At 43.8% G+C, this 57,671-nt stretch carries 47 protein-coding genes and 1 pseudogene (1 of these 48 running past the window's edge); 23 read left to right on the forward strand and 25 right to left on the reverse strand.

Annotated features, from left to right (window positions below; translation table 11 throughout):
• Nucleotides 1-349: 349 nt before the first annotated feature.
• Together V7L29_RS12875 and V7L29_RS12880 are read right to left on the reverse strand one after the other, a co-directional pair.
• Complete coding sequence (locus V7L29_RS12875) at nucleotides 350-2,113, reverse strand: WD40 repeat domain-containing protein (protein ID WP_334735713.1); 1,764 nt, start codon at nucleotides 2,111-2,113, stop codon at nucleotides 350-352.
• A 412-nt stretch (nucleotides 2,114-2,525) separates the two neighbouring features.
• The gene (locus V7L29_RS12880) at nucleotides 2,526-2,921 is read right to left on the reverse strand and encodes a hypothetical protein (protein ID WP_334735714.1); all 396 of its coding nucleotides are present in this window, start codon (nucleotides 2,919-2,921) and stop codon (nucleotides 2,526-2,528) included.
• A gap of 312 nt (nucleotides 2,922-3,233) precedes the next feature.
• On the opposite strand from V7L29_RS12880, the gene V7L29_RS12885 reads away from it, so the two are divergent.
• The gene (locus V7L29_RS12885) at nucleotides 3,234-4,214 is read left to right on the forward strand and encodes an alpha/beta hydrolase family protein (protein ID WP_334735715.1); all 981 of its coding nucleotides are present in this window, start codon (nucleotides 3,234-3,236) and stop codon (nucleotides 4,212-4,214) included.
• 11 nt (nucleotides 4,215-4,225) lie between these two features.
• Nucleotides 4,226-4,903 carry an SDR family oxidoreductase gene (locus tag V7L29_RS12890; protein WP_334735716.1) on the forward strand — a complete coding sequence of 226 codons (678 nt, stop codon included), beginning with the start codon at nucleotides 4,226-4,228 and terminating at the stop codon, nucleotides 4,901-4,903.
• 35 nt (nucleotides 4,904-4,938) lie between these two features.
• Here the strand turns inward: V7L29_RS12890 and V7L29_RS12895 are convergent, their stop codons facing one another.
• From V7L29_RS12895 to V7L29_RS12905, 3 genes are read right to left on the reverse strand one after another with little or no spacing between them, the layout of a single operon-like run.
• The gene (locus V7L29_RS12895) at nucleotides 4,939-7,053 is read right to left on the reverse strand and encodes a xanthine dehydrogenase family protein molybdopterin-binding subunit (protein ID WP_334735717.1); all 2,115 of its coding nucleotides are present in this window, start codon (nucleotides 7,051-7,053) and stop codon (nucleotides 4,939-4,941) included.
• Nucleotides 7,050-8,045 carry an FAD binding domain-containing protein gene (locus V7L29_RS12900; protein ID WP_334735718.1) on the reverse strand — a complete coding sequence of 332 codons (996 nt, stop codon included), beginning with the start codon at nucleotides 8,043-8,045 and terminating at the stop codon, nucleotides 7,050-7,052. The genes V7L29_RS12895 and V7L29_RS12900 overlap by 4 nt, the downstream gene beginning before the upstream one ends.
• Nucleotides 8,042-8,752, reverse strand: a complete 711-nt coding sequence (locus V7L29_RS12905; RefSeq protein WP_334735719.1) for a 2Fe-2S iron-sulfur cluster-binding protein — start codon at nucleotides 8,750-8,752, stop codon at nucleotides 8,042-8,044. Before V7L29_RS12905 ends, V7L29_RS12900 begins: the two co-directional genes overlap by 4 nt.
• A 408-nt stretch (nucleotides 8,753-9,160) precedes the next feature.
• Between V7L29_RS12905 and V7L29_RS12910 the strand changes: the two are divergent.
• Both V7L29_RS12910 and V7L29_RS12915 read left to right on the forward strand, forming a co-directional pair.
• A pseudogene (locus V7L29_RS12910) lies at nucleotides 9,161-9,271 on the forward strand (NAD-dependent epimerase/dehydratase family protein); the annotation flags it as partial.
• Nucleotides 9,272-9,310: 39 nt separating this feature from the next.
• Entirely contained in the window at nucleotides 9,311-9,709 is a 399-nt protein-coding gene (locus V7L29_RS12915) for a RidA family protein (protein ID WP_334690576.1), read from the forward strand.
• A gap of 45 nt (nucleotides 9,710-9,754) precedes the next feature.
• Here the strand turns inward: V7L29_RS12915 and V7L29_RS12920 are convergent, their stop codons facing one another.
• The 6 genes from V7L29_RS12920 to V7L29_RS12945 form a co-directional block, all read right to left on the reverse strand.
• On the reverse strand, nucleotides 9,755-10,807 hold the full coding sequence (locus V7L29_RS12920) for an aromatic ring-hydroxylating dioxygenase subunit alpha (RefSeq protein ID WP_334735720.1): 1,053 nt from the start codon (nucleotides 10,805-10,807) through the stop codon (nucleotides 9,755-9,757).
• Nucleotides 10,808-10,990: 183 nt separating this feature from the next.
• Nucleotides 10,991-11,428 carry a secondary thiamine-phosphate synthase enzyme YjbQ gene (locus tag V7L29_RS12925; RefSeq protein WP_292859895.1) on the reverse strand — a complete coding sequence of 146 codons (438 nt, stop codon included), beginning with the start codon at nucleotides 11,426-11,428 and terminating at the stop codon, nucleotides 10,991-10,993.
• A gap of 71 nt (nucleotides 11,429-11,499) precedes the next feature.
• Nucleotides 11,500-12,669 carry a pyridoxal phosphate-dependent aminotransferase gene (locus tag V7L29_RS12930; protein ID WP_334735721.1) on the reverse strand — a complete coding sequence of 390 codons (1,170 nt, stop codon included), beginning with the start codon at nucleotides 12,667-12,669 and terminating at the stop codon, nucleotides 11,500-11,502.
• Nucleotides 12,670-13,111: 442 nt separating this feature from the next.
• A complete protein-coding gene (locus tag V7L29_RS12935) occupies nucleotides 13,112-13,330 on the reverse strand; it encodes a hypothetical protein (protein ID WP_334690573.1) in 219 nt (72 codons plus the stop codon).
• Between the two features lie 365 nt (nucleotides 13,331-13,695).
• Nucleotides 13,696-14,718 carry a tetratricopeptide repeat protein gene (locus tag V7L29_RS12940; protein ID WP_334735722.1) on the reverse strand — a complete coding sequence of 341 codons (1,023 nt, stop codon included), beginning with the start codon at nucleotides 14,716-14,718 and terminating at the stop codon, nucleotides 13,696-13,698.
• Nucleotides 14,719-15,005: 287 nt separating this feature from the next.
• Complete coding sequence (locus V7L29_RS12945; protein ID WP_334735723.1) at nucleotides 15,006-15,197, reverse strand: GNAT family N-acetyltransferase; 192 nt, start codon at nucleotides 15,195-15,197, stop codon at nucleotides 15,006-15,008.
• A gap of 428 nt (nucleotides 15,198-15,625) precedes the next feature.
• Between V7L29_RS12945 and V7L29_RS12950 the strand changes: the two genes are divergently transcribed.
• Nucleotides 15,626-17,506, forward strand: a complete 1,881-nt coding sequence (locus V7L29_RS12950; protein ID WP_334735724.1) for an ABC transporter ATP-binding protein — start codon at nucleotides 15,626-15,628, stop codon at nucleotides 17,504-17,506.
• 128 nt (nucleotides 17,507-17,634) lie between these two features.
• Nucleotides 17,635-18,288: a Uma2 family endonuclease gene (locus tag V7L29_RS12955; protein WP_334735725.1), complete on the forward strand. Its 654-nt coding sequence runs from the start codon at nucleotides 17,635-17,637 to the stop codon at nucleotides 18,286-18,288.
• Nucleotides 18,289-18,589: 301 nt separating this feature from the next.
• On the opposite strand, the gene V7L29_RS12960 is transcribed toward V7L29_RS12955, so the two are convergent.
• The 10 genes from V7L29_RS12960 to V7L29_RS13005 all read right to left on the reverse strand — a co-directional run bounded on the left by V7L29_RS12960 (nucleotide 18,590) and on the right by V7L29_RS13005 (nucleotide 34,368).
• Nucleotides 18,590-19,225: an acetoacetate decarboxylase family protein gene (locus V7L29_RS12960; RefSeq protein WP_334735726.1), complete on the reverse strand. Its 636-nt coding sequence runs from the start codon at nucleotides 19,223-19,225 to the stop codon at nucleotides 18,590-18,592.
• A 102-nt stretch (nucleotides 19,226-19,327) separates the two neighbouring features.
• Entirely contained in the window at nucleotides 19,328-21,232 is a 1,905-nt protein-coding gene (gene dnaK, locus V7L29_RS12965) for a molecular chaperone DnaK (RefSeq protein WP_334690567.1), read from the reverse strand.
• Nucleotides 21,233-22,551: 1,319 nt separating this feature from the next.
• Nucleotides 22,552-22,701, reverse strand: coding sequence for a hypothetical protein (locus V7L29_RS12970; RefSeq protein WP_334690566.1), 150 nt, complete (start codon nucleotides 22,699-22,701; stop codon nucleotides 22,552-22,554).
• An 83-nt stretch (nucleotides 22,702-22,784) separates the two neighbouring features.
• Nucleotides 22,785-23,330: a photosystem I reaction center subunit XI gene (locus V7L29_RS12975; RefSeq protein WP_334735727.1), complete on the reverse strand. Its 546-nt coding sequence runs from the start codon at nucleotides 23,328-23,330 to the stop codon at nucleotides 22,785-22,787.
• 234 nt (nucleotides 23,331-23,564) lie between these two features.
• Complete coding sequence (gene psaB / locus V7L29_RS12980) at nucleotides 23,565-25,787, reverse strand: photosystem I core protein PsaB (protein ID WP_334735728.1); 2,223 nt, start codon at nucleotides 25,785-25,787, stop codon at nucleotides 23,565-23,567.
• Between the two features lie 528 nt (nucleotides 25,788-26,315).
• Nucleotides 26,316-28,685, reverse strand: a complete 2,370-nt coding sequence (gene psaA, locus V7L29_RS12985; protein ID WP_334735729.1) for a photosystem I core protein PsaA — start codon at nucleotides 28,683-28,685, stop codon at nucleotides 26,316-26,318.
• Between the two features lie 443 nt (nucleotides 28,686-29,128).
• Nucleotides 29,129-29,524: a response regulator gene (locus V7L29_RS12990; protein WP_334735730.1), complete on the reverse strand. Its 396-nt coding sequence runs from the start codon at nucleotides 29,522-29,524 to the stop codon at nucleotides 29,129-29,131.
• A 293-nt stretch (nucleotides 29,525-29,817) separates the two neighbouring features.
• Nucleotides 29,818-30,192, reverse strand: coding sequence for a response regulator (locus tag V7L29_RS12995; RefSeq protein ID WP_334690561.1), 375 nt, complete (start codon nucleotides 30,190-30,192; stop codon nucleotides 29,818-29,820).
• Nucleotides 30,193-30,451: 259 nt separating this feature from the next.
• On the reverse strand, nucleotides 30,452-33,172 hold the full coding sequence (locus tag V7L29_RS13000; protein WP_334735731.1) for an ATP-binding protein: 2,721 nt from the start codon (nucleotides 33,170-33,172) through the stop codon (nucleotides 30,452-30,454).
• A 92-nt stretch (nucleotides 33,173-33,264) separates the two neighbouring features.
• A complete protein-coding gene (locus V7L29_RS13005; protein WP_334690559.1) occupies nucleotides 33,265-34,368 on the reverse strand; it encodes a response regulator in 1,104 nt (367 codons plus the stop codon).
• Between the two features lie 683 nt (nucleotides 34,369-35,051).
• Here V7L29_RS13005 and V7L29_RS13010 point away from each other — a divergent pair.
• The 15 genes from V7L29_RS13010 to psbV all read left to right on the forward strand — a co-directional run bounded on the left by V7L29_RS13010 (nucleotide 35,052) and on the right by psbV (nucleotide 49,729).
• Nucleotides 35,052-36,347 carry a photosystem II q(b) protein gene (locus V7L29_RS13010; RefSeq protein ID WP_334735732.1) on the forward strand — a complete coding sequence of 432 codons (1,296 nt, stop codon included), beginning with the start codon at nucleotides 35,052-35,054 and terminating at the stop codon, nucleotides 36,345-36,347.
• 632 nt (nucleotides 36,348-36,979) lie between these two features.
• The gene (gene psbA, locus V7L29_RS13015) at nucleotides 36,980-38,071 is read left to right on the forward strand and encodes a photosystem II q(b) protein (protein ID WP_334735733.1); all 1,092 of its coding nucleotides are present in this window, start codon (nucleotides 36,980-36,982) and stop codon (nucleotides 38,069-38,071) included.
• 54 nt (nucleotides 38,072-38,125) lie between these two features.
• Nucleotides 38,126-38,602, forward strand: coding sequence for an allophycocyanin subunit alpha-B (gene apcD / locus V7L29_RS13020; RefSeq protein WP_334735734.1), 477 nt, complete (start codon nucleotides 38,126-38,128; stop codon nucleotides 38,600-38,602).
• Between the two features lie 102 nt (nucleotides 38,603-38,704).
• Complete coding sequence (locus V7L29_RS13025) at nucleotides 38,705-39,190, forward strand: allophycocyanin subunit beta (protein ID WP_334735735.1); 486 nt, start codon at nucleotides 38,705-38,707, stop codon at nucleotides 39,188-39,190.
• A gap of 103 nt (nucleotides 39,191-39,293) precedes the next feature.
• Entirely contained in the window at nucleotides 39,294-39,773 is a 480-nt protein-coding gene (gene apcD / locus V7L29_RS13030) for an allophycocyanin subunit alpha-B (RefSeq protein WP_334690554.1), read from the forward strand.
• Nucleotides 39,774-39,853: 80 nt separating this feature from the next.
• Nucleotides 39,854-42,136, forward strand: coding sequence for a phycobilisome rod-core linker polypeptide (locus tag V7L29_RS13035; RefSeq protein WP_334735736.1), 2,283 nt, complete (start codon nucleotides 39,854-39,856; stop codon nucleotides 42,134-42,136).
• A 151-nt stretch (nucleotides 42,137-42,287) separates the two neighbouring features.
• Nucleotides 42,288-42,809 (forward strand): allophycocyanin subunit alpha-B, encoded by a 522-nt coding sequence (gene apcD, locus V7L29_RS13040; RefSeq protein ID WP_334690552.1) that lies wholly within the window; start codon nucleotides 42,288-42,290, stop codon nucleotides 42,807-42,809.
• Nucleotides 42,810-42,938: 129 nt separating this feature from the next.
• Entirely contained in the window at nucleotides 42,939-43,997 is a 1,059-nt protein-coding gene (gene psbD / locus V7L29_RS13045; RefSeq protein ID WP_334690551.1) for a photosystem II D2 protein (photosystem q(a) protein), read from the forward strand.
• 238 nt (nucleotides 43,998-44,235) lie between these two features.
• Nucleotides 44,236-45,639, forward strand: coding sequence for a photosystem II reaction center protein CP43 (gene psbC, locus V7L29_RS13050; protein ID WP_334735737.1), 1,404 nt, complete (start codon nucleotides 44,236-44,238; stop codon nucleotides 45,637-45,639).
• A gap of 175 nt (nucleotides 45,640-45,814) precedes the next feature.
• Nucleotides 45,815-45,955, forward strand: coding sequence for a hypothetical protein (locus V7L29_RS13055; RefSeq protein WP_334735738.1), 141 nt, complete (start codon nucleotides 45,815-45,817; stop codon nucleotides 45,953-45,955).
• A 104-nt stretch (nucleotides 45,956-46,059) separates the two neighbouring features.
• The gene (psbB, locus tag V7L29_RS13060; protein ID WP_334690548.1) at nucleotides 46,060-47,616 is read left to right on the forward strand and encodes a photosystem II chlorophyll-binding protein CP47; all 1,557 of its coding nucleotides are present in this window, start codon (nucleotides 46,060-46,062) and stop codon (nucleotides 47,614-47,616) included.
• 79 nt (nucleotides 47,617-47,695) lie between these two features.
• Nucleotides 47,696-47,911 (forward strand): photosystem II reaction center phosphoprotein PsbH, encoded by a 216-nt coding sequence (gene psbH, locus V7L29_RS13065; RefSeq protein WP_334690547.1) that lies wholly within the window; start codon nucleotides 47,696-47,698, stop codon nucleotides 47,909-47,911.
• Between the two features lie 361 nt (nucleotides 47,912-48,272).
• Complete coding sequence (locus V7L29_RS13070) at nucleotides 48,273-48,752, forward strand: Photosystem I reaction center subunit III (protein WP_334690546.1); 480 nt, start codon at nucleotides 48,273-48,275, stop codon at nucleotides 48,750-48,752.
• A 105-nt stretch (nucleotides 48,753-48,857) separates the two neighbouring features.
• Entirely contained in the window at nucleotides 48,858-49,004 is a 147-nt protein-coding gene (locus V7L29_RS13075; protein ID WP_334690545.1) for a photosystem I reaction center subunit IX, read from the forward strand.
• Between the two features lie 233 nt (nucleotides 49,005-49,237).
• The gene (psbV, locus tag V7L29_RS13080; protein ID WP_334690544.1) at nucleotides 49,238-49,729 is read left to right on the forward strand and encodes a photosystem II cytochrome c-550; all 492 of its coding nucleotides are present in this window, start codon (nucleotides 49,238-49,240) and stop codon (nucleotides 49,727-49,729) included.
• Here the strand turns inward: psbV and V7L29_RS13085 are convergent.
• On the reverse strand, nucleotides 49,726-50,541 hold the full coding sequence (locus tag V7L29_RS13085; RefSeq protein WP_334735739.1) for an SDR family oxidoreductase: 816 nt from the start codon (nucleotides 50,539-50,541) through the stop codon (nucleotides 49,726-49,728). The two genes, psbV and V7L29_RS13085, sit on opposite strands and share 4 nt — an antisense overlap.
• Before the next feature lie 391 nt (nucleotides 50,542-50,932).
• Between V7L29_RS13085 and V7L29_RS13090 the strand changes: the two genes are divergently transcribed.
• The gene (locus V7L29_RS13090) at nucleotides 50,933-52,447 is read left to right on the forward strand and encodes a sensor histidine kinase (RefSeq protein WP_334735740.1); all 1,515 of its coding nucleotides are present in this window, start codon (nucleotides 50,933-50,935) and stop codon (nucleotides 52,445-52,447) included.
• Between the two features lie 338 nt (nucleotides 52,448-52,785).
• Nucleotides 52,786-53,151 (forward strand): hypothetical protein, encoded by a 366-nt coding sequence (locus V7L29_RS13095; protein WP_334690541.1) that lies wholly within the window; start codon nucleotides 52,786-52,788, stop codon nucleotides 53,149-53,151.
• 1,313 nt (nucleotides 53,152-54,464) lie between these two features.
• Here V7L29_RS13095 and V7L29_RS13100 read toward each other — a convergent pair.
• From V7L29_RS13100 to V7L29_RS13110, 3 genes are all read right to left on the reverse strand, one after another.
• On the reverse strand, nucleotides 54,465-55,880 hold the full coding sequence (locus V7L29_RS13100; RefSeq protein ID WP_334735741.1) for a DICT sensory domain-containing protein: 1,416 nt from the start codon (nucleotides 55,878-55,880) through the stop codon (nucleotides 54,465-54,467).
• Nucleotides 55,881-56,055: 175 nt separating this feature from the next.
• Entirely contained in the window at nucleotides 56,056-57,558 is a 1,503-nt protein-coding gene (locus tag V7L29_RS13105) for a UDP-N-acetylmuramoyl-L-alanyl-D-glutamate--2,6-diaminopimelate ligase (RefSeq protein WP_334735742.1), read from the reverse strand.
• A gap of 52 nt (nucleotides 57,559-57,610) precedes the next feature.
• On the reverse strand, nucleotides 57,611-57,671 hold the end of the coding sequence (locus tag V7L29_RS13110; protein WP_334735743.1) for a glutaredoxin family protein. The gene runs 275 nt beyond the window's last position; 61 of the gene's 336 nt are visible here — the last part of the coding sequence; its start codon lies beyond the right edge, outside the window — the gene reads right to left on this strand; it ends in the stop codon at nucleotides 57,611-57,613.

Here is a 57,671-nt window from a genome sequence, read left to right on the forward strand (position 1 = left end):
AATGGAGTTCAAAGACTCATTAATGGAGTTCAAAGACTCATTAATGGAGTTCAAAGACTCATTAATGGAGTTCAAAGACTCATTAATGGAGTTCAGAGACTCTTTAATGGATAGGACTTACGCAACGCCCATATTGTCATTGCGACCGAAACGGAGTGTAGGGAAGCAATAAGAGCGTCAGGGGGGATTACTTCTCTAGGAGACGCTTCACGTAGCTTGCTTCGACCTAGGAGTACGCTATCGCTCGTAATGACGGAATTACGTTATTTTTGCGTAAGTCCTGATGGAGTTCAAAGACTCATTAATAAAGTTCAAAATGGATGAACAGACGCAATTAATCGTGTTTCTACTAACTGCGTTGCCAAATTTTAATTGTCTTATCCAAACTCCCGCTAACTAACATCTCACCGGAAGCTGTGAAAGCTAATGCTGTGACTATATTGCCATGACCTGTAAACGTACCCAGCAATTCCCCGGTTTGTAGATGCCACAATTTGATAGTTTTATCAGCACTACCGCTGGCGATAATTTGTCCATCGGGACTTAAAGCGATCGCATATACTCTATCTCTATGTCCTTTCAGAGTATGAAGTAATTCCCCAGTCTCCAATTGCCAAACTTTAATCGTTTGATCCCAGCTACCACTCACCAGCAGTTTACCATCTCCACTGATTGCTAAGGAACAAACGATGTGAGAATGACCCATGAGGGTATGCAGCGGTTGTGCGTCTTTTAAACTTTTAATCCCCGTCTTCGGTAAGGTACGCCAGACTTTGATTTTGCGGTAACTACCTGTAACCAGAGTTTCGCCGTCTCGACTTAAAACTAGGGAATGAGCAGCTGTATCATCTAAAGAAAGGGCGATCGCTACCTGACGTTGCATCAAATCCCAAAACAGAATTTTTCTGTCATCTCCGCCAGTAGCTAACATTCTGCCGTCTGGGGTGAAGGCAGCACACCGCACTACCCCATTATGTTTGTGTAAAATATCTATCAAGTCTAAAGCGCCAACGTGCCAAAGCTTAATTGTGGAATCTGCACCGCAACTCACTAAAGTCTGCCCATCTGAACTAAAAGCCAGGGAATTCACTTCATCCACTACCCCAGATATCACCCAAGGATACTCTGATAATGTATCTATTAATTCACCCTTGCTTAAATCCCAGAGCTTCGTCTCTCCCCGACTACCACTTGCTAATATGGGTAAAGCTTTGCCATTATTACACCCAGAACTGAAAGCTAGGCAATTAATCCCTCTGTTGTGCCCTTGCAAAGTCTGCCAGCATTCCCAGTCACCGACTATACCCTTGAGGCAATGCTCTGATGGTAGAGTCTGTATTGTATCTGCGATCGCTTTCTCATTAATTACTGGCGACGTGTCTTTTTTACCAACAAGTGATTCTAAATACCAACTCAATCCCCCCGCATACAACAAATTACTCGGAGTAATGTAGAGTTTTGGTTCAGTAAGTTCAATCTGATTTGTAGGTAAAAAGCCTGTAATTATGCTCTGTTTTTCGTATCCTAACTTCCCTGTATATGGATAAAACAAACACAGAAAAATTAATACTTGGTGATTTTTTAAATCTTCTTGAGTAACCGACCAGCTAATTTTGTCTTTCTTAATACCATTAAAACTTTCTCCATCAGCAACATAGACTTGAACACTTAGCTGAGGATTATCTTTTAGTAGATAAGAGAATTTGCTTTTGCCACACAAATTTCCCTCATCATCTAAAATCATGTTTTGTAAGGGATCTTGTGGCACCTTTTTTACCAACTTGCCCAAGCGTTCAGTAATCACCCGGTCAACGATTTGCTCCCGCAAAAGATAATCTTGGGCTTGCTGTTGGAAGTATCTGGGAAAAGGTATCGTCCAGTCGGGAGGCTCAGGATATTCAGGTGGCGTCGGCGGCGGATTTTTGGCGAGAACTTCTGCCTGTTGGCGAGAAAGCTCTTGGAGTTTTGCCAAAGGTTCGCCCCAAAATCCCATAATTTCAGTGTGACAACCTTTGACTTGACTTTCTAGCAAAGATAAGTCATAAGTTTTAGGTTTTTTCACACGTTGAAGGAAGTCAGTTTGTTGAGCTTTAAGTAAGCTAATCCAATCCATCTGCATTCCTGCGGAAAACTATTGCATACCTAAGGTAAGCTATACCAATACAATTACTCAAGTTTATAACCTTAGTTAATTAAAAATTCAGTAATATTAGCAGTCTAATAAAACACAGCCATTGGCAGATGTTTGCGGAAAAGAGATAGATGGATAGCACTTAGACATTTCATTAACTGATGCAACTGAAGTATATAGAATTAGTTGATGTCTGTTAATTCTAACGGACATGGAGAACGAGATACTGTTTCCCTAGAAACAGTTCTAGCTGCAAAGGAAAGTTTAATCAAAGAGGGATTTCAAAGATTGCGGTAACGTGAAGTCAACAAATGCCTACACAAAAATGACTTAGTAACTAAGATTATCGGAGAAACCATCTGAAATCGGTATAAATGGTGAAGATTAGCTAATTTTAACCTTTGCGTTTTGGTTGTCTGGGTGTAGTATTTAGATCAGAGGAGTCCCCAAAAGTATCCCTTGGTTCGATTTGTTTAATTTTCATTTGCAAGTTCAAGTCATCACTGCTAACAATTGTTTCTAAATTCGCTAATCTTTGCTCTAACAGTTCTATTTGCTGTTGTTGCAAATAGTTAATTTTTGATTTTTGCTCATCAGAACGCCAAACAGCAACTGTACCAACCGCTGCGCCACCAATAGCAACTAAAGGAAGAATAGCACCGCTTCTGGTAACGGCTGACAGTGGGACGCAAACTCCGAGAATGGCGACTGTAATTACCCAAATTCTTGTGGTGGCAGATAATCTGACATCTTGGTATTGTTCTAGATTTGGTTGAGATTTTTTAGCCATAAGTAAACCCATTGAAAAGTTATTTGCTAGATTGGCACAATTGTTTACTAAAATACTTCCTACAATTGGGTTAAGTATAATTCTTGTATTAATATTTTTTCATTACCATTAGGTAAACATAATTCAACGTAAATTCCAATCAGCGAAATGATTTTCTTAACTCCTATACAGACGCGATTAATCGCGTCTTTACTGCTGCCTTCTGCTTTCTACTTAGTTACTTCGTTATTTTAGATCATTAGATTTTGGTTGCGAGGAACAGTTGTACACTGAGAGGAAGATTTTCTTGAAGTCATAGTCAGGAAGGTACAGATGACAGTTCGTGCTTTTTTTGAAGCTGCTAAAGTTGAGGGTGTCCAGTCACCTTACGATACCATTCACCTAAAAATTCTCTATCCAGCACAGATACCGGATCAGCTAGAAAAAAGTACCCGAATTGAGCCAGCTAATCCAGAAAACGCACCTTTTCCAGTAGTGATTTTATTCAACGGCTTTAACTGTGATGCTCAACAATACCAATGGCTAGCGGTTAAACTCGTTGAACGTGGATTGGTAGTGGTTCTGTTTAATTGGATTACCGAAAGTCTACCAGGCGTAATTAGCCTCACACCTGGGATTGATTTGGAAAAGATGAAACCCACAATTTATCGTACTGCTCCCACAGCTTTGGCTTTGCCAGCACTCCTAGCTAAACTCGAACAGTTACAAAATCAGGGAATTTTAGCAGGAATGCTGGATTTACAACGGATCATTCTCGGTGGACACTCTGCGGGTGGTAGGGTATCTATAGAAAATGCTGACCCTCAGTTTTTCCCTGAAGTTGCTGCATCTTTTGCTTATGGCTCAAGTAGCAGAGGACTTTTAATGATGGGGTATGAACCAGGAACTATCTTGGCTTTACCAGATTCCCTACCACTTCTACTAATGGGAGGAACTCGTGATGGATTCATGGTTAACAGTAGTGAACTCTATGGTGTAAGTCCTGGGGATGCTACCACCCCAGTCATCCGTACATTCCAAGAAGCAATTACTGGGGGACGAAATGACACCTATCTGGTAATTTTAGAAGGAGCAAATCACTATTCGATAGTTGATGAGCCAGACTCCACTACAGTTAGACCCTCTCTCGACTTAGAAGCTACTCAATCCCAAGAAAACTTGCGTTTGGTGATGAGTGAAATTATTGGTCTGTTTATTGATACTCATGTTCGCCATAAACCAGAAGCATCTCAGTTGCTTGAGCAATTATTGAATACTGCCAATCCTCTGATAAAATCCTTTGAGCGTAAGTAGTTAGGCTGATTATGACAAGTGCATCTTATATTTTTCTGGCTGGAGCAAGTCGCGGTGTTGGTCGAGAAATTGCCCAATCCCTCACAGGACAACAGCTAAAGGTCAAAGCACTCCTGAGAAAGGCAGCAGTTGCTGCTGAACTGGAAAGAATCGGTATTGAGGTAGTTCTGGGAGATGCCTTGAATGTTGGCGATGTCGAACGGGCAATGCTGACAGATGAACCTATTGACACTGTTATCAGTACAATTGGCGGTTTACCAACAGATGTAGAAAGGCCAGATTACCCTGGTAATAAAAATCTGATCGATGCAGCAGTTAAAGCTGGCGTGCAAAAGTTTATTCTTGTGTCTTCCATAGGTGCTGGCAATAGTGTTGTTGCTGCGTCACCCCAAGTTTTAGAGGTACTAGGAAAAGTTTTAGCTGAGAAAGACAAAGCTGAACAACACTTAATTGCCAGTGGACTCACCTATACAATTATCCGTCCTGGTGGACTAAAGTCAGAACCAGCAACGGGCAATGGCGTTTTAACCGAAGATCCGCAGATTATTGGTAGCATCAATCGTGCAGATGTCGCGCAGTTAGTTGGTCGCTGTTTAAATAGCCAACGCGCCAATAATAAAATTTTGTCAGCGGTAGACCGAAACATGCTGTTTGGGCAAAGAGAATTTGCAGAATTTAGTTTGGATTAATGCCCCTAAAGCTTCTTCTCAATGCCCAATGTCTTTTAGATCAACTTGTCAGGTGTAATGGGTAAATCACGGATGCGCTTACCTGTGGCATGGTAAACTGCATTGGCGATCGCAGCTGAAACACCTGTGATCCCAATTTCGCCTACACCTCGTACACCTGCTGGGTTGAAGTTGAAATCAGGTTCGCCGACGAAGGCCACCTGAATGCGAGGAATATCTGCATGGGCTGGGAAGTGATAGGTAGCAAGGTCATAAACCACGGGGTAGCCAATGTTTGGATCAACTTGGCAATCCTCCATTAAGGCTTGCCCAATACCCATGATCACGCCACCACGTACTTGACTCGCTACTGTTTTAGAGTTGATCACTCGCCCGATATCCATCACTGACACCCAGCGTGTCACCCGCAAACGTCCGATTTCTTCATCGACGCTGACTTCGCAAAAATGTGCGCCCCAAGATTGGAACGCCCATTTCTTGGTTTCATCACCAGGAGCAGAGGATGCTGTGGCCTCAATTGCTGCCTGGCCGGACTGACTCAGAGTTGCAAACGCCTCCTGTGCAGTCTTAACATTAGCAGTTTTCAGAACTTGCTCACAAGCTGACATGACCGCCGGGAGGAGAGATGCTGTCATCATGGAACCACCCGCCATGCCTCCATCTGGTAGTAAGGAGTCACCCAACTCTACGTGTATCTGTTCGATGGGTAGCCCCAATGCGTCTGCTGCTGTGGCTGCAACAACGGTATATGCGCCAGTGCCCATGTCATTGCCGGCGGTGAGAAGATGGGCAGTACCATCTGGTAGCAGCCGTACCTTGACTGATGCTTTCCCCCGCCTGCCAGGGTAGGTTGCTGCCGCCATCCCCCAACCAACGAGTTTACCATCGCGTGTCATAGAACGCGGCTGTTTTGGTCTGTCTTTCCAGCCAAATTGCTCCGCACCCAAGAGCAAACAGTCAGCAAAATGTTTGGCTGAGAATGGCTGACCTTGGCGCTGGTGTTCTTTAGTTTGGTTTTTTAGGCGCAGTTCTACCGGGTCAATCTTTAGCATCCAGGCCAGCTCGTCCATCGCCGACTCCATCGCCCACATTCCAGGATTCTCTCCTGGCGCGCGCATGAATGTTGGTGTACCCATGTTCAGCACCGCTAGTTCCTGCTTCAGTTGCAAATTCGGCGCTGTGTACATAACTGGCGTGACTGAGGTACAGGGTTCTGTAAAGATATCCACTGGTGAGGTACAGGATTTAACTTCATGGGCGATCACAGTTAAACTACCATCAGCTGTTGCTCCCAAGCGCATAGTTTGCTCGGTTTCGGAGCGGTGTCCGGCGTTGGCTGTCATTTGCCGTCGGCTGAGGACGACTCTCAGAGGACGCTGAAGTTCACGGGCAGCCGCAGCACAGAGAATACCGTGGGGCCAGGGAAAGGCTTTAGAGCCGAAAGCCCCACCCAAAAAAGGTGTGACGACATGAACCTGTTCAGTTGGGAGTCCAAAGAGTTGTGCATAGGTGCGCTGAGTTGCCAACACCCACTGGGACGGTTCGTAAACAGTGAGTGAGTTTGCATCTTGCCAGTGGGCAATGATCGCATGGGGTTCCATCGGCGCGTGCAGTTCGATGGCTGTCTTGTAGGTAGCTGTAAGTTTCGTTGTTGCACTCACCACCCCTGCCGCAAAATTCCCCTTTTCAAACTTTAGCTCTTGACCCATCAGCGGTGGTGCCTCCTTGAAGGTGGCGAGTGCAGCTTCCACGACTGGCTTTTGGCTTGTGTATTCCACCTTGACCAAATGCGCCGCATCACGCGCCCGCTCGAAGGTGTCTGCTACTACCAAACCGATAATTTGTCCTGCATAGTGAATTTTGTCATCCGACAACGGCAGACGAGCCTCGTAAATTTTCGAGGTCATAAAGTCGTTGGCTGGCATAAACACTTTCGGCGAGTTTTTATGCGTGAAAACATCTATGACACCGATTGCCTTTTCTGCCGCCCTGGTGTCGATGCTTTTAATTTGCCCATTGGCAATGCTGGCGGTGACAAGATAACCGTGAACCAGACCTGGAATTTCATGTTCTGCGGCATAGGTTGCCGTGCCCATAACCTTTGCCCGTCCATCCTTGCGGTTGACAGCAGTCCCAATTACTTTGTTCATACTACGCCTCCTCCTTTGGCTGATACCGCGAGTGCGCGACGAATTGCCCGCTTTGCCAAGTCAACTTTGAAACTGTTATAAGTTAATGGTTTAGCTTCTTGAAGTGCAATTTCTGCCGCTTGTTGAAACGTTGCAGTATTGGCACTCTTGCCGATCAAAAACTTTTCTGCTTCTTTTGAGCGCCAAGGTTTATGGGCTACGCCACCCATTGCCAAGCGTACATTCTGAATCTGCTCGCCCGCTAAATCAACCGCAGCTGCCACAGAGACTAATGCAAAGGCATAGGAAGTGCGATCGCGTAACTTTAGGTAAACCCCTGATTTGGCAAACGGCACTGGGGGCAGAATCACAGAGCTAATCAACTCACCTGGCTCTAAGTTTGTATCTCGCTGGGGAGTGTCCCCTGGTAGTCGGTGAAAGTCTGTCAATGGTATTTGCCGCTTACCTTTGGGGCCTTCCACAACAACAACAGCATCCAGAGCCGCAAGAGAAACACACATATCAGAGGGTTGAACTGCCACGCATTGGTCACTGGCCCCCAGGATGGCGTGCATCCGATTGATCCCCGTTGCTGCCGGACAGCCGCTTCCTGGTTGCCGTTTGTTGCAAGGGAAGGCGGTATCGTAGTAGTAGGGACAGCGAGTGCGTTGTAGTAGGTTGCCCCCTACGGTTGCCATATTGCGGATTTGCTGAGACGCACCAGAAAGAATCGCTCGGGACATTATTGGATAATCGCGGCGAACATCAGGATGGTCTGCCACTGCTGTGTTAGTTACCAGCGCTCCAAGGCTCAGACCACCCTCACTTGTCCGTTCAATGCGCTTCATCTCTAATCGAGAAATGTCGATAAGTTGCGATGGCTCATCTAGAAAAACTTTGAGACGGTCAACCAAATTCGTACCGCCCGCAATTAATATCGCATTTTGGTCATTTGTTGCCCGTTGAACCGCATCTTTCACAGAGGTAGCACGGGTGTAAGTGAAGTTGTTCATCTGAGCATCTCCTGGGGTTCATTGACCATCATATCTGCGGACGAAGAAGGTGGTTTTTGTCCCGTTACCTGCTGGACTGCTGCCACAATGCCGTTGTAAGCGCTACATCGACAGAGATTACCACTCAGTCGCTCCTTGATTTCAGCTTCAGAGAGTTCAGCTAGCTGTGGGGGAAGAGTTAAATCTGGCGTGACAACGCTAGCACAGCCGCGTTTGACTTCATCAAGTAAGGCAACAGAAGCACAAATCTGTCCTGGGGTACAATAGCCGCACTGGAAGCCATCGTTGTCAATGAATGCTGCTTGCACTGGATGGAGAGTATCGCCCTTGGCCAGCCCTTCAATGGTGATGATCGCTTTGTCTTCCTGCATCACTGCCAGAGCCAGGCAGGAATAAACTCGTTCACCATCGATTAGAACAGTACAAGCCCCACACTGTCCGTGATCGCATCCCTTTTTGCTGCCCACTAGCCCCAGGCGATCGCGCAGGGCATCTAAGAGTGTGACACGCGGCTCAAGGTCAAGGGTTTGCTGCTCACCGTTAATAGTAAGTTTCACGTTGATCTCACCTGGGCTACTTTGGCTAGCCTCCTTTGCTATAGTTGCCTGACTGAGTGATGAGGGAGCGGCTATAGCCGTTCCAGCAGTCAGTACTTGTCCCAAAAAACCGGGTTGGGATGTTATTTCTGCCCTTGTTTTGTCTTCCATAATTCATACTTCTAAATTGAATAATCCGGTAATTCTGAGAACTTAGGGATATGCATAGCTATTTAGTATTGTGTACATAATTTAAGGTTGAGTGCAGGTAAGAGTCTGGGTAAATAACGAAAAAATCAGATAAAGTACGCTTCCCAAAATAGCTGAATCATCTTCTCAGCCGTGGATTTCGCATAATATTGCTGTTTGTCCCACCTCTATTGACTAGAGCGATAGTTCACTCAGTATTTCTTAACAAAACGAAATATTTTGTACTGAGTTAAAATGTCTATCTGAGGCTAAATTCTCAGTTTTAGTTTTTAGGCGATGTCTACGACGGGCTACGCCTACGCACTAGAAGTTCAATTCTTGACGTGGCAAGAGAAGTATACTTGAGTTTTGTCAGTCAACCAGGTATTCTTGACTGGAGCAACTGGCTACATTGGTGCAGTTATTGCGACCAAATTGCAAGCAGGCGGACATATAGTTGTCGGATTAGCCAGAAGTGAAGCGAGTGCAGCTAGTCTACGAGACCGCAATGCTTCACGATCAATAAATAGAGGCGAACAAATGGCCAAGAAATTAGTAAACCCTGAACGACTGTATGACGGCACCCCCTTTGGAATGTCGCAGGCAGTGCTTGATACCGAGAGCTCGTTGGTGTTTGTTTCCGGTCAGGTCGATTGGGATCGCCAATACCAAGTATCCCAGAACTCCGTCTCGGGCCAGTTTGAAGCTGCACTAGAAAATTTACGGACGGCACTTGTGGCTGCCGGCGCAAGCGTCGACAGCCTGCTGCATCTGCGGCTCTATGTCCGTGGAGAACTTGAAGACCATATGGAATCTTTGGCACCAATCCTAGCCAAATTCCTTGGCAGTTCACGTCCAGCAGTAACTGGCATTGGTGTCGCTTCTCTCGCATCGAAAGCCACGCTTGTAGAAGTAGAAGCGGTTGCCAAAGCTGATTAGTTTGTGTCTTCATCCCGCAAATATGCAACGCCGTAAATCTCAATTTTAAGCACGCCACCGGAGTATTTGACCCTTAACAGGATTCACAAATTCTCGTCTTTCAGCCACAGAACGAGCATACTCCCGCTTTAACTGGTAATACCACAGCGCCTGCATATCTGAGTCCTTAATCAGCCGCAGCACAGGATTATATTTCAAACCAATCTGCTGCTTTTCCACTACCGTTCGGTCTTGGCCAAGGAAAGTCCGCGTCAGCACATGCATCAGTGGCTTAAAAAATCCCAGCCAAGGGAGTGTCCAGTAAAGAGCAAAAGTTACCTCTGTTTCTGTGTCTGAAATCGGTGTAACTGCCGTTAAATTAACGACTCGATTATTATTAATAGTGGTTTCTTCAATTCTGACTCCAGGTAAACGAAAAGAAATTTCCGTTTCCGGTACACCACCGCCAATCAGCCAGTATAATCGACCCCCATTCGCTGGTACTCGGTGTCGTGGCATCGTAAAGCCGTAGGGCGAAGCATCGAATTGCTTTACTTCCTCATGCAATTGCTCATTTCGCCACCACCAAGCGCGATGAACATAAGGTGAATGGGCAGGGTCCATCAGACCGACTACTGCATGATCTATAAAACAGGGGAATTTCATGACTTCTACAAACTGCGGCGATCGCTCATCAAACCCTGGAATTACCGGGATTTCCATCTCAGAAGCCGATTGAGGGTTATCGCGATCGGGCATATATATCCAGATATTCCCTTGGGCTTCGCGAACACTATATGACTGCACATCAAAGCGACTCAAATCCATTTGCTGCTCCTCTACAAGAGACGGGATCGCAGTACAGCGCCCACCGGAGTTAAAGCGCCAACCGTGGTAGCAGCATTCCACTTCCTGCCCATCGAATCTACCACAACTCAAAGGCACGGCACGATGAGGACAAATGTCTCGCATAGCAGAGACTTTGCCATCCTGGCTGCGGACTAGCAGCACCGGTTCTCCCAAGAAAATCCGGCTGATCATCATACCTGGCTTGATCTGATTACTAGGCAGAGCATAGTACCAAGTATTACGTAATACAAAATTATCGTTATTTTTCATAGCTAATTGCGTCTGCCTTTGACACAACGACAGTCCTGGTTTGTCGAAAGGAAGGTTATACTTGAAAACATTCTTTTAGGTTTTTAATTGCTGTAGGTAAATTCAACTGATGCACTTTTTAGTTATGCTCGTAATTCTCTCAGATTTGGGTTGTTATGGGAGTATTGCAGGTGTAAAGTTAGATTATTCACCAGAAATTTGGACAAATACTGTTCTTTTGCGCGGGCCATCCAACTCAAAAAACAACACAGATTGCCAGGTTCCCAAAGCTAATTTACCATCCACAATGGGAATTATCTCACTCGTGGTCAGCATCATTGCCATCAAATGAGAATGAGCATTAATTGGTTCATCTTCTGGAACATCTCTTAAATGCAAATCATTATGCAAATAGCTATCTGACTCAGGTGCTAATTTTTGCAAGAACACTTTTATATCTTCTAATAATCTGACTTCATTTTCGTTGATAGCTAATGCTGTTGTCGTATGTCGAGAAAATACTAAAGCTTGTCCATTTTTAATTGATGTTGAGGCAATAAAATCTTGAATTTGTGGAGTAATATTATGAATATTAATTTTTGGCTCAGTTTCAATTTCAATTAACTTATTAATAATTGACATCTGTTGAATTTTATATTTTAGATTACAGACGAGGTATGTGAAGGAGGCAGGAGGCAGAAATTGGATGACTCTTAACTCCTAAGTATAGTTTCCAAACCTTGCACTAATCTCTCTATACCTTTTTTTACTGTCTCTTTTTGCAGCGCCCCATAGGCAACGCGTAGATAGCATCCGTCATCCATGCCAAAGGTTGTACCTGGAATAACTGCTACTTTATGTTCTTGAATTAGTCTTTTGACTAACTCAAAAGCATCCATCTGGGTATGAACTTTGAGGAAAAAATAGAAAGCGCCATTAGCAGGAATAATGCTACATAAGCTTTGTAGACGGTTAAGAGAGTCTAATACTAGTTGGCGTACTTGAGTAATAGCTCCTATATTACTCTTCAAATAATCATCTTTTGCCTGCAATGCCCCTAAAGCTGCATATTGAGAAATGACTGGCGGACAAATCAAAATTGTATCCTGGACTTTTTTAACAGCGACAAGTAAGTGTTTGGGAATCACCATGTAGCCAATGCGCCAACTGGCAAAACCATATGCTTTGGAAAGGCTATAAAGAGAAATGGTGTACTCGCTACTATTATCAAATGCACCAGGTGAAATGTGTTTTATCCCGTTATAAGTAAAGTATTCATAAGCTTCATCGCTGATATGATAAATACTGCGAGTGCCACAAATTTGATTTACTTGGCGCAATGCGGCTTGTGAATAGACAACCCCAGTTGGATTATTTGGGGAAATTGTCACCACAGCCCGTGTTTTGGGAGTAATTGCTTGAGCGATCGCATCTGGGCGCAGTTGGTAATTTTCATCTGTCGCCACTAACACTGCACGACAACCAGCCATTGCGATCGCCATTTCGTGGTTGAAATAGTAAGGCGTATTCAGAATAATTTCATCGCCTGGATTAGTGATCGCAAGAATGGCATTCATAAATCCCATATTGCTCCCGGCTGTCACAACGATGCAGTTTTCCCCGTTGATTTCAATGCCGTTGAAAGCTTGCAATTTTCCTGCAAGTGCTGTCAGCAACGGGGGAATTCCCTCAACTGATTTGTATAAATTATTAGCGGGTTCGGCAAAGAATTTGGCTAAAAATTCTCTAGCTTCTAGTGGTGGGTTGTAATAAACAACACCCTGTCCTAGAGAGATTGTTCCAGGAGAGTTTTTAATCAGTTCCCCAACCACAGGAATAATTGGCGATTGTACCGCCTGCATACGAGAGGTTAGGGATTTCATATTTCCATGCCTATGTACCTGGTTTTAGTATCTCTTAATATGGAAGACATCAGAGTTCCTCTGTGATAGATTCCCACATTGTCAATAGGGTTCGGTTAATATGTTTGTCTCTCGGAAATCCCCCCAACCCCCAATTTATCGGGCAGGGTGGTTTCATACAAGCAGAGAAAAACTAAAACTGGGTTTCAAAGCCTCTCCCCCTGTGGGGGAGAGGCTTGGAGAGAGGGAAAAAGCCTAGACACAAAACGAGAAATCAAGACTTAATGTATTTTTCTTTTTTCGTATGAAACCACCCTGCAACCCCCCAATTTATCGGGGGGCTTTTTCTGATCTTTACCCCCTTTTTTAGGGGGTCGCCGCAGGCGGGGGGATCTTATCCGAACTGCATCAATGTGGAAGTCCGTCACCAAAAGATTAACCGGATTTGCGATTACCCAAAAATTTAGTCAATCGAAATCTGTTGAGGGCCAGTGGCTTTGCCATTATGTGCGTCTATTGTGATGTTGGTGTAACTATTTGAGCGGATTTGTTGCTCCAGCCAGCTTTTAACAGGATCGTCTGCAAGATTGAGCCGAAGCACACCAGAGAATAACCCACCCACAAATGAGACTGGATGCTGGATAAATTCTCTGAATATAGGTGACAATTCATCAATGAACATTAAAAGACTCCTGGCGGTGCCGTAAAAAATTATTACTTCTTAATTGATCGTAACCTGTTGAGCAATATCTGGTTGGCGGTAACAAAAAATACAATTAACTGAGTGTAAAGATGAAAGAAATAGCTAAATATTGGAAGACTTGTGCTTCTATGGATAAAACTGTCTTTATTTAAAGTACACAGTTACTAATAAAATTTGTATGTTACTTAAGTATGAACTTTACTAGCAAATAAAATTCGGCGCGGCTGATTTGGGAAACAGCTTACTTAGAGTTATACCAAGTTGCGAACTTTTTGAGCTTCAACTCGAACACCAAAATTCCCAACTTCTTAAAGAAGTCGAGAATCTGAGCCTGCTGCATTTAACTAGAGTGAATCTATAAACTGCTGTACTTTTTCCAGGAGTGGCTGATGCTCGATTTTCTCTGCTAACTCTTGGGCATTTTGGTAACACGATCGCGCCAATTTTTTGCGTTTTGTTGTGGCGTAAAGGCTTCCCATATTCAGTAAAGTTGAAATTTCTCCGAGACAATCGTTTAGTTGTTGATAAATCGTAATCGCTTGTTTATAGAACTTCATTGCCTGCCGATGCTCTGCCAGGGTGCTGTAGGTAAAACCAATGTTGTGAAGCGTTGTTGCCTCACCAGAGCGATCGCTGATAGCTCGACGTGTCAAAAGAACTTGATAGTAAAGTAATAGCGCTTGTTTCGGTTTTCCTAAATCACTATAGATTGAAGCAATATTATTCAAAGTGGTTGCTTCACCAACCAAATTCTTGACAGCTCGTTGAATTGGAAGTGCTGCTTGTAAAAATTCTAGAGCTTGCTCAAACTTGCCTAAGACATTGTAAGCAAATCCAATGCCATTTAGCGTTGTTGCTTCACCAGAAAAGTCACCTAACAATCGCCGCATCGTCAAAATTTGGTGTTGTAGCAACAGTGCCCGTTTTGGTTCTCCTAAGCTGGTATAAATTAGCGCTACATCATTAAGAATAGAAACTTCACTTTGAGTATCTTGCAATTGCCTAAAGATTGGTAGTGCTTTGTCAAAATATTTCAACGCTTGCAAAAAGCGTCCAAGACGGCTGTAAGTAGAACCCAGATTGCTAAGTGCAGTTGCTTGTGCTGGCGCGTTGCCAATTTCAACAGCAACCGAAAGTGCCTGATGAAACTGCTCTAATGCTCTTTGAGGTTGCCAGCAACTGAGGTAAGCTAAACCAAGGTCATTTAATGTATAACCTTCCCTAGCTCGGTCTGGAATTGCTCTAGCCAAGTGTAAATTCTTGGTTGCAAGATCGAGATACTCTTGAAATTTCCCGCGCTGGTAGTAGCGGTTTGCTTGATCACGACGTTGTTCCCACTCTTTGACTTGATTTAAAGGTTGCGTCATCTGAACCTCAGTTGCATTCTGCAATAAATAGGCAAGACATCTTTAAGGAATGAACCCTTCTTAGGTTAGGTTTCCCAAAATTGAGTTAACCTTTATCTTCCAATACGCTTGGGTTAAGCCTAAAACTCTTTCTTCAAGTCAATTTTTTTAACGTAGACGCTGCCTCGGCTTGCCGCAGCAAAAAGTGTATCGCGTCGTTTCCCGCCTTTAGCACCACGCTTTCTCGTGTCCGCGTACCTCTTCTCTTAAGCAAGCTACGCGTAGCGTCTCGTAGAGAAGAGGCTGCGCTATCGGTTGGCGTAGCCCGCTGTAGGCATCGCTACTATCGGATCTAGCTTCAATTGCCAAAATCCAAACTTTAAAGTTGTTTGAGAGGCTTCAGTCCCCAGTCCCATGTTCCAATAGGACTTGTCAATCACATCGCCTAGCTCAACTTCCGGCGTATTTTCCAGAAAACCAAGTCTACAAGAGCCAATCATTGTACTAGTAGTTTACCAACGCAAAATTGCTATGTGGAGGCAGGCAAAGGAGCAGGGGAGCAGAGGAGAAACTTTTAGTAAGTCTTTCCCCTCTGCTCCTCCGCTCCTCTGCTGCCTACAACGCAAAGTTACCTTGGCAGACTACTAGTTTCTTTATGTATTACTGCCCACATCCTAAAGTTGTGTTGTTGCCACTGTTAAATATGTTTGCTTAAACTTGCCTGGGTTTGTTCCCTTGTTCTTGGCGACAGATACCTGATGATTTCTGCATCACTGTAGAGGCGAAATAGGTAATCAAAGTCGTTTACAGAGAAGTGTCTTAGTATCAGTCTTGCGATTTCTATCTTAGGCATGGTATCAGAGTAACAGGTCAAACGCTACTTTAAACAAGCGTATTTTTCTGCAAACATTAATATAATGCTCTTACTATGAGCATCTACCAATCTCTCAAAAAATCTTATACGCAATATCGTCGGAGTGAAAATGACTGGCGGTTATTTTTGCGTTTAGTCCCTTATGCCCGTCGTAGCGGACGATTGTTAACGCTGTCGATGTGCCTACTCGTACCGATCGCGATAGCGAATGCCATACAACCACTGTTGATTGGCCAAGCTATCTCCCTAATTCGCCATGAACCAAGCACTTACGAATTTCTCAGGAATCGCCCTTTGTGGCAAGGGCTAAATATCCTAGAGGGATTATTGGTGATGGCGATCGCAATCCGATTGATTTTGACAGGTTACCAGGGTTATCTAGTACAGAAGCTAGGACAACAAATCACCGCAGCAATTCGTCAAGACTTATTCCAGCATGTGACATCTTTAGCGGTACGCTTTTTTGACCGCACGCCCGTAGGTAAATTAATCACCAGAATCACCAGCGATGTGGAAGTGTTAGGCGATGTCTTTTCTACTGGGGCAATTGGCATTGTGTCCAATTTGTTTTCCATGCTGGTCATTTTGGGTTTAATGTTTTCCATCCAATGGCAACTCACTTGCTTGCTGCTATTGATGTTGTTACCAATTACCTGGTTAATTGTTTACATTCAGCAACAGTACCGCAAAGCCAATTACAAAGGGCGGGACGAACTTTCTATCCTGAACTCACAGCTACAAGAAAATGTGCTTGGCATTAACGTGGTGCAGTTGTTCGGCAGGGAAAAATTTAATGCCGAATTGTTTCGCGCCACCAACACCCGATACACTCAGCAAATGGATCAAACCATCTTTTATGATTCATTTATTTCAGCAACCTTGGAATGGATTGGTCTGATTGCGATCGCAGGTGTTTTGTTGATGGGTGGTTGGTTACTGTTGGGAAAAGACTTGACTTTTGGAACTTTATCTGCATTTGTATTGTATGCCCAGCGATTATTTGACCCTTTAAGGGATTTTGCAGAAAAATTTACGGTAATTCAAGCTGGTTTCACTGCCATTGAACGCGTCGGCGATATATTAGATGAACCGATAGAAATTCGCGATCGCGCCAATGTGCGTTTCTCAATATTTGATGCTAAATTCGGCTACATAGATGAGATAGTTGCAAATCTAGAATCCCCAAACCTCACTTCCCTGCCTGAACTGGGAGAGATTCGCTTTGATCACGTCTGGTTTGCTTACAAAAATAATGATTACGTAATTAAAGACTTAGATTTCACCATTCATCCTGGTGAAAAAGTGGCATTAGTCGGCCCCACAGGTGCGGGTAAAACTTCGATTATCCGTCTTTTGTGCCGCCTCTACGAACCCACACTAGGACGGATTCTCATAGATGGTGTCGATATTCGAGAGGTACCACAGGCAGAACTGCGGCGCTACATGGCAGTAATTCTACAAGAAGGCTTTTTGTTTGCTGGCGACGTTAAAAGCAACATTTCTTTAGGAGATGGCTATACCGTCGAACAGATTCACCAAGCAGCAGAGGAAACCAATATTGCCCAGTTTATAGAAGAACTACCCCAAGGCTATGATACTCAACTTCGAGAACGGGGTACAAATATTTCTAGTGGTCAAAAGCAACTTTTAGCCTTTGCGCGGGCTGCTATTCGCAATTCTCAAATTTTGGTACTAGATGAAGCTACTGCTAGTTTAGATGTTGGGACAGAAGCTTTAGTTCAAGAGGCATTAAACCAGCTTTTGCTCAGACGTACCGCGATTATTATCGCTCACCGTCTGTCTACGATTCGCAATGTAGACCGGATTTTTGTTCTCAAGCGTGGCGAATTAATTGAGCAGGGAAGTCATGAACAACTGCTGCAACAAGGAGGGCTTTATGCCACTTTGCATAACTTGCAGATGTTAGGAAGTTAGAATATTTTCATTTCAGGCGCTTCGCATAACCCCGATTTATTTACATATTTGCGGATCGTTGAAATACCCAAATGGCGTGTAGTACCTATGTACGATGAAGTCAATATATATAGCTTAAGGAGAAAACTATGACTACTGCGATCGCTTCGCCTACAAATATAACCATACTTCAAGGCATTCACTGGGATACATATCAGAATTTGGTGCGAGATTTAGAATCCCAACCAGGAATGCGACTCACTTATGATGATGGAATTTTGGAGATTATGATGCCGCTACCACCTCACGAACGTTATAAACGATTATTGGGTCGTTTTGTGGAAGTGGCGACGGAAGAGTTAGGAATTGAAATTTGTAGTTTAGGTTCTACAACTTGGACACGAGAAGATTTACGCAAGGGTTTAGAACCAGATGAGTGTTATTACATTCAAAATGAGTTAGCTGTGCGCGGTAAGGACGTGATTGATTTAACAATTGATCCGCCTCCAGATTTAGCAATCGAGGTTGATAGTACAAGCAGTTCGATGAATCGGATGGGGATTTATGCGGCGTTGGGTGTACCAGAGGTATGGCGTTTTGATCGAGAGATTTTGACTATTTGCAGTTTAGTTAATAATGACTATCAACTCCGTGAGATATCGTTAGTATTGCCGATGTTTGATGCTGTTGTGCTGAAGTCGTTTTTGGAGTTAAGTTTAATGATGGGTGAAACAAGTTTAATTCGTCATGTGCGGCAATGGGTAAGGGAACAGTTGACAAAATCACAAACAGTAGTGGAATGAATTGAATGTAATTCCTTTTCAGAATAGAATAATCTAGAATGCTTTACAGCATAAAACTTTTACCAATAATCTTGATTTAAACCATTCTGTTAGAAAATAAATGCTCAAATGTTCGCTCTATCTACAGTTGAAAATTTAGCTCTTATTTTCTTTTCCCAGAGTGACTACAGAAGGATAAGTCAGCGAGCGCACTCATGTAATCCTCCCACAACTTCAACTGATTTATGAAATTGTTGGGCACTAATTTGGGCAGTTTCTATAGTTTTTGGCTCCAGAGTAAGAGCATCTCAATATGAAATGCCTAGACACGCATCTGCTCCACAACTTTTGGCGCATCAACCCGTAAATTCATCTGCTCACACCGCACAGTTAACCAAGGCTTACCTAAACCTATTTCAGAAAAAGGACTTTCGGCAGGGATTTCTAACTTAGAACCAATCAAACCCAACACAGACTCAAATTCAGCAGGGAACATCAGCAAATTAGCACCAAGGGTGCTGAAACTAGAGACACTTAATCGCTGTCTCCATGCCAAGCTTTGCCGATTATATTTAAGACTACACAACTTCCGGTTTTTCTGATGGACAGTAACACGTTCTCCTTGTTCCCAGGTAAATTCAGCCAGTTCCTTTGGTAGTCCCCAAATTTCTCGACCGCCAGCCACCGAATCAGCATTATTTACATAAATGTGGGAAACCCAACCACCGATTTTCCTCTGGTGATTAACTAAAGCAGGGGCAACAATTAACTCACTGTACTCCAGTACCGAGCCTGACCCGTAATTAGATAAATACACGCTGGCGAGAGTTTTACCAGGCCAAACAGAAATAATTTCTAACTCTAAGGGAATCAACGGGCGCACTTGGTCAATATCTACCAAATGCAGAGTTTGGATAGCGTAGCCTTGAAGTGTCCAAGGTACTTGTGGGTATTGCATAAAGGAGTTAGGAGTTAGGAGAAAAAAATCCCCACGCAGGCATTTGCCTGCGTGGGTAATATGAGGTGGGACAAAATAATCTTCCCAAAAGAAGTAGGGGAATTATTTGCTCTCTGTAAAATCAGCGTCAATTACATCGTCGCCGCTACCAGAGCTAGATGTGGAACCACTATCTTGAGGTTCAGCACCAGGTGTAGCACCAGCACCAGCTTGTTGATAGATGTTGCTACCAACGGCGAATAGGGCTTGTTGCAATTCTGGGGTAAGCTTTTTGATTTGCTCATCGTCTTCTTTAGCAACTGCTTCCCGCAGTTCTTTCACTAAACCTTCGACTTTGGTCTTGTCAGCATCGGGAACTTTATCGCCCAATTCTTGTAGCTGCTTTTCAGCTTGGTATGCCAAGGAGTCGGCTTGGTTCTTACGTTCAATCTTCTCACGCCGCTCTTTGTCAGATGAAGCGTTCTGTTCAGCTTCTCTCACCATCCGGTCAACGTCAGATTTATCTAGGGTGGAAGCGCCGGTTATGCTAATGGACTGTTCTTTACCAGTGCCTTTGTCTTTGGCGGTGACGTTAAGGATACCGTTAGCGTCAATATCGAACACGACTTCAATTTGAGGAACGCCGCGTGGTGCAGGAGGAATACCATCAAGGCGGAAGGTTCCCAAGCTCTTATTATCGTTAGAGAATTCGCGTTCACCTTGGAGGACGTGAATTTCTACGTTGGTTTGACCATCCACAGCGGTGGAGAAGACTTCGGATTTCTTGGTGGGAATTGTCGTGTTGCGGGGGATAATTTTGGTCATCACGCCGCCCAAGGTTTCTACACCCAAAGATAGGGGTGTCACGTCTAACAGCAAGATGCCAGTTACATCACCAGCCAGTACCCCAGCTTGAATGGCTGCACCAACTGCTACGACTTCATCAGGGTTCACACTTTGGTTGGGATCTTTACCCAATACCTGCTTGACAACCTGTTGGACTGCGGGAATGCGGGTAGAACCACCAACTAACACCACTTCATCAATATCACCTTTGTTTAACTTGGCATCCCGGAGGGCGTTTTCCACAGGAACACGGCAACGGTCGATTAAGTCAGAACAAAGTTCTTCAAACTGAGCGCGAGTTAGGGTTGTATCCAGGTGCTTGGGTCCATCCTGGGTTGCGGTGATAAATGGTAGGTTGATTTCTGCTTGGCTGACACTAGAAAGCTCAATTTTGGCTTTTTCTGCGGCTTCCGTCAGACGTTGTAAGGCTTGTTTATCTTTCCGCAGGTCAATACCTTCGGTTTTCTTGAACTTCTCAGCTAAAAAGTCAACTATTTTTTTATCGAAGTCGTCACCACCGAGATGGGTATCACCAGATGTAGCTAGTACTTCAAAAACTCCATCTCCTACTTCCAGCACGGATACGTCGAAGGTACCACCACCAAGGTCAAACACGAGAATGGTTTCGTTACTCTTCTTATCAAATCCGTATGCCAAAGAAGCAGCGGTAGGCTCGTTGATAATCCGTAGAACTTCAATACCTGCAATTTTACCAGCGTCTTTTGTCGCTTGCCGCTGGGAGTCGTTGAAGTATGCCGGAACGGTGATTACAGCTTGGGTTACAGTTTCGCCCAAATATTTGCTGGCGTCTTCAACTAGTTTGCGAAGAACTTTTGCAGAAATCTCTTCAGGAGCAAACGGTTTACCAACTATAGGACAATCTAATTTGACATTGCCGTTGCTGCTGAGGACTTTGTAAGAAACTTCCGTAGCTTCGTTACTTACTTCGTCGTAGCGGCGTCCGATAAAGCGTTTGACTGAGTAAAACGTATTTTCGGGGTTCATCACCGCTTGGCGTTTGGCGATTTGACCAACCAAGGTGTCGCCATTTTTGGCAAATGCGACTACTGATGGCGTTGTCCGAAAACCTTCAGCATTAGCAATTACTGTGGGTTTACCACCTTCCATCACTGCCACGCAGGAGTTCGTTGTTCCTAAGTCAATTCCAACTACTTTTGCCATTTTAGGGGCTGGCTCCGTATAACTACAAATGAATGAATGAGAATATAAAGGACTAAATTTTGAACCAACAGGGTGAATAAATCAGCCAGTTCAGCATGAATACCTTTAGTTTGGCTTTCTTGGAGTTATAACTCCAGACTATGCTGATATATATACTGAAGCTTAGTGCTAGCCAGTCCATGAAGGGTGGTTTCCCGAACCTTGCTTGGGACGGTTAAACTAACTAAATACTTTTTTTAGTTGGTTCATGGATTAATTTGCCTTCACTTTGTCTAATGTATGAGAATTAATACTTTCAGTAATTAGGGTGAACCGTAACGTCAGAGTGGTGTTTGCCGTCTTTAGAGGTAAGAAACTATAGAAACACTGAGGATAGAACCAAATTAAAAGGCGCCGCAGGTCTGGCTTCAGTAATTGCGTAATGAGCCATCTCTTTAGTCCACAGTTGTACTGTGCTTATACCCAAGGGAAATCCATTTTCTGCATCCAACTTAGCTACTTCGACTGCGCCCAACTCTTGGAGAGGCTGCGCCCTAAGCGTAGCTATACCGCAGGCTTTACAGCTACGCTCAGGACAAGCTCAGTACATGCTCAAAAATTGTCTTCCCAACCTCGTTTTCAGCCATATTTTGAGTAATCTTGCTTATTGACAAATTGTATCCGACCTTAACCTATCACAAATGGGGTAACGTAGACGCAAAGAACACAAAGAAATAAGAATAGGACTTACGCAATAACTCTCTGAAACCTTATTCCTTTGTGTCCTTTGTGTTCTTTGCGGTTCGTTTTTTCATGATTTTGCGTAAGTCCTGAAGAAGTTAAAAAGGTTTGGCACAATCTCACAAAGAAATTGTCAGTAATTCTAAATTTAATAATTGACAAGGAGTTGAGCCGATTCTGACTTTTCCCGTTATCTTTTTGGTGGAGCGATGTCTGCGACGGGCTACGCCTACGCTTACTATGCTAAATCTTCTTGAGAGAACCATGAAAACGCTGTCCAATAAAAATGAACATTATTTACTAACATTTTAGGGCTTGAGCAATGATTTGGGCTTTTGACCTTAATTTTGTTAGTCAAGTTTTGATGTTTAACTAATAATTTGCCATAACAGGTACTGAAGAACATAAAAAATAACCAGCAGTCAACAAAACTGCTGATTTATTTAGCAACTTACGAACTGGTGATCAGTGTTTGTAAACCAGTTAGAACTTATAATTCTGTGATTTAATTTTGTTGTAGCAAAGTACGCGTTAAGGCGCGTGAAAGAAGCATCATCCTATTTTTTAAAAGTAGGTGTGTTATGAATTCATTAGGAAGCTCATCCTTCCTCTTGAGAGTTTTCTTTTTGAATCCAGATAAATACTAAAGCAAACACTGGGAAAGGCAAAATATAGAATATTAAGGGAATCATTATCCAGGGTAGCCATGAAGCGGCATAATCACCTGTTAGTTGTGTCATATCTACCATGATGTATTCTCCTCATGAATTCAAAGTTGAAAAATTTATGTCAGCCACCCTCTGGACATCTCCAAAATTCCAGACAAGCTTGATTAACTAGCGTTAACCGCACCTCGCAAGATAGCATCTAAAGAATCAAAATTTTCTAGTAGAAAGTAGGCAAATATCGCGCCACCCATTGCACCAACAAAAATTCCACCATTCAATTGACTCCATTCTTCACGATTTCTTAGTGGTCTAAGCTGGTCTTTAGAATATGAACTATAAGCTCCTTTAGGATTTCCTTGGAAAGTAGTAATTGCAAAAATGGAAATACCTAAACAAGCTGATACAGCTATATATATAGAGGTAATTAATCCACTGAGATTCGTTCCATGTGCCGACTCTCGCAGGGGCCCAATTACAACCTCTGGCCCAACTAGGAAATAACCATGAGCCATGCCAATTTCTAACCCTCGCATGAAAGGTGTTAATCCTTTACGGTAGGCGGGCAAATTATTAATGAAAGCCCTAACTAAGGGAGAATCATTGATAGGAGTGGATAGATTACCAAGCTGAGGGTCTCCTTTGTAGGGTTGAATTATATCTTCTTGATCATATTGTTTAATTACCTCTGCTGTGTCAGATGGATTAGACATTATTATTTCTCCTTGTTATCTTAGTTAAATACTATCATTGGCGTGGAGAGTTAAAGCATTTTTATTGAAAATTAACATATCAAAAACTAAAAAACTCTCCTACCTAAAGAGGTAAGAGAGGAGGTCGAAAACTGAATATTTTTAGCTGAATACTTGCATATTAATTACGCATTATTTTTTTGGAAAGCGTGATTTAAAGTGTAGTTAAACAGCTTTGAAACTCGATTTTTCTGCTTAACCAAACTTACCTGCTGTTGAGGCTATTAAGAAAGCCCCATAGGTTGCGATATAACCAACAGTAAAGTGAGTTAAGCCGACTAAACGAGCTTGAACAATTGACAAAGCAACGGGCTTATCTCTCCAATAGCCAAAGGATAGTGGAGTTTGTTCATGCGCCCAGGCTAAGGTTTCGATTAATTCTTGCCAGTAACCCCGCCAGGTAATCAGGAACATGAAGCTAACAGCCCAGGCTAGGTGTCCAAAGAGGAACATCCAAGCCCAAACGGCTAAGTTATTTGTGCCGTAAGGATTATAGCCATTAATCAACTGTGCTGAGTTCGCCCAAAGGTAGTCTCGGAACCAGCCCATGAGATAGGTAGAAGACTCATTAAATTGGGCAACATTGCCTTGCCAGATGGCAAGATGTTTCCAGTGCCAGTAGAAGGTGACCCAACCAAGGGTGTTAAGCATCCAAAACACGGCGAGGTAGGAAGTATCCCACGCAGAAATATCGCAGGTGCCGCCCCGTCCAGGGCCATCGCAGGGGAAAGCATAGCCGAAGTCTTTTTTATCCGGCATTAGCTTAGTACCGCGAGCATCCAGCGCACCTTTGACTAAGATGAGGGTGGTGACATGCAAACCGAGGGCGATCGCATGATGTACATAGAAATCACCAGGGCCAATTGTCAGGAATAAGGAGTTGGTGCCGTTGTTAATTGCCTCCAACCAACCCGGTAACCAGACATTGCCATGATTGGGCCATGCTGTGAAAGCAATACTATCTGGATTTGACAGCAATGTGTTAAACCCATACAACAGCTTACCGTTAGCCGCCTGGATAAACTGAGCAAATACAGGCTCAATCAATATTTGTTTGTCAGCCGCCCCAAAGGCTACTTCTACATCATTGTGGACGTACAAACCCAAAGTATGGAAGCCCAAGAACATCGATACCCAGCTAAGGTGAGAAATAATCGCTTCTTTGTGATTGAGTACCCGCTCTAGGACATTTCCTCGATTCTGTTCTGGGTCATAGTCCTTAATCCAGAAGATCGCAGCGTGGGAAAACGCCCCTACCATCAAGAAACCAGCAATGTACTGATGGTGTGTGTATAGTGCCGCCATTGTGGTAAAGTCCTTAGCGATAAACGCATAAGGCGGCATGGAATACATATGCTGCGCCGTCAAAGAACTCGCTACACCCAAACAAGCTAATGCCAAAGACAGTTGGAAATGCAAAGAATTATTAACGGTTTCGTACAGTCCTTGGTGAGGTAAGTTGAACGGACCCTCAACTTTATTGCCGTAGAAGTCCTTGGAGTCCATCATCTCTTTGATGCTGTGACCAATACCCCAGTTAGTCCGGTACATGTGACCTGCAACAATGAAGATTACAGCGATCGCCAAATGGTGATGCGCCATATCTGTCAACCACAAAGATTGAGTCTGGGGATGGAAGCCACCCAAAAAGGTGAGAATTGCTGTTCCTGCGCCTTCGGAACTATTAAATACATGGGCTGGCGTATCGGGATTTTGCGCGTATGCCCCCCAGTTCCCAGTAAAGAACGGTGCTAAACCACTTGGATGTGGTGGGGTAGACAAGAAGTTATCCCAACCTACGTGAATACCACGAGATTCTGGAATAGCAACATGTATTAAGTGACCAGCCCAAGCTAAGGAACTGACACCAAACAAACCCGCTAAGTGGTGGTTGAGACGAGGTTCTGCACTCTTGAACCAAGCCAAGCCAGGACGGAACTTGGGCTTTAAATGCAACGCGCCTGCAAACAAAAATACAGCCGCCAGCAAAACTAGGAAAATAGCCCCAGCATACAGTTCATCATTCGTCCGTAACCCGATGGTATACCACCAGTGATAAACACCAGAGTAGCAAATATCTACCGGGTTACGTGCTCCCGCTTGGGTGTAAGCTTCAATTGCCCCTGGGCCAAATTGAGCATCCCAAATCGCGTGGGCAATGGGACGGATATGTATGGGGTCTTTAATCCATAGTTCAAAATTACCTTGCCAAGCAACGTGGAACAAAATTCCCGACGCCCACAGAAAGATAATTGCCAGATGACCAAAGTGAGAAGAAAAAATCCTTTGATAAAGATTTTCTTCCGTCATGCCATCTTGACTTTCAAAATCGTGAGCCGTGGCGATCGCATACCAAACGCGTCGCGTCGTTGGATCTTGTGCAAGGCCTTGGCTAAATTTGGGAAATTTAGTCGCCATAGTTTTAAAAGTTTTGAGATTTTCTCGTTCCCAGGCTGAATCTGGGATTGCACATCGAGAGGCTAAACCTCACGGGAGAGTCTTTCCTATCTTCGTCCTAGCTCTAACTAGAAACGGCAGGTAGCGATGTCTACGACCGGCTACGCCTACGCTCGTTTCTATGCAATACATCTGACCTCTCTTCCATTCCTCTCTCCTAAAAGGAGGAGCCACTGCGCCCTTACGGTTTCCCGACTTCTTCGCTCTTAGCGTTCCCGTAGGGTAGCAACTGTCGTCGGCTCTGCCGAGTGCCAAGCATGTGGCGTCAGAGGCTTTGAATTTTACTCCCCTTCCCTTGCAGGGGAGCCAGTGCATTGCGGGGGTTCCACAGCAGTCGCTCATGAGGGGAACCCCCTACAGCCCTTCAAACATCCTACGGCAGGCGCTAGCCTCTCCCTTTGGGAGAAGACCGCGCTGCCTCCCCGTTGTAGCAACTGGCGTAAGGGGTTGGGGGTTAGGTCTAATATTGGTCGATTGCAAACCGCTATATCATCCCAATGCCGACATTCGCGCCAGGAAGAACGCCCAAGTGGTGACAATTCCTCCCAAAAGGTAATGAGCTACCCCCACAGCCCGACCATGAGTGATGCTCAAAGCGCGAGGCTGAATAGCTGGGGCAATTTTCAACTTGTTGTGCGCCCAAACAATTGATTCGATTAATTCTTGCCAGTAGCCACGACCACTAAACAGGAACATCAGACTAAAGCCAAAAACGAAGTGTCCCGCTAAGAACATTAAGCCGTAGCCCGAAAGTGCTGAATTGTAGGATGTGATTACTTGCGTCGCCTGCGCCCAGAGGAAATCACGCAACCAGCCGTTATTAGTGATCGATGATTGGGCAAAGTTTCCGCCCGTAATGTGCGTCACTACCCCATCTGCATCTACGGTTCCCCAGACATCCGACTGCATCTTCCAGAAGAAGTGGAAAATTACCATTGACAAGGAGTTATACATCCAGAACAGACCCAGGAAAACATGATCCCAAGCTGATACCTGGCAAGTACCGCCTCGTCCCGGGCCGTCACAGGGGAAGCGGAAGCCCAAATTAGCTTTATCTGGAACTAAACGCGAACTGCGGGCAAACAACACACCCTTCAGCAGTACTAAAACAGTGACGTGAATTGTGAAGGCGTGAATGTGGTGAATCATAAAATCTGCAGTACCCAAAGTAATGGGCATCATCGCCACTTTGCCAGCCACTGCCACAATACCGCCGCCGAATGCATAGCTAACAGGTTCGTGCAGATTAGGTGCAGCAGTTCCCAATCCGCCCAGTTCCAAATTTCGCAAGCCGCCGAATGCATCACCCAGAGGTGCAGCAGCTTGGAGAGATGGATTTCCGATGGTCATTGTCTGGATATGTTGTATCCACTGAGCAAACACTGGCTGCAATTGAATTCCTGTATCCGAGAACATATCTTGGGGACGACCAAAAGCCCGCATGGTGTCATTGTGGCAGTACATTGCAAAGCTATGGAAGCCAAGGAACTGACACACCCAAGCCAGATGAGAAATAATTGCGTCCCGATGGCGTAGTACCCGATCCAGCACGTTGTTTAGATTTTGTTCTGGGTCGTAATCTCGCACCATGTAAATCGCTGCATGGGCTGCTGCGCCAACAATCAGGAAGCCTCCAATCCACACATGGTGAGTGAATAGAGATACCTGTGTAGCATAATCAGTCGCCTGATAGGGATAGGGCGGCATCGAGTACATGTGATGGGCAATGATAATGCTCAGAGAACCCAACATTGCCAGATTGATTGATAGTTGAGCGTGCCAGGAAGTTCTCAGAACTTCAAACAGACCTTTGTGACCAACAGGCCCAATAAAACTCAAGAATGGCAGCATATTCGGAGTTCTGGCATCATCCAGCATTTCCTTAATACTGTGACCGATACCCCAATTGGTACGGTACATATGACCAGCAAAGATGAATAGCACTGCGATCGCTAAATGATGGTGTGCTATATCTGTTAACCACAAGCCGCCAGTCACGGGGTTCAGACCACCTTTAAAAGTAAGGAAGTCAGCAAAATTTCCCCACTGCAAGGTGAATAAAGGCAGTACACCCTTGACGAAACCCCAATCTGCACGAGGATATAACTGGGCCATCAAGCCGGAATTCAAGATGAATTCGTGGGGTAAAGGAATGTCTTTGAGAGCTACCCCAGCATCTAACAACCTGTTGGTTGGTAAGGCAACATGAATCAGGTGTCCTGTCCAACCCAAAGAACCCAAGCCTAAAAGCCCCGCCAAGTGATGATTTAACATCGACTGGGTATTTTGGAACCATGCCAACTTGGGAGCGCGTTTGTGATAGTGGAACCAGCCGGCAAACAGCATCAGTGCTGCCATCACTAAGGCACCAATGGCGGTGCAATATAGCTGGAACGTATTAGTAAAACCCTCCCCACGCCACATCTGGAAGAGTCCAGAGGTAATTTGAATGCCGTGGAAGCCGCCGCCTACATCTGCATTCAAAATTTCTTGACCAAATATCGGCCAGACAACCTGGGCGCTGGGTTTAATGCCAGTTGGGTTCGCCATCCAAGCTTCAAAATTGGAAAAGCGAGCGCCATGAAAATACATACCGCTCAACCAGATAAACACTACAGCTAAGTGTCCGAAGTGAGCGGCGAAGATTTTGCGCGATACATCTTGTAAATCGCTGGTATGAGTATCAAAATCGTGGGCGAGTGCGTGTAGGTTCCAAATCCAAGTGGTGGTTTTGGGTCCCCTAGCAAGGGTGCGGTCAAAGTGACCTGGTTCCGACCACTTCTTAAATGAAGTTGGCACCGGCTCGTTATCAACCTCAACCCTTACCACCTTTTGCTCTCGCTCAGGAGTAATTGTCATTGAAATTCTCCCTTTTCTGTGAAAGAAATGAGAACCTTACTCTGCTCAAAGTTCCTGTATTAAGTAGTTAGTTATTAGTTGGTAGTCGCTAACCAAAAATAATTAACTGCTTGAGAATTTACAACTTTGAGTTTTGTCTATTGGTAAGCTGTTCCACATTGAAATTGCATAATCTCAGAAAGATAATTCTCTAGAAGCTTAGATGCATAAGAACTTGAGAATGTCTTTCTGAGAAGTTATGCAATTGTAGGTGACTTTCAGTTTAATGATTTAACAGCAGAGAAAAAAGCCAGCGATTGACTAACCAGTGACGCTAGATTAGCGAAACAAAGGTAACTCAAGAGAAATTAAGTAGCTGAAAAACTCTTTCTTTGGAAAGAATAGGAAAGAAAAATGAAGAACTTATGAAGGAAAATACTTTCTTAACGAAAGGTTACATTTGATTATCGGTTCCAGCCCAGCACTGCTGAAACTTGGCTAGCTAGAGTCATTAAATCGAAAGGTTTAGCGATCACAGTTCTCACCCCCAATTTGGTAAACTGCTCTAGTTCCTGAGACGATACTGTAGTCGTTAACAAAATTACAGGTATATTCTGGGTTACGGGGTTGTTCTCTAGTTGGTGCAAAATTGTAGATAAATCTCTATCGGAGGCAAAAGTATCCAGATCTACAAGAATAACATCAACTTTTTGCGTCTTTGTTTTAGCGATCGCTTCTTGCCTCGATGCCGCCGTCATTACCTCCCAGCCTTCTCCTGTCTCCAAGCAAAGCTGAGTCACTTCCCGAATAGCATTTTTATTCTCAATCAGTAAGATGCGTCGGGTTTTCACTATTAACATTTACCTTCGATTTGGGAATCTTCTGGCTTGCGTGTATTGCCAGCTTCTTCTTATAGGGTAGGTAAAAAATATGAAAAACTCATGAAGAATGTTGACAGTTAACTGTTAAATAGTTGTACATAATTAATTACACAATTTCATTGCGAATAGAGCGTACTACTACGGAGAAGCAAGCTACGTGCTAGCGTCTCGTAGAGAAGCGTAATGAAGCAATCGCAAGGGTTTGGGATTGCTTTTCTACGAGACGCTCCGCGAACACTTCTTTGGCAATGACTGTAAATATTTTTGTCCAGCTACTTAACTATTAACGCCTGTGCAACTTGTTCAGACAGAGTAAAGGGGTCGTAAGGCTTAGTAATTACTGCCGCCACCTTTAGTTGAGTAAACTGACGCTGTTCGGCAGCCTGTGCTTTTGCTGTTAATAAAATCACGGGAATATTCTGGGTTTCAGGATTTGCTTGCAGATTCTCCAACGTCGTCAACCCATCCATATCCGGCATCATTACGTCTAAAAGAATCACATCTGGATGTTCACAAGCAGCTTTGAGTAAACCTTCTCTACCAGAACCAGCTGTCAGCACTTCCCATTCATTAGCTATCTCTAGACATATCTGAGTGGTTTCTCGGATATCTTCTTCATCATCAATAATCAAGATCCGCTTGTTCATTTGTTATACCATTTTGGATTGTGAATGCGAGTGCGTCTGGCAGATAAAAATTTACTGGTAATCGCGTTTAGCTTTCCATTTGTCACAGTCATTTTTCAAATTAGTATTAGTTGTTGTTTGTTCATTTGTTAGTTGTTGATTATTCCCACTAACTAATGACTAATAAGTAATTCAGGGTAAGGTGTGTTAGGCTGCGCTAACACACCCTACATAAACTTTATATTTGTTTACATACATTTTTTTTTCATCGCCTATGTACTTAATTACTAATAGGTAATGTGAAATAAAATGTGCTACCTTCCCCTAAAGTACTTTCTGCCCAAATCTGGCCTCCATGCTGTTGTATAATGCTGCGGCAGATTGCTAATCCCAAGCCAGTTCCCCCTTGATGACGCGAGTTAGAGGCATCGACTTGCTGAAAACGGTCAAAAATCGTTTCCAGTTTATCCTCAGGAATTCCTCGCCCTTGGTCTTTTACCTGGAATAGGATGTTGGAGTGGCCAGGGTCACAGGAAGAACTAATCCCTTTTGTGACTTCTGTATTTATTTCTTTCCTAGTCTCTACTTGGGCGCTCAAGCAAACTGTAAAACCTGGAGATGAAAATTTAATCGCGTTGCTGAGTAAGTTGGTGAGTGTTTGGATGATGCGGTCTGAATCTGCCCATAGCTGCACTGAAAGGGGTGTTAATTCTAGGTTAATCTCTGCTCTTTCTGCCATTGCCCGCATTACGTCCACCGCTTGACTCATCAACTCAGCTGCATTGCAGGTCTGTTTATACATCGTTACTTTGCCAGAATTGATGCGTTCAATATCAAGAATGTCGTTAATCAGACGCACCAAACGGTTAGTATTATCAAAGGCAATTTCCAGCATTCGCTGACTTTTTTGTGGTTGATCATTTAAGGAACCATGCGCTAGTAAACCTAAGGCGCTGCGAATTGAAGTCAGAGGTGTCCGTAGTTCGTGACTTACCACTGAGACAAACTCATCTTTCATTCGCTCGACTATCTGTCGCTCGGTAATATCCTTAAATATGACTACTGCTCCGACAATATCGCCTTGTTCTCTAATTGGTGTACTTACATACTCGACTGGAAATTTCGACCCATCACAACGATAAAATATGTCATCAGAAATATATTGTACTGCCCCAGTTTCCAGAGTGGCGCGAATAGGATTTTCTTCCCAGCAATAAGGAGTGCCGTCGGGTTGGGAATGGTTCACAATCCCGTGCATAAACTGATTTTTTAGTTCTGTCACCCCAGATAAAAGCATTCTGGCTGCTGCTGGATTGACGAAGGTGATTTTACCTTGGGAATTTAAACCGTAAATTCCCTCACCTGCGGAGTTTAAAATTAACTCGCTCTGTCGGCTGAGGCGTTCTAAAGAGGCTTGTGTTTGCTGGCGAGCGCGTAGTGCCCGTTCGCGTTTGCTCATTTCCCGCAGCAATCTTTCATTAGCACGCTGTAACTCTGCCGTTCGTTCCTGTACTCGCTGCTCTAATTCGGCATTCAAGGCAGAGATTTTTTTCTCTGCCTGCTTGCGTTCTTCAATATCCCGCTGCAAGTCAGCATTGAGGACGTGAACTTGCTGATACAGTTCATATTGATGGATTGCCATAGCAAAGTGACTACCCAAAGCTTGGGCGAGTTCAATTTCTGCGGTTTTCCATTCTTGGGCTTGACTGTGCTTTAACTCTCGCCATACTTCAAAGGATTGAACTGGACGCTGATGTCGCGGATCATCGCGGTCAGGTCGTCGCGCCCACAGAGTTTCTGTGTCTATTTCATAGCGAAAAATACTTAAGTAACCTAATATATGCTGCCGATATTGCAAGCAAATAACCAATAAGCTGCGAATCCCAGCATCACAAAATGCCTGTGTCAGGTCTGACTGTAGTGCGGCTCGATATAAATCAGTAATTGCCCACACTAGTTTTCCTTTCTCGACAGTCGCCTCCATGTTTAACCACTCTTGCCAACCAGGATGCTCCTCGAAGAGGATGGGGGTATTGGGCATTGAGCATTGGGGAGCCACTGCGTTCCTGTCGCCTTGCGTCGGAAAGCAAGTGGCATCATTGGGCATTGTTATTTTCTCCCTGCTCCCCTGCTTCCCCTGCTCCCCTGCTTCCCCTGCTCCCCCTGCTCCCCCTGCTTCTCTGCTTCTTCTCCCGTCCCCCATTCCCCAATTCCCATAGCTAAACACCTGAGCCGCCTCACCTGGGTTTTGGGGAGCGATATAAATTCTGCCACCGGCTGCCTGTAAAGCAGATACAGTCAACTCCAGCGCCTGTTGTAACTGCATTTCGGTCATGGAATGCAGTAGCTTGGCCACACGGTTAATTGTGGCTTCTTGGTTAGCTTGAGCGCGGGTTTGTTCGAGGAGGGTATTTTGAGCGATCGCAATTGATAATTGATCTGCAACCAGTTGCACTACCTGTAATTCCCGCTCGCTCACCTCTCGCGACGAACTGTGATGAGATACCAACAATCCCCATAATTGGTCACGATGCAAAATTGGCACCACTAGAGAAGATTGCACTCCCATTGAGATAAGGTATTCTACATGACATGGATCTACGAGTTGATACCGGATATCATTTTCATCAAGTGGTTCGGTCGTTTCCAGACAATCTAAGGGACTCAGCCCAATTTGCTGTGCTCCAACATCCACAATTGAGCGTTGACGAGCTTTTAGAAACAACTCACGAGCTTCAAGTGGAATATCCTCAGCGGGAAAGTGTTGCCCTAGTAGGGATGGTAGGCGATCGCGGTTAACCGACTCAGCCACAACCTCACCGCTAGCATCTTCATCAAAACGATACACCTTAACACGATCAGTCTCCAAGAATATACGTACTTCAGCAACGGTTCCTGAGAGGATTGCTGGCAACTCTAGGGATTGACGAATGCGGTTCATCATCCGATGTAGCAGCGTTTCCAAGGAGTCGATAGGCTTTTGTTTTTTGTCTTTTGTCATTTGTCAGTTGTCCTAAGAAAGCGGCAAACCAAGAAAGTCTTTTTCTATGTCTTTTTCCAATGACTAATGACTAATAACTAATGACACAGCATTTATTCGCCCACATCGTCTACAACATAATGGCAAAGTACTTTATCTAATTCTCTAAATCCAGATTGCTGTAGTTCCCCAGAAAGAAGTTCTACTAAATGGCGAAGACGCAATGCCTCACTTTGGTCAAGAGTAATTTGGGATAGCAATATCTGCTCTATGTGTTTAGCCAGACGTGAACCTTCTGCAAAGCCAAAAATGCCCAAAGCTCCCCCTAGCTTATGTGCTGCATGATATGCTTTTTTGCGTAATTCTTCAGAGAGATTATTGGCTTGTAAGGCGAGTGAGGCTTGTTGTAGAATTTCTAAGCGATCGCTACTGTGTACTCTCAGCTTCTCCCACACAACTGCTAATGCTTCCCTAATCTGTGGCTTCCTCTTGCTTTGGCTTAGTTTTGTCTGTCTTGAGGTTACAGAAGGTTTTTCTTCATATGCAAATGCTTTTAGACGATAACCTAAACCATAGACTGTTTCAATAAAATCAGTTGGTGCACCAGCTTGCGTTAGTTTCTGCCGCAAACCTTTGATGTGAGCTGTCACCGTATCCTCTTTGGGTGCTTCTTCTACAGACCAGAGGTGGTCTAAAATTTCACTGCGGCTGAAGACAATATGCTCGTTACGCAGAAAAAGCTCCAGTAAACGATACTCCTTAGGCGTTAAATTCAAACCATGACAACCATAAGTCACTTCACAGCTACCAGTGTCGATACGCAGTTTTTCCCATTTCATCACTGACAAAATAGGTGAATTTCGTCGCCGCAATAAAACGCGAATTCGAGCTAATAATTCCGAGAGTTCAAAAGGTTTAACAACATAGTCATCTGCTCCGGCATCTAATCCCATCACTTTGTGAGTGCTAGAATTTTGAGCCGTCAGTAGCAGTATAGGTGTTTGATAGTTATGGGAACGTAACCTCTGACAAAGTTTTATGCCGTCCAATCTGGGCAGGATGATATCTAGCATAATTAAGTCATAGCTAAAAGCTTCTACTAGCTCCCAACCAAGCAGACCATCAGCAGCAATATCAACTACATAGTGTTGATTACCAAGAACATTTTCAAGTGTTTTGGCGATACACTCGTCATCTTCAACTAGTAAAATTCTCATTCTCTATAACCCTACTGTACCTAAAAGCTAGGAGTTCATCAGAGGGAAAACAAATAATTAGGGAACTCCAAGAAATAAATCATTATGTAGGATTAGGATCGGCAAGATGCCCAGCCTACCAAAAAATCTTGGCGAATTTTGTTCTTTGGCAGTCCCTTAGCAACAATTAAAGTAGAAAAGTTTTACCTCAGAAAAAATCTGCCAATTGTTCATCACATATCATTAGCACAGCACAGTGCAAATAGAGCAATCATTGAAAAGCAATGAAACGCGGTATAGGAATTACGTAGCTTGCTTCTCGCCTTTGGCGAGTATTACGAATTCTGCCTTGCGCTACTACTAGCATCTGTGCTGAACAGAAAGCTCTGTATCGGAACAAGTCTATTTCAAAATCATTATTGACTGTTCTTTGATCCAAAAGTTATACAGCTTAAACCAAATTTACATTTGTTTACTTATTTTGATAATTTCAATGTGACTTACATCTTCATTTTTTAATACCTTTATATAGTTCTAGAGCCGTCATTGAAGAGCCAGGGGTAGGTCTTTCTACTCTAACTCTTGTGATTGATATTGTTAACTTTTGTGAAGATATGAACTTCCTTCATTGGTTCTTCATGTTTTTTTCTTATCTTTCTTCCATCGACCTTGAAGTAGTTTTTGTCTCAGCGGCTTTGGTTTGAGTGCAAAAGATAATTCTGTTGTCTCCGGTTTTAGAAACTGTGGCGATAGAGAATTCCTATTTAATTATGCAAGGATCTATTAAGATGACGCCAAAGTCAGACAGCATAATTGCAACTTCGACTGTTAGCGTAGACGAGGCAGTCAGAGCAGCGGCTCCCGCCGATGTTAACTGTCATGCAGCACGGGTTGCGCCTGCAAATCACAATCTTCAAACAATTGCAACAAACATCTTAGAAAGACGCGAAAAGATTAGTTTATGGGAAAAGTTTTGTTCATGGGTGACCAGTACTGAAAATCGGCTGTATATTGGCTGGTTTGGCATACTGATGATTCCCACTATTTTAACGGCAACCACCGTTTTCATCATTGCCTTGATTGCTGCTCCGCCCGTAGACATGGACGGAGTGGGTTCACCAATTTCCGGTTCTTTACTCGACGGCAATAATATCATCTCAGCTGCTGTAGTACCGACATCAGCTGCAATTGGTTTGCACTTTTACCCAATTTGGGAAGCTGCTTCTTTAGATGAGTGGCTTTACAGTGGCGGCCCTTACCAGATGGTTGTGCTGCACTTTTTGATCAGTATCATCTGTTACCAAGATCGGGAATGGGAATTGAGCTATCGCTTAGGGATGCGTCCCTGGATTTCCCTGGCGTTTACTGCTCCCGTTGCTGCTTCCATCTCTGTATTCTTAATTTACCCAATTGGACAAGGCAGTTTTTCTGCGGGAATGCCTTTAGGGATTTCCGGTACTTTTAACTTCATGTTGCAGTTTCAAGCAAATCACAATATTCTGATGAGTCCGTTACATCAGTTAGGAGTGATTGGGGTATTAGGTGGTGCAATGCTGAGTGCGATGCATGGTTCTTTGGTAACATCGACCTTGATTCGTACTAAAGAAATCGACTCAGAATCGATTAATGTCGGATACAAACTCGGTCAAAAACATTCAACCTACAACTTTAGGTCTGCTCAAACCTATCTTAGGCGGTTGGGATGGCGGCGTGGAAGTTTTCCTAACTCTCGCAAATTGCATTTCTTCCTAGCGGCTTTTCCAGTAGCAGGAATTTGGTCTGCCGCCTTAGGGGTTGATGTCGCTGCATTTAACTTTGAAAAACTCACATTTGATCAGCCAGAAATCAAAAGCCAAGGACGAGTTATTAACACTTGGGCAGACACAATTGATTGGGCTGATTTGGGGATAAAAGTGGCAGGCGAAAGCGATCGCCGAGTTTATAATTTCTCTGAAGATTTAACTACAGGGGAAGCAGTGCCGTTGAGTTTGGAATTTTAAATTACTTGGGAACGCCTATTTCATACCATTTTGGATTTTCTCCTTTTTGATTCCTCGTTCCCAGTATCAGACTGGGAAAGCATTCAGAGAGGTTTTACCTCCTACTGTGATCAGTAAAAAAATTGACCAAGTTATGAGGTAATAGCCCACCTGTGAATAGGGTTCGGTTAAAATCCCCCGCCTGTAGTGATCCCCTTTTTTAGGGCAGGGATGTTTCATTCCATAAGGTAGAAATTTTGTCAACAGCATGGGCAATAAATTTGGGGAAGAGAAAAATTACCGGATCAACGAGTAAATTTCAGTGCGTTGGCAAAGCCTTGCCGTACTCCTACGGAGAAGCAAGTTACGCGTAGCGTCTCGCACAGAAGGCATCGCCATTTTATTGTCCAATCAGATTTTTTAATCACCTGATTTTTTTACCTCGCGCTCTTGTAAATTAGAGCTTTTTAGGGAATGAAACAGCCCCGCTTTTTAAGAGAGTAACAGAGGGTTATAAGCAAGCCTTTTTGAAGGTGGTTGGGGGAATCTTTGAAATATTAAAACTTTAACTGAACCGTAGTAGCCCACCTGTAGGCATTCCCAGCCTGAGATTGGGAACGAGTAACAAAAAATTTTTGAATTTTGAATTACTTATGACTACGATTTTAAAACGACAAAAGAGCCGTTTCCCAACCTGGGAGAGCTTCTGTAATTGGGTTACTAGCACTGAAAATCGGCTATATATCGGCTGGTTTGGTGTCTTAATGATTCCTCTGTTGGGAGTTTCCTTCTGCGTCTTCACCATCGCCTTCATCGCCGCGCCGCCAGTTGACATTGACGGTATCCGCGAACCGGTAGCTGGTTCATTACTCTACGGCAACAACATCATTACCGGAGCCGTAGTCCCCATGTCCAACGCCATTGGCTTACATTTTTATCCCATCTGGGAAGCCTCCTCTATGGACGAATGGCTTTATAACGGCGGCCCCTACCAGATGATTGCATTTCATTACATACCTGCCCTTAGTTGTTACATGGGGCGTGAATGGGAATTATCTTACCGTCTTGGTATGCGTCCTTGGATTTGCGTAGCCTACAGCGCACCGTTGGCAGCTACAACCTCTGTATTCTTGATTTATCCCATTGGACAAGGCAGTTTTTCTGATGGTCTGCCTATGGGTATCAGTGGTACTTTTAATTTCATGTTTGTGTTTCAAGCCGAACACAATATCTTGATGCACCCCTTCCACATGTTGGGAGTGGCTGGAGTCCTTGGAGGTTCACTGTTCTGTGCTATGCATGGTTCACTGGTAACATCTAGCTTGATACGTGAAACAACGGAATCTGAATCACAGAACCTTGGTTATAAATTCGGTCAAGAAGCAGAAACTTACAACATTGTCGCGGCGCACGGCTACTTTGGCCGTTTGATTTTCCAGTACGCCAGCTTTAACAATAGCCGAACGCTCCATTTCTTCCTTGCAGCTTGGCCCGTAGTTTGCATTTGGGCTACAGCTTTAGGCATCAGCACAATGGCATTTAACCTTAACGGATTTAATTTTAATAACTCAATTCTCGACTCTGAAGGTCATGTACTTCCATCTTGGGCTGATGTTTTGAATCGGGCAAACTTGGGTTTTGAAGTAATGCACGAGCGCAATGCTCATAACTTCCCATTGGATCTTGCTAGTGGCGAAGCATATTCTGTGCCAGTTGCACTTCAAGCCCCTGCAATTACTGGTTAGACAATTGTTCAGTGGAAAAACCGCTGATTACTAACAAATAACAAAGAGTAAGCAATGAGCATAGTTACAGAATTGATTTTGAATGCTGATAGTGAATCTCGCTATCCTGCTCCTAAAGAGCTAAGAGTTTTTCAAGAATTTTTGAAAACTGGAGACCAGCGAATTCGCATTGCTAAAATATTATCACAGAACGAACAAAAGATTGTACAAAATGGCAGTCTAAAATTTTGGGAACGGTGTCCTAATACTCCTAGTAATAGCGGGAATGAGCGCAAGACAGCTTCTTGTCAACGTGACCAAGGTTGGTATGTCCGCTTAGTTGCCTATTCTATCTTGGCAGGGAGTGAAAAACCCTTGGAAGAAATTGGCACGATTGGTATTAAGGAAATGTACAACAATTTAGAAATTCCTCTCAGAAATATCGTTGAGGCTATGCGCTGCGTTAAAGATGAAGCCATATCCCTGCTGAGTGAGGAAGATGCAGTCGAAGTAGGCCCTTATTTTGACTACATCATTAGAGCGTTGTCATAGGAAAGTTAAGGATGAAGTATGAAGTTTAAAAAGCAAGTTCTTACTTCATCTTTTCTTAACTGGTAATTACAAATACTTAGGAAATAAATCAGGAGAAAAATAATGCAAGATGCAATTACTGCTTTGATTAATTCCTCTGACGTTCAAGGCAAATACTTAGATAATAATTCTTTAGAAAAGCTGCAAAATTATTTCCATAGTGGCGATGTCCGCGCTCGCGCAGCGACCACAGTTAGTGCCAATGCCAAAAATATTGTCACTAAAGCAGTTGCTAAATCTTTACTTTACACAGATATTACTGGCCCTGGTGGCAATATGTATACTTGCCGTCGTTATGCAGCTTGTATCCGGGATTTAGATTATTTTCTGCGTTACGCCACCTATGCCATGTTAGCTGGTGACACATCAATTCTTGATGAGCGGATTCTAAATGGCTTAAGAGAAACTTACAACTCTTTGGGCGTTCCTGTTGGTGCAACTATCCGATCGGTGCAAGCCCTGAAAGAAGTATCCACAAGCATTGTAGGTGCTGAGGCGGGTAAAGAATTGAGTGTCTACTTCGACTACATTGCTTCTGGCTTGAGCTGAAGAGTTAGGAGTTAGGAGTTTGAAATTAAGAGTTTTACATTCATAATTACTCAGTCTTAACTCCTAATCTCACCGTCAATTTCAGTAATAAAAGCACAAAAAAATGAGCATTATTACAAAATCAATTACTAGCGCTGATCGGGAAGCTCGCTATCTCAATCCGGGTGAGTTAAACGCTATTCGTGACTTTTATGAAGGTGGATTTTCTCGGCTGCGTATTGCTGTAACTCTCACAGAAAATGAACAAAAAATTGTAGAAAAAGCAAGTCTAAAGTTTTGGGAACGATGTCATGAGACTCCCAGTAATAGTGGGAATAGAATTTATCGGTCTTCCTGTTTGCGTGACCAAAGTTGGTATATTCGTCTGATTACATATTCTATAGTGCTGCAAGATATCGAGCCACTGGCGGAAATTGGCACTATTGGGGTTCAGGAAATGTACAACTCACTAGAAATTCCACTCTTCAATCTAGTGATAGCAATTCGTTGTCTTAAAGAAGTTTCCTTAGACCTGTTTAATTTAGAAGATGCTGCGGAGTTAGCACCTTACTTTGACTACTTAATTCAGGAATTGACACCCTAACAGAGAGTTAGGCGTTAGGAGTTCAAAAGTTTGAATTAATAACTTCTAGCTATTACCAATTAACAATTACCTTTTTAACAATGAGTATAAAAGCAAGTGGTGGTAGCCCTGTTGCTTACCCGCAAAGATATCAAACTTTACCTATTGCAGTAATTTCACAAGCGGAACAACAAGACCGCTGTTTAAAGGATACTGAACTTCAGAAACTGGGGTCATTTTTTAGTTCTGGTAATCAGCGGTTAGAAATTGCGGAAACATTGACTCGTAAAGCAGACGAAATTGTGTCTGCTGGAGCAAACCAGATTTTTGTTGGCGGTTCGCCGATGGCTTATCTGGAAAAGCCTCAAGACCTTGTGGGATTACCTGGTTCTGGTTATTATGTGGCTGAGGATTATCTGACGGCGGCGAGGAAAAGTGGTGTTGCTGCTAGTAAGGAACGCCTTAACATAGCAGACAATCTAAACTTTTTCAATCCTTTGAGCAGTTGGTTGGAACGAGCGCGGACTCTTTTTACTGATAGAGAACCACTTCCTGGAGGTTTCCGCTTTATCAATGTCTCTCGCTATGGGCCAAGGAGGATGAAAAGATCCATGCGAGATTTAGCGTGGTTTCTACGTTATATCACCTTTGCCATAGTTGCTGGAGATGACAGTATTTTGACAGCCAATGTCCGGGGATTGCGCGGTGTAATTCCGGAAGATGTAACCGAAGCTACTGTAGTTGCTCTCAAGGAAATGCAACGCCAATCCCTTGGCTACTTCCCAGAGAATGCTGAGGCGAGGGAACTGATAAAGCAATCTTTTCAGATATTGATAACTGAGTATTTAGCAGAAAAACCCTCAGTAAAACTCAGAGTTGGGGTTTCCAACGAACAGCAAGGTTTAGTATTACCTCAAAGTTATGCGATCGCAGCAGAACATCGACTAAAATTTGTGATCAAGTCGGTGCTGTCTGAAACTGAAAAGCAAGCTGCAATTAAAGCTGCTTATCGTCAGGTCTTTGAGCGCGATATCACCGCAACTTATGATTTTCCCGCGACTGAATTGGAATCTCAGGTTAAAGGCGGTCAAATCTCGACGAAAGAATTTATCCGCCGTTTGGGTAAATCTTGCCTTTACCGCCGCTTGTTCTATGAACCGTTTACTATTAGTCGCGTTATCGAATTGGCGATGCGTCACTTTTTAGGACGGGGGTTGAGTTCTCTGACGGAGTTCCAAGAATACTTTGCCATTATTACCAAAGGTGGTTTGCATAAGCTGATAGATGCGTTGGTAGATTCCCAAGAATACGCTGACTATTTCACAGAAGAAACTGTACCCTATCTGCGTGGTTTAGGTCAGGAAGCGCAAGAATGCCGCAATTGGGGACCGCAACTGGAATTATTTAAGTACAGCGCTCCTGTTCGCAAAGTTCCTCAGTTTCTAACCCTTTTTGGGAAGTATGAGAAACCTTTACCCAATCAGCACCCCTATGGTTCTGGTAATGACCCCCTAGAAATTCAGTTCGGTGCGATCTTTCCTGTGGAGACTTTGCCTGCAACGACTCTACACAATCCTGCACCCTTTGGTAAAGATAATCGTCGCATCCTTATTAGTTCTGAAAGCTTTGGACAAGTCCCCGGCTCTTTGGGAAGGGTGATGAAGCTAGAGCCGACAAATCACCGGAATGGTCAACAAACAAACGGTTCTAGCCCCAAGTTGCCCATCGGACTTAGTGTCAGTCTGACGAACAATTCCCCAACAGCGGTGATTCAGGGAGCTTATCGGCAGATATTTGGGCGCGATGTTTTTGAAGGTCAGCGTTTAACATCTGTTGTGGAGTCAGAGTTACTATCTGGCGAAATTACGATGCGGGAGTTTATTCGTCAGTTAACTAAGTCGAAATTATTCCGCAAAACCTATTGGGAACCGTTGTATGTTACCAAAGCGATTGAATACATCCATCGGCGGTTGTTGGGTCGTCCTACTTACGGACGTGAGGAAATGAATCGCTATTACGATATCTGTGCAAATCAGGGCTTCTACGCTTTGATTGACAAAATCATCGACAGCGCGGAATACATTGAAGTTTTTGGTGAAGATACGGTTCCCTATGAGCGGTATGTGACACCAAGGGGTTTGGTGATGCGACAGTCATCAGCCGCTCACGCTCTCAACCTGTCGGAAAAATCGCTGCTTTCATCGCCATCGGAATTGGATCGGTTTGTTCCTAACAACGGCAACGGGAAAATACAACGTTTGCCAGAGTCGGCGAATAAGTATGAGTTAAACGCTCAAAAACAAGAGTTGTCAGCAGAACTCAGTTCTGTAGAACCGGGGGGGATTGATTCTGAAAGTGAGGAAAGTTACATCAATCCTGTGTAATTTATTTTTAACGAACCGCAGACAGAGGAGTGGGAAACTTGTGGTTCCCTCTGGGGATAAGGGGTAAGAAGTATTTTCATATTTCGTGACGCGAGTATAACAAAAAATGAAAATCTCTTTCCCAGTAAACAGTTAACAGTCAACATTTGCTATGAGTCTAGTCAAACAAGTAATTCTAAATGCTGATGAAGAATTGCGTTATCCCACCCCGGCAGAAATTCAAATGATTCAGAATTTTTGCCATTCGGGGGAACAGCGGATTCGGATTGCGACAACTTTGGCAAAGAACCAAAGTCGGTTGGTACAACAAGCTAGTGATAAGTTCTGGAAGGTGTGTCCGGTGACACCCAGTAATAGCGGCAATATGAGGAAAACTGCTTCCTGTCAACGCGACCAAGGTTGGTATATCCGTTTAGTTGCTTACTGTATTTTGGCGGGGAATGAGCAACCTTTGGAAGATATTGGCACGATTGGGATGAAGGAAATGTATCAATCTTTGGGAATTCCGATTTTCAATTGGGTGGAGGCGGTACGCTGTATCAAAGAAGCAGCACGGCAACTCCTTGGTGATAAGGATGCTGCGATCGCTACTCCTTATTTCGATCATATCATTCAAACTCTCGCCTCTCCCGGCCCTCCTTATTTTCAAAATAATGGTCGGACGGATTGGTGAGAAGCAAAGTAGGGAGTAGGGAGTGGGGAGTAGGGAATAGAGGGGAAACTTTCTGTAAGTCTTTCTTCATTGCCCAGTTCCCACTCCCCACTCCCTAATTAAAAGTTTTTTATCAGCAGGACAAATTATATGACTATAGCTCTCAGACGCGGTTACGCAGGCTGGGGATGGTTTACTGTCCTTGATGACTGGCTCAAACGCGATCGGTTTGTATTTATCGGTTGGTCTGGTTTATTACTCTTCCCTTGCGCCTATATGGCTTTGGGGGGTTGGTTTACTGGCACAACGTTTGTTAGTTCCTGGTACACTCACGGCATAGTTAGCTCTTACTTGGAAGGTTGCAATTTCTTAACTACTGCGCTTTCCACTCCTGCAAATAGTATGGGTCACTCCCTACTTTTCCTGTGGGGGCCAGAAGCTCAGGGAGATTTTACGCGGTGGTGTCAAATTGGCGGTTTGTGGAATTTCGTTGCCTTTCATGGTGTCTTTGCTTTAATTGGTTTCATGTTGCGGCAATTTGAAATTGCGCGAGTGGTAGGCGTTCGCCCTTATAATGCGATCGCCTTTTCTGCACCGATTGCTGTTTTTGTTTCTGTATTCCTGATGTACCCTTTGGGTCAATCTAGCTGGTTTTTTGCTCCCAGTTTCGGGGTAGCGGCAATTTTCCGTTTTTTACTATTCTTTCAAGCTTTCCATAACTATACCCTCAACCCTTTCCACATGATGGGTGTGGCAGGTGTCTTAGGCGGAGCATTGTTGTGTGCAATACACGGTGCCACTGTGGAAAATACTTTGTTTAAAGACACTACAGGTTTTAATACTTTTAGTGGCTTTACCCCCACCCAATCTGAAGAAACTTACTCAATGGTGACTGCAAACCGCTACTGGTCGCAGATTTTCGGGATTGCCTTTTCTAACAAGCGGTGGCTACACTTTTTCATGTTATTTGTGCCGGTAACTGGTTTATGGATGAGTGCGATCGGTATGGTGGGTTTGGCGTTTAATTTGCGGGCATACGACTTTGTTAGCCAAGAGTTACGGGCAGCAGAAGACCCAGAATTTGAAACGTTTTATACCAAAAACATTCTCTTGAATGAAGGGGCTAGAGCCTGGATGGCGCAAGGAGACCAACCCCACGAACACTTCCAGTTTCCAGAAGAAGTATTACCTCGTGGAAATGCACTTTAAGAAAGTTAGGAGTTAAGTAGCAATTTTAGATTTTGGATTTTGAATTGTTTTTTTCAGTTCGTTGCCGATGCTGGTACTCCTTCCCTACGGGACGCTACGCGAACAGGGAAGCAAGCTACACGCAGCGGCAAATCTAAAATCCAAAATTGGTTGACTGCTTACTCCTAACTAATAAAAATTCAGCACTACCGAATCAAAATCTGAACTGTTTTTGTACCTTTGCGTGAGTTTTTGATATATGGAAACCTCTTTAGGTCCTTCTTCAACATATAAACCGAAAATCAGCGACCCAGCGGCGGAAGGTCGTGACCAAGCATCTACTGGATATGCTTGGTGGGCTGGTAATGCCCGTTTTATTAACTTGTCTGGTAAGTTTTTAGGCGCACACGTCGCCCATGCAGGTATAGTGGCTTTTTGGGCGGGAGCAATGTTGCTGTTTGAAGTCAGTCACTATGTCCCAGACAAGCCGATGTATGACCAGGGCTTAATTTTGATGCCGCACATCGCTACCTTGGGTATTGGTGTGGGACGTGGGGGAGAAATTACAAATATCTTCCCATTTTTTGCGATCGCTGTGGCGCATTTGATTGGCTCTGCCGTTTTGGGTCTTGGTGGTCTATACCATGCACTCAGAGGTCCGGCAAGGCTAGCTGGCTTTTTTGATTTCGATTGGACTGATAAGGACAAGGTTACTAGCATCCTGGGATATCACCTAATCACCTTGGGTGTGGCCGCGTTCTTACTTGTCGGCAAAGCCATGCTTTGGGGCGGCTTATACGACACTTGGGCACCGGGCGGCGGTGATGTGCGCCTTGTTACCCAGCCCACTCTCGACCCCCGTATCATCTTTGGTTATCTGTTAAAAGGAATTACAGGTGGTGCAGGTAATATTGCTAGCGTTAATAACCTAGAGGATTTGGTTGGCGGTCACATATGGATTGGTGGTCTGATAATCTTGGGTGGTATTTGGCACATTGTCACCAAGCCCTTTAAGTGGACTCATGGCATTTTTACCTGGTCGGGTGAAGCTTACCTTTCACAAAGCTTAGGTAACGTTGCTGGGCAGGCTTTAATTGCCTCCATGTTTATTTGGTTTAATAACACTGCTTATCCCAGTGAATTCTACGGTCCTACAGCCCCAGAAGCATCGCAAGCCCAAGCCTTGACCTTCTTAGTGCGTGACCAAAAATTGGGGGCGAACGTTGCTTCGGCTCAAGGCCCCACAGGCTTAGGTAAATATTTAATGCGATCGCCTACAGGAGAAATCATCTTTGGTGGTGAAACAATGCGTTTTTGGGATACTAAAGCGCCTTGGCTAGAACCATTGCGTGGTGTCAACGGACTAGACATCGATAAGATTCAGCATGACATTCAACCGTGGCAAATTCGTCGCGCAGCAGAGTACATGACTCATGCACCTTTAGGTTCTCTGAACTCAGTAGGCGGTGTATCGACCGAAATAAATTCTTTTAACTTCGTATCACCACGTACCTGGCTAGCTTCTGCACACTTTATCTTTGCTTTCCTGTTCTTAGTTGGTCATCTTTGGCACGCCGGACGCGCACGCGCCGCCGCCGTCGGTTTTGAAAAAGGTCTAGACCGTGAAGACGAGCCAGTTAAGTCTATGAATCCACTGGATTAGGTATTGGGGACTGGTGAAGGAGCAAGGGAAGCAGGGGAAGAATAATAATGCCCAATACTTCTCTACCTTGGGCTGCGCCCTAAGCGTAGCTATGCCGCAGGCTTTACGGCAACTCTTAGAGACGCTCTTGCGTTCGCTCAGTACAAGTGCCTAATCTTCAATCCCCAAGTTAGTCATGCAAGATTTTCTCAAACAGACAATTATTGCTCCCATAGTTGGGAATATTGCGATCGCCTTTTTTTCTGTGATTGTAATGTTGTTGAAAACCTTTTTTCCCAAATCCATATCAGGCACATACCTACAACTGTTTTTCTAAAAGTTAAGAGCCATGAATTCAAAACTCCTAACTCCTGTACAGACGCGATTAATCGCGTCTCTCCTGAACTCCTCACTCCTAACTTTTTACAAGGAGCATAACTCATGGGACTACCTTGGTATCGCGTCCATACAGTGGTCTTGAATGACCCAGGACGATTGCTAGCTGTACACTTAATGCATAATGCCCTTTGTGCAGGCTTTGCTGGTTCCATGCTTTTGTATGAACTGGCTCTATACGACCCCAGCGATCCAGTACTCAATCCCATGTGGCGACAGGGGTGTTTTTTAATGCCTTTTGTGGCGCGTTTGGGGGTGACAAATTCCTGGCAAGGCTGGAGCATTACAGGTGAAACCTTTACTGATCCGGGTTTTTGGACATTTGAAACTGTAGCGATTGCTCACATCTTATTTTCGGGTTTGGAATTCCTAGCTGCTTGCTGGCACTGGGTATACTGGGATGTCGCCACATTTTTTGACCCCGAAACCGATAAACCAGTTTTAGATTTGCCTAAGATTTTTGGTATTCATCTATTATTAGCTGGTTTACTCTGCTTTGGTTTTGGTGCTTTCCATCTAAGCGGCATTTTTGGGCCGGGTATGTGGGTTTCCGACCCCTACGGTTTAACAGGGCATATGCAACCTGTCGCCCCGGTGTGGGGGCCAGAGGGCTTTAATCCTTTTAATCCGGGTGGGGTTGTCGCTCACCACATTGCCGCAGGGGTTGTGGGCATTATCGGTGGGCTGTTCCATTTAGCTGTTCGACCGCCGGAGGTGCTGTATCGGGCACTACGGATGGGAAATATTGAAACGGCTCTCGCCAGTGGGCTGGCAACTTTCTTTTTCGCAGCTTTTGTAGCTACTGGTACTATGTGGTACGGCAGTGCTACCACACCTATAGAATTGTGGGGACCAACTCGCTACCAGTGGGATCAAAACTACTTTAAACAAGAGATTGACAGGCGGGTTCAAGTTGCCTTGAATGAAGGTAAAACTCCTTCAGAAGCTTGGTCAGCCATTCCCACAAAGTTGGCTTTCTACGATTACATTGGCAATAATCCTGCCAAAGGCGGTCTCTTCCGGGTTGGTCGAATGGTGGATGGCGATGGGTTGGCTATAGATTGGCTCGGTCATCCAGTATTTAAAGACAGTGAAGAGCGGGAATTAACAGTACGAAGAATGCCGACTTTCTTTGAAAATTTCCCTGTCGTCTTAACAGATAAAAATGATATTGTCCGTGCCGATATTCCCTTCCGGCGAGCAGAATCAAAATTTAGCTTCGAGCAATCTGGGGTTACAGTCAGCTTTTTGGGTGGGACACTGGATGGTCAAACCTTTACAGATTCCTTCGATGTCAAGCGATATGCCCGCAAAGCTCAACTCGGTGAAGTTTTTGAATTTGACCGCCAGACATACAACTCTGATGGGGTTTTCCGGACGAGTAACCGGGGCTTCTTTGCCTTTTTCCATGCTTGTTTTGCTCTAGTGTGGTTTTTCGGACACATTTGGCATGGTTCTCGCACCATATACCGGGATGTCTTTGCTGGAATTGACGCAGACTTGGAAGAACAAGTCGAGTTTGGTGTCTTCCAGAAAGTAGGAGATTTAACTACACGCAAGAAAGAGAAGGCTGTAGCTTCAACTCAGGAAACATCTGTTTAGGAACTTCCAAATAAAACAGTTGACTGTTGATTGCTGACAGTTAACAGTCAACCTCATCCCTCATCCTTTAAAGCAATCCATGCAACAACAAAAGTTTAAATCCAAAAAACTCGCACCTTTGCAATACCTTCTCAGAAACTTAAATTCGGAAGCAGGTAAAGTTGTTCCTGGCTGGGGAACCACACCATTAATGGCTGTTCTAATGCTATTATTTTTCCTTTTTTTGTTAATAATTCTCCAGATTTTCAATTCTTCAATCTTGCTTGAAGGAATCAATATAGATTGGTCAAACTGAAGGATGAAGTATGAATGATGAATAATGAAATTACCTCAAATTTTTTCGCACCACTGATGGGCGCTAGCGTAGCGGCATGTAGTCTGATCTGTACCAACTTCTTACTTCATCATTCATCCTTTACACTTCATACTTCATTCATACTTTATTTATCGAATTCAGCTAACCATTAACAATTGTGAGGTATTTTCATGCAACATATCTTTTTTGCCTATGGAGAGGGACAATTTACTTCAACGGGAACAGGAGTATTTTTTGGTTTGTTAGTAGCTGTATTATTTTGCATACTTTTGATAGTATATGCAGCAAATACCTATCCAGCAAATCGTAATTAATATCATCTTTAGGAGCAAACAAAATTATGAAACGACTATTTGCTTTGATTTTGGTAATTTTTCTCTGGCTTAATGTTGTCCCCACAGCTTTAGCGGAGAACACTACATTAGTCCCTTGTGCCGAATCGCCTGCATTTGTAGAACGAGCGCAAAATGCCCCTGATAGTTATTACACGACAAAGCCATTAAAGGCTTATTCTCAGTTACTTTGTGGCGAGGACGGTTTACCTCATTTAGTTCTTGACCGCCTCAGCCTTGCCCTTGACGTGCTAACTCCCATAGCGATATTTCTCTACATTGCCGGTTGGATTGGCTGGACTGGTCGTTCCTATTTGCGGGCAATTCAAAAACTTGGTTCCTCAGAAGAAAAAGAACTATTTATCGATCTGCCACTCTTCGTCAAATGTATGGTATTGGCTTTCCTTTGGCCGGCATCAGCGGTTCAAGCATTTCTCAGTGGTGAATTAGTTGCCAAAGATGAAGAAGTTCCGATTTCAATTCGCTAAAGGCTATTAACAGTTGATGGTCACTGATTAACTATCAACTGTCAATAAACCCAATAAAAAATGACATCTTGTAAATGCAAATTTAGTTGATTTGGGAGAAAAATCATGGAGTCACGTTATTTTTTGAAATTTTTCACAATGGTTCCTGTAGTTGCTGTCTTAGCAGCGATTATTATATCAGTGATTTTCATTGAATTGAATTACATTTTTCCTGGGTTACAATATGGGACTTTTTTCCATCCTCTACCGTAACTCCTTTGACTTCTGCTAATAAATCTTTAATTCCTAATAAGGGAACACCAAAAAATAAATTATCCATTAATTGTAGGGTGCGTTAGATCAAGATAGTGCCGTAATTTCCGCGCTAATACACCTTACAAAATTGGATATTTTTTTAATTGTAAGTCCCTTAAACAGTTGGGTCAAAGAGAGATTGAGCATTGCTTTCTTAGCTGTATTTAACATCAAAATGTTTAAGGAGAAACATGTTTAGAAGAATAATTGGCGTTGTTTTAGCTACTGTTTTGCTGACGTTCCAGTTTATTGTTGGTAACGCGACAGCGGTAGAGCTGGATGCAGCAATCCGAACAGTGGCATTAAATGATCAGGGTGATACCGTTGTGCTCAACCTGAAACAAATCAAAGAAGGTAAACGTTTATTTAATTACAGTTGTGCCCAATGTCATGCTGGGGGGGTTACCAAGACAAACCAGAACGTGGGACTCGAATCAGAATCTCTGACACTAGCAACACCAAACCGTAATAACATTCAAGGGTTGGTGGACTACATGAAAAATCCCACTACTTACGACGGAGAAGAGGAGATTTCAGAAATACATCCCAGTATCAAGAGCGCAGATATTTTCACAGAAATGAGAAATCTGACGGATGATGACTTGGTATCTGTTGCTGGTCATATTCTCTTGCAACCGAAAGTTGTTGGGGATAAATGGGGAGGAGGTAAAATTTATTATTAATGCGAGGAAAAAAGAGTTTCCCAGTCAATCACAGGCGGTCTTTGTCCCTGGTTGACTATTTCAAAAATTTTCTCAGAACTACTTGGCTGAAAAAGGCATTCTACACAAGCGTTGGCTACGTCAATTCGGCTGGCATCACCCGAAAGTGTATCCCCAGTGCCTACTACCACACCGTATTTACCCCCTGTTTTTGCCTTCAAGAGCGTGTTCAGGTCGTATGAGGTATATGGCCCGTCAATGAGGCGTCCTGCGCGGATAATGGTGTAGGGTAATCCGGAATTAATAATCGACTCCTCGCCCTTTTGTTTGGCATCCAACACGCCAAAAGCATTAAGAATACTAAAAGGAAACTGATTTTTACGGAGAATTCCGCAGGAAGAGACGAAAACGAACCGCTTCAAATTCCGGGGTGCTGCTGCCACTAGGTTACTGACACCTTGGGCATCGACCTTTGCCGGACTATTTTTTGCTTTTGCTTCACTAGATTTGGGATTAAGAAAAATTATTCCCCATTCAAGTAAGTTCGGGGGTTGGTCAAACTCCCATCTGGTAGAGGGAAAGGCAGTGGTTCCGGTACAACTTATGATGTGGGTGACATCTAGCGTTGCGGCTGGCAGTGTAGCTGGCTTTTTGATGTCACCAACGGCAATTTCCACTCTCTGGTTAAACATTTCTTCAGCTTTTGCAGCATTACGTGTCAGAACACGAACTTTCAAACCCTTTTCCAGCAGCTTGCCTACCACCAATTGCCCCACTCCACCAGTAGCACCAGCAACTAGTACCAAATCTTCAACTGAATCAAAAGAAGTCATAAAGTGCCTTTAAGATAGTCTATTGCTAATCTACTTAAAAAAATGCGATGTCTGTCTTGAAAAGTTCAGATCGGCGGAAGCCGCCGCTCCGACTTTTCGCTACGACAGGCTACGCCTACGCATATAGACTCTTTTTCGTAGCGTACTGCATCTGACGAAATCAGGTTTATCTCTTCTCAAACTTGCATCTGCGATCGCTATGATCGGGTAACAGGGTAAGGGTGAGTGTTTTTCAGCCCCTAAGTGCGATTGCTCTTAGAGGGGAAATTGCGCCCGAATTGTTCGGTTCTACCACTGTCATCAGTACACAAATAACTATAACCTCTTAAGTAGTAGTGAAATGTCTACCCTAGACGCCGTTAGTCGCTCTTGAATTAAGGGGTGAAAACCTGTGTACAAATGGATATTGCCAAGCCTGAGCGAAATCTTGGCTGAAAATCAATCAAGTGTAGCTGAATGTTCACCTGCAAAAGCAGAGCGGCAGTGGCGTGTCAGCCTCGCGGCGACAGAACATTTGCTATTAAATACTTTAGCAAATCTTTCAGTTGACACAACCCAAGGATTAGTTTTAGCTGCACCAGCACCCTTATTTAGTCAGCCAAAACTGACTCAAAGCCTACAAACAGTAACTTTTACGGCAAAACCATTTAACCCGTTGGCGCTGATGCCATTTCAGATGCCAGATGCGATGTCTGGGTTGGGCTATGCCAACGCATCTATAAATGAAGAAATTGCTCCTCATGAATCGGTACTTCCCTTACTACCTTCCGATCCGCTAGGGGCAGAACAGTTTTGCTTAGTTTTTACAGATAAATTTAGATTAGTGCTAGTTTTAGCAACCCACAAGAACGGTAAAAAAACCTTTTCATTTTCTTTTGAGCCAGAAGTAGTGCAGCAGGCTTGGCGATCGCTAGGAGCAAGGGTAATGCTGGCTAATCCAGAATTTTTCGCTCGCCTAGATGCATTAGTACAACAGTATTCCCCGGTAGCACCAGATTGCCGGATCATGATTCAATTTAGCCAGTTGTTGCTTCAGGAATTAACAGAAGCAGAAGAGATTAGGGACTCTTTACTAGGGACTGGGGAAGAAACTCTTGAGATGAGAGCTCTTAGCAAGGGAGAAAAGTTTTCCCCTCTGCCCCCTGCACCCCGCCCCTGTGCTTCTTTTCAATCCCCAAATCCTGATGTGGAATTGCTCCAAGCCTTTGCTCACGAAGTCCGCACACCTTTGACAACTATTCGCACCATGACTCGCCTGCTGCTGAAGCGGCGAGACTTAGATGCCACCGTGATCAATCGCTTAAAAATTATCGATCACGAGTGTACCGAGCAAATTGACCGCATGGAGTTGCTGTTTAAGGCAGCAGAACTGGAAACTACTGCCTCAGCAAAACCCTCAAAAACTCAACTCACGCCGATGTCTTTAGATCAAGTGTTGCAGCAGAGCATTCCCCGTTGGGAACAAGCAGCACATCGGCGGAACTTAACTTTAAATGTTGTTTTACCTCAGCAATTACCAACAGTGGTGAGTAATCCCACTATGCTGGATCAGGTACTCACTGGTTTGATGGAGAATTTTACTCGCAGCTTACCGGCTGGTAGCCATATTCAAGTACAAGTTATCCCGGCTGGAGATCAACTGAAGTTACAATTATCGCCCCAATTCGGGTGTAAAGATTCCAATAAAGCCGCCATACCTGCAACGCCACCAATTCGCAAAGCTTTAGGTCAACTGCTGATGTTTCAACCAGAAACGGGTACGATTAGTTTGAATATCGCCGCAACTAAGCATTTGTTTCAGGCGATCGGTGGTAAATTGATTGTGCGCCAGCGCCCACAATATGGGGAAGTTTTGACGATTTTCCTGCCTTTAGAAGTTAGCAATAAACAGAAACCAGGAACTTAAAAATTGTGTTTCCTACCCCTATTTTTGGCAAATATTTCAGCACAATTGCTTATTAACGAATGGTTAATAATCTTAATCTGTCACCGATGGCCTCAACTAGGTTTGACCGCAAGAAAGCAACAGTTCTAAAACAATACCTTCATAAAAAATTCAGATTCATCAGCTAAACTCAAACTTACGAGAAGTTAGCTACTTGTCGAAAATGCCGCTTATTGGGGCTACAAAAGTGGTGGAGCTTTTCTGTAACTAAGGCTGGGATAGCTTTAAGTTTGCACAGCGCGACCTCCACTTGAAAGTGTTAGCAGCACAAAATTTGATAAAAAAAGGTGGAAATTTAAATGCAACAGATTCTCTTAGCCTTAGGACAAGCATTACGCAAGAGCCTTTTGATTCGGGGGATTTTGGGTCTGATGATTTTCCTTTTAGGTCTATTCATTTTTATCCAGCCTCCTAGTTATGCCGGGCAAGGCCAAAATGAAATGGTGAAAGGGTCACAAGCAAAGATCCAACAGAAAGTTGATAAAAAAGCAGAACAGGTCACTAGTGGACTTGAAGAACCAAAAAAAGCCAGGGGAGCAGATCGACCACTTGACGTCCAAGAAGAACAACTGAAAAAGGGCGTAGTAGAAGAAGCAAAAGTAATAGGTGACTTATTGACTGGCAAAAAACCTGACGGGACAAGTGTTTTTGATTCTGATAACTAATCCCAATCCCACTTGCATATTTGACTGCGGGTGGCAGAGGTCTTTTTTTCGAGTATGCCAACGTGCTTTTAATTGTGGTAGCAAGTCATCAAACACCCGTTCAAAAAGTTCTGCTGTCAAGGTGAAAAACCTTTGTGACAAAGCCTGCTGCGACACTTTTACCGCTTTTCCCTATAACAACTGTTTGTGGGGTGTTGCGACGACGACATGGTCAGGATTTCTCGGTTTTTTGGTCGGCATTACTTTGATGTAAATTTTGCGAGCGATCGCACAAGTAATATCGTGTCCGGTTAAAAACTTATCATTAAGACCGCAGGGGAGCAGGGAGCAACAAGCAGGGGGAAAGAGGGTTTCCTGGTTTTTGCACAGATGTGGTAATCATAACTATAGCGATTCTCGTTTGGATGCAACACATGGTAGGGGCACAGCATTGCTGTGCCCTTACGAGTGGTCTGTATTTCATGCAATTGAGAACCGCTATAATTAGCCAGACATGATATAAGTAGGGAGGCACAATTAAATATAAAATAAAACCTCACCCTCAATCCCTCTCCTTGGTAAGGAGAGGGAAGCCGGAGGCCGGGTGAGGTTTTATATTTAATTTGACCCACTTACTTACCTGAAATTATCGCGTTGAAAAAGCTACCAAATCTCTTTTAGGTTCGATGACTTCTGGCGAGTTTCTCGTCAATACTTTTGAGGTAACTGGTACTGTATTGCTGGCTCCTGTACCTGATTAGCAAGTCATGATGCTCCGCCAAATTCCCGCCGCGTTACCAAAAACTTCTAGCTAATAATTATCAGGAAGCTAAAGAAATTGAAGAAGAATTCAGCTATTCTGAATACGTCCGTCAGAATCACTTTTTGTGGTCGATTGTAACCTACCACTTTAAAAGTTAACCACTAAAGAAAGCATATTTAGTAGGAGTGCAAAAACGTAGTTTATAGCGGTTCTCGTTTGCATGAAGTACATTTTTAAACCTCACCCCCAACCCCTCTGGGATGCTTTGGAGAGGGGAGTGTTTGCGTTGAGCAAATACGGGGTGAGGTGACGACTGTATTGCACCAAAGTGAGAACCGCTATATTCATCCGCTTTTTCGCACTCCAATTCATGGCTTTATTCTGAATTCTGTATTCTGTATTTTTCTTCAATTCGTTTTATGAAATTTCGGAGCAAGATAGATTGTGCCAAAATTTGTGATGCTGTTTTCTGGTTAACTTTAAACAAAGGCAAAATTGTATAGCACCACCAAGTTAACTCAGGGAATAATCATAACTCATTTTGTGTAGCGATGCCTACGGCTGGCTACGCCTACACTTTTGGGGTATCGCCAATACTTGCCAGTTGCACTGTAAATGTGGAACCTTCATATAATTTACTTTTTACAGAAATAGATCCGCCGGAGCGCAGCAGTAATTGCTGTACAATTGTTAATCCCAACCCAGCACCACCATAATCTTCAGTTGCTGCTGTACGCACACGATAAAACCGATCAAAGATTTTGGGAATCTCGCTTTCGGCAATACCGATACCTGTGTCGCGGAATTCTAATTGGACATAATCGCCTTGAATACGGGCACGCACCCATACTTGACCACCATTCGGGGTAAACTTAATGCTGTTGTGCAGCAGATTAATCACAATTTGCCTCAGACCACCACTCACGCACCAAACAGATGGAAGTTCAGTCGGTACAGTGTAGGCTAGCATAATCCCTTTTTCTTGAGCTACAGGTTGATAGGTACTGACTACTCCAGGCACAATATCAGCAACACGCACCGACTCCAAAGTCGTCCCCTCTAAATTCCGTTCTAGCTGCACCAGTTCCAACAAACCAGTAATCAGGGAATTTTGGTGATCGCACTGGGTATTTAACATCTGTAAATAACGTTGTCGCTGGGGAGGTTTAAGATTAGGGGAATTCAATAACGAAAGTGCTGTCTTCATATGCGTCAAGGGTATACGCAATTCCTGACATACATTGTTCAGATATTCATCTTTGAGTTGGTCTTTGTTGTGTAGTTCTTGATTTTGCTGCTCTAATTTGGTGGTGCGTACTGTGATCATTTGACGATTAATTTCATCTTGTCGTAGGAGTTGTTTTGCCAACAGTTGATTCATAAGTGCGGGTTGGGGCACAGTTGGACAAATAAAACTAGCAGGTATTGGGGTTGATTCTGGCGTGATTGCTTGTTGGATACCATCTAATACTTGCTGAATTATTCTCCCCTCAACAGTAGTTATAATCAGCAACGGCTGGTTTTTATTAGTATTTACCTTCCCCGATGTCTGACTTTTGCGTTTTTTAAGTGGTCGATGAGCCAAAATTAAACTGCAAAACTGGGGCGATAACACCATCAGAAAGTTTTCCCGTCGCAGTTGACTATCTGGTGGTAGGTGAACAGAGACACGATAGGGAGATAAGAGGGTATTTTCTTTCCCTGCTCCCCCTGCTCCCGTTCTCCCACTTTCCTCAATCTGGCAAGTATAAATGAGACTAGACGCACCTACTGAGAATTGATAACGCGTTAATTCTGATTGCCAAATTTTATCTGGTGGTAGCTTCACCCATAAAGTGGCTGCAATTTGCTGCTCAATTAGTAAGTCAATTTGCGCTCTCACCAGTGATAGCAGAGTAGCAGGACTGAGGGACAGTGGTTTAGGAGGCACTTGCACTCCCATAACCAGTTGATAAACAGACAGATCCTTAGCCAGAGAAACATTCATGAGTCAAGCACAACAAGAATGAAGCAAGAAATAATTCTGTCTTCGATTTTCACCTTTATATGTGCATTTTTTACAAAATTCCCACGGAAAGAAACATGAACTATGAATTATGAGCGATTTTTGTTGTGTAGAATACACATTTTCGGGTAGCACAGCTGTGCTACCCTACTTGGAATTAGGCTTGTATGTTCAGTCTTTGGTGTAAAGCGTCGCGTGCGTGTTCTCGGTCGTCAAAATGGATTTTCTCAGTACCGAGAATTTGATAGTCTTCATGACCTTTACCAGCAAGCAATACTCCATCACCGGATTGTGCTTGTAAAATAGCGGTAAGAATTGCAGTAGCCCGATCACAAATTACAGTTGGTTGTACTGTATCAGCAATTCCCGTCAAAATATCTTGCAAAATCCGTTCTGGGTCTTCAGTCCGGGGATTATCTGATGTCACAACAGCTACGTCTGCTAATTCAGCAGCAATTTTACCCATTTTTGGGCGCTTAGTGCGATCGCGATCGCCGCCACAACCAAACACGCAAATCACTTTACCAGGTATAAACGGACGTGCTGCTTTCAGCAAATTTTCCAAACTATCAGGTGTGTGAGCATAATCCACAATCACGCTAATATCTTGGTCAGGACTAATCTCTACTCGTTCCATCCGTCCAGGAACTCCCGGAAACTCAGGGATCACAGATCCGAGTAACTGCAAATCTAGCCCTAAGTGTAAAACTGCTCCTGCGGCTGCTAGAAGATTTTCTAAATTATATTGACCAACTAGGGGCGATCGAAAAGCCACGTCACCTTTTGGTGTATGTAATGTACCACTGACACCATTCGGCTGGTAACTTAAATCACTCATCCATAAATCAGCGCTGTTGTCGTTGACACTATAACTCCAAACCCTTTCGGAATCCAACGAGGCAATTAACCTTTTGCCATAGGAATCATCAGCATTAATTATTGCCCGTCCCTTGAGATAATCAGGGCTAAACAACAACGCTTTGGCAGCAAAGTAATCTTCCATATCGCTGTGATAATCGAGATGGTCTTGAGTAAGATTACTGAACACCGCCACCTCAAATTGACAACCCAACACTCTACCTTGCGCCAAAGCGTGGGAACTTACTTCCATCACCCCGAACTCACTACCAGCATTTATAGCTTCTCTTAGCTGCTGTTGCAGTTCCACAGCGAAGGGAGTAGTGTAGGCAGCAGTTTGCTCAAAACCTGCCCAACGAGTGTAGAGAGTTCCCATCAAAGCTGTAGCTAGATTAGCTTTGTTGAGCAAAAATTCAATTAGATGAGTAGTTGTAGTTTTGCCATTTGTACCAGTAACACCTACCAGCTTGAGTTTTTGCCCTGGATAACCGTAAAAAGCACTAGCTATCTGGGCACAAGCTTGAGTTATGTTACTTGCACTGATGACCACAGCCTGATTTGTGGGAGGATTTTTCTGTGCTGCTTCCGGGGAGACGATCGCTGCTACAGCACCTGATGCGATCGCACTTTGCCAAAATTCCCCACCATCAACCCGTCCTCCTGGCATCCCAATAAACAAATCTCCCACAATACAAGCATGGGAATTCGTCTTCAAACCCTTAACTTCCACATCCTCCAAGGTAGGATGGCTAGGTAATTGCTCAACACTATCTACCGCTGTTAGTAATTCCCGCAATTTCATCTTGTGAACCTCGTCACATGCTTATCTTGCGCTTATTCTGCATTATTTTTTTCTAATTGGCTAAATACTTACGCAACATTTGCTCCAACTGCTGCACACTAGCACGAGGAGAA

This window comes from Nostoc sp. (assembly GCF_036916575.1).
GTDB lineage: Bacteria > Cyanobacteriota > Cyanobacteriia > Cyanobacteriales > Nostocaceae > Nostoc.

Coding starts and splice junctions, on each gene's coding strand:
- V7L29_RS13075 (WP_334690545.1), top strand. CDS start 48,858: ATGGAGTCACGTTATTTTTTGAAATTTTTCACAATGGTTCCTGTAGTT.
- V7L29_RS12945 (WP_334735723.1), bottom strand. CDS start 15,197: ATGATTGGCTCTTGTAGACTTGGTTTTCTGGAAAATACGCCGGAAGTT.
- apcD (WP_334690554.1), top strand. CDS start 39,294: ATGAGCATTATTACAAAATCAATTACTAGCGCTGATCGGGAAGCTCGC.
- V7L29_RS12955 (WP_334735725.1), top strand. CDS start 17,635: ATGACTACTGCGATCGCTTCGCCTACAAATATAACCATACTTCAAGGC.
- psbA (WP_334735733.1), top strand. CDS start 36,980: ATGACTACGATTTTAAAACGACAAAAGAGCCGTTTCCCAACCTGGGAG.
- V7L29_RS12930 (WP_334735721.1), bottom strand. CDS start 12,669: ATGAAATCCCTAACCTCTCGTATGCAGGCGGTACAATCGCCAATTATT.
- V7L29_RS12885 (WP_334735715.1), top strand. CDS start 3,234: ATGACAGTTCGTGCTTTTTTTGAAGCTGCTAAAGTTGAGGGTGTCCAG.
- V7L29_RS12915 (WP_334690576.1), top strand. CDS start 9,311: ATGGCCAAGAAATTAGTAAACCCTGAACGACTGTATGACGGCACCCCC.
- apcD (WP_334690552.1), top strand. CDS start 42,288: ATGAGTCTAGTCAAACAAGTAATTCTAAATGCTGATGAAGAATTGCGT.
- psbB (WP_334690548.1), top strand. CDS start 46,060: ATGGGACTACCTTGGTATCGCGTCCATACAGTGGTCTTGAATGACCCA.
- psbV (WP_334690544.1), top strand. CDS start 49,238: ATGTTTAGAAGAATAATTGGCGTTGTTTTAGCTACTGTTTTGCTGACG.
- V7L29_RS13085 (WP_334735739.1), bottom strand. CDS start 50,541: ATGACTTCTTTTGATTCAGTTGAAGATTTGGTACTAGTTGCTGGTGCT.
- V7L29_RS12935 (WP_334690573.1), bottom strand. CDS start 13,330: ATGTTCATTGATGAATTGTCACCTATATTCAGAGAATTTATCCAGCAT.
- psaA (WP_334735729.1), bottom strand. CDS start 28,685: ATGACAATTACTCCTGAGCGAGAGCAAAAGGTGGTAAGGGTTGAGGTT.
- V7L29_RS12995 (WP_334690561.1), bottom strand. CDS start 30,192: ATGAACAAGCGGATCTTGATTATTGATGATGAAGAAGATATCCGAGAA.
- psbH (WP_334690547.1), top strand. CDS start 47,696: ATGCAACAACAAAAGTTTAAATCCAAAAAACTCGCACCTTTGCAATAC.
- V7L29_RS12890 (WP_334735716.1), top strand. CDS start 4,226: ATGACAAGTGCATCTTATATTTTTCTGGCTGGAGCAAGTCGCGGTGTT.
- V7L29_RS13035 (WP_334735736.1), top strand. CDS start 39,854: ATGAGTATAAAAGCAAGTGGTGGTAGCCCTGTTGCTTACCCGCAAAGA.
- V7L29_RS12875 (WP_334735713.1), bottom strand. CDS start 2,113: ATGGATTGGATTAGCTTACTTAAAGCTCAACAAACTGACTTCCTTCAA.
- V7L29_RS13105 (WP_334735742.1), bottom strand. CDS start 57,558: ATGAAATTGCGGGAATTACTAACAGCGGTAGATAGTGTTGAGCAATTA.
- psaB (WP_334735728.1), bottom strand. CDS start 25,787: ATGGCGACTAAATTTCCCAAATTTAGCCAAGGCCTTGCACAAGATCCA.
- V7L29_RS13000 (WP_334735731.1), bottom strand. CDS start 33,172: ATGACAAAAGACAAAAAACAAAAGCCTATCGACTCCTTGGAAACGCTG.
- V7L29_RS12900 (WP_334735718.1), bottom strand. CDS start 8,045: ATGAACAACTTCACTTACACCCGTGCTACCTCTGTGAAAGATGCGGTT.
- V7L29_RS13005 (WP_334690559.1), bottom strand. CDS start 34,368: ATGAGAATTTTACTAGTTGAAGATGACGAGTGTATCGCCAAAACACTT.
- V7L29_RS12970 (WP_334690566.1), bottom strand. CDS start 22,701: ATGGTAGATATGACACAACTAACAGGTGATTATGCCGCTTCATGGCTA.
- psbD (WP_334690551.1), top strand. CDS start 42,939: ATGACTATAGCTCTCAGACGCGGTTACGCAGGCTGGGGATGGTTTACT.
- dnaK (WP_334690567.1), bottom strand. CDS start 21,232: ATGGCAAAAGTAGTTGGAATTGACTTAGGAACAACGAACTCCTGCGTG.
- V7L29_RS13095 (WP_334690541.1), top strand. CDS start 52,786: ATGCAACAGATTCTCTTAGCCTTAGGACAAGCATTACGCAAGAGCCTT.
- V7L29_RS12925 (WP_292859895.1), bottom strand. CDS start 11,428: ATGTCAATTATTAATAAGTTAATTGAAATTGAAACTGAGCCAAAAATT.
- V7L29_RS12940 (WP_334735722.1), bottom strand. CDS start 14,718: ATGACGCAACCTTTAAATCAAGTCAAAGAGTGGGAACAACGTCGTGAT.
- V7L29_RS12990 (WP_334735730.1), bottom strand. CDS start 29,524: ATGTTAATAGTGAAAACCCGACGCATCTTACTGATTGAGAATAAAAAT.
- V7L29_RS13100 (WP_334735741.1), bottom strand. CDS start 55,880: ATGAATGTTTCTCTGGCTAAGGATCTGTCTGTTTATCAACTGGTTATG.
- apcD (WP_334735734.1), top strand. CDS start 38,126: ATGAGCATAGTTACAGAATTGATTTTGAATGCTGATAGTGAATCTCGC.
- V7L29_RS12920 (WP_334735720.1), bottom strand. CDS start 10,807: ATGAAAAATAACGATAATTTTGTATTACGTAATACTTGGTACTATGCT.
- V7L29_RS12960 (WP_334735726.1), bottom strand. CDS start 19,225: ATGCAATACCCACAAGTACCTTGGACACTTCAAGGCTACGCTATCCAA.
- V7L29_RS12880 (WP_334735714.1), bottom strand. CDS start 2,921: ATGGCTAAAAAATCTCAACCAAATCTAGAACAATACCAAGATGTCAGA.
- psbC (WP_334735737.1), top strand. CDS start 44,236: ATGGAAACCTCTTTAGGTCCTTCTTCAACATATAAACCGAAAATCAGC.
- V7L29_RS13025 (WP_334735735.1), top strand. CDS start 38,705: ATGCAAGATGCAATTACTGCTTTGATTAATTCCTCTGACGTTCAAGGC.
- V7L29_RS12905 (WP_334735719.1), bottom strand. CDS start 8,752: ATGGAAGACAAAACAAGGGCAGAAATAACATCCCAACCCGGTTTTTTG.
- V7L29_RS13070 (WP_334690546.1), top strand. CDS start 48,273: ATGAAACGACTATTTGCTTTGATTTTGGTAATTTTTCTCTGGCTTAAT.
- V7L29_RS13055 (WP_334735738.1), top strand. CDS start 45,815: ATGCAAGATTTTCTCAAACAGACAATTATTGCTCCCATAGTTGGGAAT.
- V7L29_RS12975 (WP_334735727.1), bottom strand. CDS start 23,330: ATGTCTAATCCATCTGACACAGCAGAGGTAATTAAACAATATGATCAA.
- V7L29_RS12950 (WP_334735724.1), top strand. CDS start 15,626: ATGAGCATCTACCAATCTCTCAAAAAATCTTATACGCAATATCGTCGG.
- V7L29_RS12895 (WP_334735717.1), bottom strand. CDS start 7,053: ATGAACAAAGTAATTGGGACTGCTGTCAACCGCAAGGATGGACGGGCA.